Here is a 46,420-nt window from a genome sequence, read left to right as displayed (position 1 = left end):
CCGTCCCGCTCGCCAGGAGACGTGAAACCCGCGGAGCAAAGCACACCTCCCCAAGATCCCCGAACCCCGAGACGGCCAACGCAAACCGTCCATCAAAGCCGGACTTACCCAGGTCTGGCAAAAGAGCGGAAAGATTTCCCCGGCTCTACGGTTGCCTACGCGAGTACGACATCTCGGTGTGTGCACCGGATTAGCGTGGTTGCTTCGCCTGCCGTACCCGGCTGACCTCCCGCAGTCGATCACGGGTTCTCTCGTTCCAGCCGGGTTACTTGGCTGTGGTCCGGTTTCGAGAGCTTTCAAGATCAAAGATTCTGCGCCGCGCACCTTTCGAGCTCCTGCGCAGCGAATCGCCGACGAAACCGTGTGCGGGAAGACGGGAAGTGCGCGGGAAGGCGAAAGGTGTGCGGGTGTGGGGGTTTCGCGATCCAAGACTTGGATTCGTGCTCTTTCTGTGGATCTGCGCTCGTTCTGGGCTGGCAGGGCACCGATGTCGCGACCGGGTTGCTGGTGCTGGCCGTGTTGTTGCATCCTCAGCTGCTCCCGCCTCGGCGACCGTATGGGGATCAACGGGTCCAGTCTCTTCTAAACCAATGATGACCAGCTGAAAACTTCTCGTGCGGCGAACCGTCGAACGAGCGGGGATGCCGCTGACTCTGTCGTACGATCGGCGGAGCTGTCTGTTCGCTCGTTCAGATAGGAGTCCCGTGGAACCCTTCAGCACTCTCGGCACCTTGCTCGGCATCGCCGTGACATTCCTCAGCCTGGTCCAGGGCATCGTCAGTCTGTCGGCCTGAGATCGCCCCGCCGCGATAGCGATCGGCGCACCACCTCAGCTGTGGCTGGTGTTGCGGTTGGCCCACGACTGGAGGTCGCCGTGGTCGAGGGCCACGGCGAGCAGGTCGGGGAATTTGTCGGGGGTGCAGGCGAACGCGGGGACGCCGAGCGCGGCCAAGGCTGCGGCGTTGTCGTGGTCGAAGGCGGGAGCGCCCTCGTCGGACAGCGCGAGCAGGACGACCACCTGGACCCCGGATTCCTTCATGGCGTTGACGCGGCGCAGCATTTCGTCGCGGACGCCGCCCTCGTAGAGGTCGGAGATGAGGACGAAGAGGGTGTCGGTGGGGCGGGTGATCAGGGACTGGGAGTAGGCGATGGCACGGTTGATGTCGGTGCCGCCGCCGAGTTGCGTGCCGAACAGCACGTCGACGGGATCATCGAGCTTCTCGGTGAGATCGACGACCTCGGTGTCGAACACGACAAGCGACGTCTTCAGCGAGCGCATGGAGGCGAGCACGGCGCCGAAGATCGAGGCATAGACGACGCTGGCCGCCATCGAACCGGATTGGTCGATGGCGAGCACGACATCACGCTGTACCGCTTGGGCTTTGCGCCCGTAGCCGACCAGCCGCTCCGGCACGACGGTCCGATGCTCGGGCAGATAGTTGGCCAGGTTCTTGCGAATGGTGCGGTCCCAGTCGATATCGCGCAGCCGGGGCCGCGAGATGCGAGCGGCCCGATTCAATGCGCCGGAGATGGCGGCGACGGTCTGCGCGGCGATGCGCTGCTCGATCTCGCGCACCACCTTCTCCACCACCAGACGCGCCGTGGCCTTGGTGGTTTCGGGCATCACCCGGTTCAGGCTCAACAGCGTGCCGACCAGATGCACGTCGGGCTCGACCGCCTCGAGCAGTTCGGGCTCGAGCAGCAGCTGGGTGAGGTTCAGCCGCTGCACCGCGTCGCGCTGCATCACCTCGACCACGGTGGACGGGAAGTAGTTGCGGATATCGCCGAGCCAGCGCGCCACCCGAGGCGCGGAACCCTGGAGGCCGCCGGACCGCTTGTCCGAGCTGCGCTCGTCGTCGTTGTACAGCGCGGACAGTGCCCGATCCATCGCCAGATCATCGGCGGAGCCGAGCCCGCCGAGGCCTTCCTCGGCAGCCGTGCCGAGGACCAAACGCCAACGCCGAGCCTGGGTTTCGTCGACAGTGTTCATACCGATACTCCTAGGATTTCCGCGGCGGTGCGCATGGCGATGCTGCCGCGCTCGAGATCGAACTGGCCGTCGGCGCTCGTGCCTGCGGCAGTCGAGACGACGCCGCCCTTGCGCACGGCCTGTCCGATGGCGCGTCGCTCACCAGGCTCGAACGCGCCGAAGGTGCGGCGCAGCAGCGGAAGTGTCTCGACGAACTGGTCCTCGCGCAGGTCACGCAGCCATGCGTCGATGAGGTGCAACAACTCTCGGTCGTGCACGAGCAGCAGGCCGCGGCCGCCGAGGAAGCCGTCCACCCACGCGGCCTTCGCCGCGGCGGTGTTGCCGACCGACAGGGCGGCGGAAAGCCTACGGGCGGAATCGATGTCGTCGATGATGCCCGCGTCGCAGAGCAGCCGGACGGCGCGACCGACGAGTGCGCCGTGCACGTCGTCCCGGTCGGCGAGCTTGCGCAGCGCGCCGAGCCATTCCGTGGTGGCCCAGCCGTCGTCGCGGGTGTGGACGGCGGTGTGTGCCGCGTCGAGGAGCGCGCGGAACTCGGTGGCCGCGTCGGTGTCGAGGCCGGTGACGGCGCCGGGGAGGCCAGCGCAGACGCGGACGAGCAGGCCGTCGGCGACGTGCGCGAGCGCCTTGGTGTCGGTGCCGCGGACATCGCCGTAGCGCAACGTCCTGATCAGGCCGGGCAGCGCGGCGAGCAAGTGGGTGATGTCGTGATCGAGGGCGGCCGCGGATTCCAGCCGGGTGATCAAACCATCGGTGGCGCCGCCGAGATCGGCAAGCAGCGCCACCTCGAGCGCGGCGGTCAGCTCGCCGACGGTGCTGTCCGCACGGCTCGCGGTATCCAAGATCTTCGCCTCGGCGGCGGTGCCGACGGTGGTGCCCCACCGCGACGCCTCGATGATCGAAATGGCGTACTCCGGACGCCATTCCAGCGTCCATGTCTCGCGGAAGGTGCCGGTACTGCGCACCTCGCTGGTGGTCAGCGTGCCCCACGGAATGTCGAGCACCCGCAGCCGATGCAGCAGGCGGGAGCGCTCGACCTCGCGCTCTTTACGCAGGTCCAGATCGATCGTCCGCGACAACGCCTCCTGCTTCATGCGCAGCGAACGGATCCGCGCACGCAGGTCGGCGTCCAGCGGCACGGTCGGCGTGCCCTCCGGCACGGTGCCGAGTGCCTCGCCGATCACGAGCTCGTTGACGACCAGCCGCAACATCGTCTCGTCGCCCGCGCACATCACCGCCCTGGTGGCCTCGGTGACTTCCGACAGCCCGGCCAGCGGGCGGCCGCGCAGCGCGGCGAGCGTCTCGGCGAGCCGGACCGCCTCGATGATGTGCGCGCTCGACACCGGCAGATCGTGGGCGCGCAGCACGCCGGCCACCTTCGTGAGCCAGCGGACGATCGGCCGCTCGGTCTCGGTGAACAGATGGTGATACCAGCCCGGCGAGGTGATGCCCGCCCCGTACCCCGAGGTCGTGGCGAGCCGCGAATGCGTCCACGGCACCCAGGTCAGCGTGGCTTTGGTCTTCGGAAGTCCTTTCAACAGCGCGGTATCCGCCGTCGCAGGTCCGAGCTTGCCCGCAAGTGCCGGTGCATGCCACGCGCCGCACACCACCGCAAGCCGCCGCGCGCCGTCCTTGACCGCCTTACGCATCGTCTGCCGCATGAACGCCTCACGCCGCAGCGTGTGCGCATCGATGCGGACAGGATCGAGCGGAACCGGCCCCGGCTCGATGACGTCGGCCACCGCCTCGGCCACCGAATCAGCCGCCGCGCCTTCCTCGTGGTCGCTGATCGCCGCCGGGTCCGCGCCGACGTCCCCGGCGATCGGGTCCGCGGATCGGTCTGCCCCTGAGCCGGATTCGATGGCATCCGAGCCCGCCGAGCCCGCCGAGCCCGCCGAGCCCGCCGAGCCCGCCGAGCCGGACTGAGGAGGGGACTGGTCTCGGCGGGAGAGTTCTCCGGCGGCCAGGCCCCGTGCGGGCTCGAGGTCGGGTATCGAGGCAGAGGTCGTGCCTGCGTGACCATCGTCAGCTGCTTCACGCAACGCCGCCATGGCCTCGGTGATGGCGTCGAAAGCCGCTGCGTCGGGAGTGGATTCGACGACCGCGTCCCACCAACGCTCGGCATCGTCGTAGCCGCCTGCCGCGGCCAGCGTGCTGAGCGGGTCGAACCGATCGCCCGGCTCGTCCTCGGCGGCGAGCACCGTGGTGGCCGGCAGGTCGCAGAAGCGCACGGGCACTTCGTGTTCCACGGCATATTGCAGTGCCTGCCACTCCGGCGAGAACACCGCGTAAGGCCAGAACGCCGCGGTTGCCGGCGTATCGGGCACGTAGGCCAGCAACGCGACCGGCGGTGCCATCCCTGCCGCAGCCACATATCCGACCAGCGGATCAGCATCGGCCGGACCTTCGATCAGAATGGTGTCGGGCCGAAAAGCCTCCAACGCCAACCGAAGCGACCTCGCCGACCCCGGACCATGGTGCCTGATCCCGAAGACCCGCGTCACCGAGCCGCCTTTTGCCACGCTGCCAGATGCCGTGACGACAGTCCCCGCGCCGTCCGGCGTGGTGCCAGCCGTGGCCGGGTCGGCTGTGTCTGTGCCGCTGGCCGTTGCTGGCCCGGCTGACTCCGTGCTGCTGGTCGCCGTGCCAGCTTCGTACGCGCCGGCGTTCTTCGTGCCACCTGGTACAGCGCTGCCGTACGTGGCTAGCCTCGCTGTGTCTGTGCCGCTGGCCGTGTCGGCTCCGACAGTTTCGGTGCCATCTGCCGCAGCATCGGTCGCGGCTGGGTCGCTCGCCGCTGCGCTGCGCGTTGTCGTGCCGTTCTCGGCCGCCGTGACGTTGTCTGCAGTGGTCATCGCGTCACCCCCTTCGTGCCTGACTTGTGTCGTGGTCCATTGCGCGGTCGACGGCACCTTGGGACTTCGGGTGTCGCCGACCGTGTTCGCCTGCGCTGTGCACGACTACCTGCTGACCTCGCGGCAGGCGCGGTAGAAGTCCGACCAGTCCGGGCGTTCGCGGACAACAGCTTCCAGGTATTCGGTCCAGACGACGGCGTCGGCGACCGGGTCCTTGATCACCGAACCGAGGACCGCGCCCGCGATGTCGGCGGCGCGCAGGATGCCGTCGCCGAAGTGGACGGACAGGGCGATGCCGTTGGTGATCACCGAGATCGCTTCGGCGGTGGACAGGGTGCCGGAGGGGGATTTGAGTTTGGTGCGGCCGTCGGCGGTGATGCCGGAGCGGAGTTCGCGGAAGACGCGCACCACGCGGCGGACTTCCTCGGCGGCGGCCGGGATTTCGGGGAGCTCCAGTGCCGCGCCGAGTTGTTCGACGCGGCGGCTGACGATGGCGACCTCTTCGTCTTCGCTGGCGGGCAGCGGCAGCACGACGGTGTTGAAGCGGCGGCGCAGGGCGGAGGACAGCTCGTTCACGCCGCGGTCCCGGTCGTTGGCGGTGGCGATCACGTTGAAGCCCTTGGTCGCCTGCACCTCCATGCCGAGTTCGGGTACCGGCAGCGTCTTTTCGGACAGCACGGTGATCAGCGCGTCCTGCACGTCGGACGGGATGCGGGTGAGCTCCTCGATCCGAGCGATCGCCCCGCCGCGCATCGCGGTCATCACCGGCGACGGCACCAGCGCGCCTTCGCTCGGCCCCTCGGCGAGCAGCCGCGCGTAGTTCCAGCCGTAGCGGATCGCCTCCTCCGCCGTGCCGGACGTGCCCTGGACGAGCAGGGTCGACTGCCCGCAGATGGCGGCCGAAAGATGTTCCGAAACCCAGGTTTTGGCGGTGCCTGGCACGCCGAGCAGCAGCAGGGCCCGGTCGGTCGCCAGCGTCGCGACCGCGACCTCCATCAGCCTGCGTGGGCCAACGTACTTGGGGCTGATCACCGTGCCGTCGTCGAGGGTGCCGCCGAGCAGGTAGGTGACCACCGCCCAGGGGGACAGTTGCCAGGACGGCGGACGTGGGCGATCGTCGATGGCCGCGAGGGTGCGCAGTTCCTCGGCATAGGCCTGTTCGGCGTGCGGACGCAGCAGGTCGGGCGTCACGTCGGTGGTGGTCATTGCAACTCCTCGAGCATCATCGAGCGGTGGGTGAGGTCATGGGCGAGCTGATCGAAAGCCCGCTCCCAGGCGGGATCGTCGCAGCGGCGGGCCACCACGGCGGCGGCGTCCGCGGCGACGAGCGGAAGGTGCACCGAGGCGGTGGCCAGCAGCGAGCGGTGCGCGTTCGGGGTGTTGCCGTGTGCTTCCGGCCGCCGCGCCGCGGCGCGGGCCCGTTCGAACAGCAACAGGATCAGGTGCTGTGCCAGCGGTTCCGGCCACGGATGACCCACCGCGGGCAGCAGCGCCTCGATCTCGGAGAGCCAGGAGCCGTCCAGGTCGAGCAGGTGCCTGGTCCGATCGGCCTGCGGGAGCAGCCCGAACAGCTCGCGTCGGCGCAGCATGGCGAGATCGGTCGGCACGCCAGCGTCGAACAGCACCCTGGCCCAAGCCGAATCCTGCTGTGCCAGCGTCGCGTCCACCCAGCCGTCGAAGATCGGCTGGCGGAAGCGTTCGTCGATCTTCGCCTTGACGGCTTTGTCCGGTGCACCGAGGACAGTCGACCAGTGGCGCAGCGGTGTCGCCGCGACCAGCTGGCGCAGCCGTCCCGCGGTGGTGTCCGGTGCGCCGCCCCAGCGGTAGGTGAACTCGACGCTGCGGTCGGCGATGCCGTCCCGCTTGGCGGCGGCGTCCATCGTGTCCGGAAGGGCGACAACGAGTTCCGCGTGCATCCTGCGGTGTTCGACGCGAATCCAGTCGCCTGCGCGTCGCACGATGCGGTGCGCGAACGCCGAATCCGGCAGCAGGGGCAGCAGGCTTGCCGCGGTGCGCCGGACGTCGGCGCGCCGATCGTCCAGGCCGGCCTCCAGCAGTGGCTCGTCGGCGGGCGAGAGCCCATCGGCGAGGAGCGCGAGCAGCTCGGCTTTCAGCGGCCCCGACTCCTTCGGCCATGCGGTGGTGAGGGTTTCGCGGGCCGCGGCGGCGTCGCTGTGCCGCAGCGCGGCCAGCCAGGCGCGTCGCTCGGGCGGCTGCCCGAACTGCCAGACCTCCGCCGTCGGCGTCGCGGCAGGCTGCTGTCGGATCAGGTTGCGCCAGTCCGGATGCTGGCCTGCCAGCCAGCGGCCTCGGGTGCCCGCGAGCCGCAGCAGCGGCTCGCGGAGTTCCGCGTTGCTCTTCGCGTGGTCGAGCAGCTGTCCGCAGAGCGCGTCGGGCGCGCGGTAGTCGTGCGGCTGTGCGGCGGCGAACCATTCGGGCAGGAACGCGGACCGCTCCTGCAGCATGCGGGCGAGCCGGGCCGCGGCGGGACGCGGCAGCAGCCTGCGGGTGTCGTCGTCGGCGGGCGCTGGCGAGGTCACCGTGGTCGCGTGGACGCCGCCGCGCGCGAAAACGTCTTGGAGCGCTGCGGATTCGAGCAGGCGCAGCGCCGGATCGGCGGTGAGCAGCGCGGTGGCGTTCGCCACGGGCGCCGCGAGGCCTGTCTGGTCGGGTGCCCGGCGCGCGGTGCCGAGCAGCGCGACGGAGGTGAGGTCCGCGATGTTCGAGGCCTGCGCCGCATGGGCATTCGGTGCATTCCGGCCTGCCGCATCGAGCCTGGCCAGATCGATCACGTCGCCTGCGCTGAACACCGAGATCGGGTGCAGGCCCGCGCCGGTCCACTCGGCGGTGATCGTCACCGGATGTCCGCCGGACACCCCGAGCAGCCGCCACGGTTGTTCGGACGGCGCGACAGGCAGTGCGGTCCCGTCGGATTCGACGATGTACCAACCATTTTCGGTGCGCACCGGCACCACCTCGGCGAGCAGCACCGGCCAGCCGCGCAGCCACGGATCGGCGCCGAGCGCGACGGCGTGCTCGGCGAGCGCGGCGGCGACGGTGCCAGGCCGATCCTGGTCGACCGGCAGTGTGGTGAAAGGAGTTGCTGCCCCGTGCCGTTCGCCCCACAGCGCGCGCAGCGGTGCGGCGCCTGGGTAATAGTGCAGGTCGGCGTCGGCGAGGAAACCGAGCGTCGGCACGTCCGCCGGAAAGGCGGGCGACCCGAACGAGTGGTCGACCACCAGCGCCCAGCGTCGAGATTCGCGGCCGTACAACCAGGTTCGCCGGGTATAGAGGCGTTCCTCCTCGGTGATCCGGAGGCCGAGCACCTGCCACCGATCCCGGACGGCGGGTTCGGTGCGCACCGCCTCGGCCGGATTCGGATAGCCGACATGGGTGCGGATGCTGGCGCGCAGCTCCGCAGACACCTCGTCCAGCCGTCGATGCGCGGCGATCAGCAGGTGCAGCCGCGCATACTCGCCAAGCACGGCATCCGGCCAGTCGGCCCTGGTCGCCACGGTGGTCGGCAGCTGACGCAGCGCCGAGGCGACACCGGGTGCTTGCGCATCGACCATCCTGGCCGCGATCGTCTCGAAGGCACGGAACGAGCGGTCGGTCTGCGCGAGCCCGGTGCGGATCTGATCGCCGAGCCAGACATCGAGTTCTTCCAGCCCGGCGGTGACCCGCACCCGCCGCTGTTCGGCGGTCGCCGGATTCGACGTGCGGGTCGCGGTTTCCGCCGCGGGCTTGGTTGCCCGTGCGATCCGGCCGTCGATCCAGGTCGCCGCGTAATCGGCGATCTCGGGCGCCTGCTCGACCCGGCCCATCGCCCATTCCAGCAACAGCGACAGCGCGTGCTTGCACGGAAACTTGCGGCTGGGACACGAGCACTTGTACGCGGGCCCGGCCAGATCGACGATCGTCTGATACGGCTTGGCGCCGCTGCCCTGACACAGTCCCCACAGCGCGGTCTCGTGCTGCCCGGCGCCGCGCCAGCGGCCCGCCAGCTTGCGCGCGGCGGACAACGAGCTCGCATCCGGCGCGAGCGCCGTGACCTGGTCCTCGCTCCAGCGCGTCATCTTTCCCCCGTTCCTCGGTTGACCGGATTTCTACCCCAGGCCACCGACAAGTGCCGCGCCGCCCCCCGGGTGGTTCACACGGAAATTACTGCGCCGCCAGGGGATTCGATCGCAAAAACATCTTGCGTGCATGGGCGTTCTCTGGCATTCTGTCCTGTTCGGCTCGACCGAACCATCCAAACTGGGTGATACACCATCGAGCTGCCCGCCGGGGCTGGCGAGGGGTGGACATCGAGGCGCGGCCCCAGCCGTTTCGATGGCCATATCCAGCCCCGTGGGCAGATTCGCACTGTGGCCGGAGGTCTCACCTCCGGTGGGCGAATTCGATGCGATCGGGTAGCGTTTCGCACAGCTTCGACAGTGGCGCCGCGCACGGATCGGAGGACGTGTGGCGGCTCGGTGGTGGAGGGGGTTTCGACCTGATGCGTCCCGACGCCGATCCGGTGCCTCGGCTGACCGAGGTGGTGACGCGTCGGCTCGAGGCCGATCCCTCGGTGACCCCCTCGGTGGTCCGCACCGTATTGCGCGCCCTCGGCGGCGGCGAGAACGACGAGCGGGCAACCACATTCGACGATTCCGGCATCTTCCTGCGCGCCATCCGGGTGCGTGGATTCCGCGGCATCGGCCCCGAGGCCGAGTTACAGCTGCCGCCGGGACCTGGGCTCACCCTGGTCGTCGGCCGCAACGGCAGCGGCAAATCCAGCTTCGCCGAGGCCGCCGAACTCGTGTTCACCGGCGGAAATCGCCGCTGGGACGGACGATCCGCGGCCTGGCGCGAGGGCTGGCGCAACCTGCACGACGGCGACACCGCACGTATCGAGGTCGAGTTGCTCACCGCGGGCAGTGAGCCGCAGCTGACTATCGCCAAAGAGTGGCCCGCCGACGCGGACCTGCCCGACGCGCACTGGACCGAACAGCATCCACCTGCCGCGCCAAGGTCTTTCGACGTGGAACGCTGGGCAGGACGGCTGGAGCTGTACCGCCCCTTCCTGTCCTACAGCGAGCTCGGCGCGCTGGTCGACGGCAAGCCGAGCGACCTGTTCGACGCGCTGCACCAACTCCTCGGCCTCGACGAACTGACCTTGGCGCAGGAGCGGATTCGCCTGCGCCGCCTGGAATTGGAACGCGCCGTGCGGGATTCCCGCCAAGAGCGGCTCGAGCTGCTGGAAGCGCTCGGCTCGGTGGCCGACGACCGCGCCGTTCGAGTGACCGGTCTACTACGACCCGCGCAACCGGACCTCACCGCCGTCGGGCGCGAGGTGATCGGCACTTTCGACGATCCGGCCGGTCCCGCCGGTCTGCGCGCCATCGTTCGGCTCACGCTGCCCACCGCGGCGGAGGTTGCCGAGGTGGCCACGCGGCTCGCGGCCTGTGGCACCGCGCTGACCCGCGGCGCCACCGCAGATGCCGAGGCGGACCTGCGGGTGCTGGAACTGCTGCGCAGGGCCCGCGATCATCACGTGGCGAGCGGTGCGTGCCCGTGCCCGGTGTGTGGTCGCGGCGACCTGGACGCGGCGTGGGCGCGCGCGGCCGACGCCTCGATCGAGACGCTCGCCGCCAGGGTGGACGCGCTCACCACCGCACGCACCGAACTCGGTCAAGCCTTGCGCGCTGCCAGGTCGCTGCCGGATCTTGTTCCGCCGGAACTGGATTTCGACCCGCGCAATCCGCCCTCGGTGGACACCGGCGCGGTCCGCAGGGCCTGGGCTGACTGGGCCGCGCTGACCTCCGCGGACTACACCGTCGATCTGCCGGACCGGCTACGCGGCGCGCACGCAAGGCTCGTCGACGAACTCGACCTGGTGCAGCAGGGCACCCGCAAGGAGCTCGACCGCCTCGATGAGGTGTGGACGCCGCTGGTGCCGCGAATCAAGAGCTGGCTGGAGGGTGCGCGCGAGGTCGCTGCGCACGCGGCCGAACTGCGCACCGTCAAGAAGGCCGAGGAGTGGCTCAAGTCGGCGACCGCAGGCCTGCGCGGGGAACGCATGACGCCGCTGGAGACCACGGCGCGCTGGGTCTGGCACACGCTGCGCCAGCAGAGCAATGTGGAGCTCGGCGCGATTCGCTTGCAGGGCAACGCAGGAACGGCACGCCGGGTGTTGCTCGACGTCACGGTCGACGAGGTCGACGGCGCCGCGCTCGGCGTGATGAGCCAGGGTGAGCTGCATGCGCTCGGGTTGTCGCTGTTCCTGCCGAGGGCGACGGTCGAGGAGAGCCCGTTCCGCTTCGTGATGATCGACGATCCGGTGCAGGCGATGGACCCGGCGAAGGTGGACGGCCTGGCCAGGGTGCTTGCCGCGGTCGCGTGGACCAGGCAGGTCGTCGTGTTCACCCATGACGAGCGGCTGGCCGAGGCGGTGCGCCGGATGCAGCTCGATGCCACCGTGCTCGAGGTGCAGCGGCGGGATCGCTCGGTGGTCGAGGTGCGGGTGTCCAGCGATCCGGTCCGCCGCTACCTCGATGACGCCAGGGCCCTGGTGCGCACGCCGCAGCTGCCGGAGGCCATCGCCGACGAATTGGTCGCCACCTGTTGCCGTTCCGCCGTCGAGGCCGCGAGTTTGGCGCGGGCCAGGCGCACCCTGCTCGCCGACGGGATGAATCATCGTGACGTGGAACGCCACATCGATGGTGCGCAATCCACCAGGGCGAAGGTCGCGCTCGCGGTGATGGGGGTCGGCGGCAAGGTCGACGACCTCAACAAACATCTCATCGCGCGCGAAGGCCGATGGGTGGTCGATGCTTTGCGGGACGCCACCGCGGGCGCGCATGTGCCGATCGGGCGCAGCATGCGCGAATTGATCACGGAGACCGAGAAATTCGTCGCATGGCTGGCGCGGTGACCGTGGAGCGCCGATGACCGGGCAGCGCGGGTCGAGGCCACGCCGCCGCGGTCCGGCGCGCGGCGGCCGCCACACCAATGGGCGCCCGCCGCGTCAGCGCAGGCCGGGCGACGATGTCGAGCGTGCGCGCCCTTCGGTGGCGGAGCGGCTCGACACCGTGGATCGCCTGCTGTCCGGGTCGGTGACCGACGCGGGCGGGTTGTGGTCGCGTGCGACCGCATGGATCCTGCGCATCGCGTTGGAGCAGTCCGTCGACGAGCTGTGGTTGCGCACGGCGCCCGCGCTGGCCCGCTGTCCGATGCGGGCGCAGCTGATCGCGTTGCGCACCTTCGCCGGGGTCGAGGTGGCCGCGCAGGTGGCCGCGCTGTGGGCCGCGTTGTCGCGGGCTGCGCATCACCACGATTACGAGCTCGCCCCGAGCGTCACTGACCTGCGGCGTTGGCGCGAACAGACGGTGGCGATCGCCACGGCACTTGCCTCGGTCGAGCGGCGCTGAGCCGACGCCCCCGAAACTGCTGCACCACAACCAGATCAGCACCCCGGCGTGCACCGTGACACCAGTGACGCGCGAGAATCGAGGGATGAGTGGGACGCGAGTATGTCCATGTGGCCGTGGCGAGGCCTTAGACGACTGCTGCGGACCGGTGCTGAGCGGGAAACGCGCGGCGGCCACCGCCGAAGCGTTGATGCGATCTCGCTACACCGCTTTCGCGGTCGGCGACACCGATTACTTGCGTCGATCGTGGCATCCACGCACCAGGCCTGCCGAGCTCGAGCTCGATCCCGGTCAGCGGTGGCTCTTCCTGGAGATTCTGCGCACCGCCGACGGCGGGCTGTTCGACGACAGCGGCCTGGTCGAGTTCGTCGCGCACTACAAGGGGGAGGGCGGACGCGGCTCGCTGCACGAGGTCAGCCGGTTCCTGCGGGCCGACGGCGCCTGGGTCTATCTCGACGGCGAGATCGAGGCCTGAGCGCGCGCAGCGAGGCGGAGGCATGACCGGTAGCGTTGGCTGGCATGTCCCGTGTTGCGATCGAGTACTGCACCCAGTGTCGCTGGTTGTTGCGGGCGAGCTGGATGGCGCAGGAGTTGTTGAGCACCTTCGGCACCGAGCTCGGCGAGGTCGCGTTGATCCCCGGGGAAGGCGGCGTTTTCCGCATCACCGTCGACGGTGATCAGGTATGGGAACGCAAGGCCGACGGCGGTTTTCCCGATATCGCGGTGCTCAAGCAGCGGGTGCGCGACCGGGTCGCCCCCGACCGTGATCTCGGCCACGTGGATCGCCGCGACGCTGTGTCTGATTAGTGGTGTTCGCAGCCTGCGTGGTTACGCAAGCTGCCGCCTCCGGGCTCGACACGCAGACCGCCGCCGCGCCCGCCGAGTGATCGTGGGGCTCAGCCGCAGCAGGATCCGCCGCAGCAGCCGCCGCCTGCCGAGCTGGGCGCCTGACTTGCTGCCGGCGCCGCGCCACCACGGCTGACCGTGCCGAACGTGGTCAGCAACTTGACGGTGTCGGCATGGCCGCTCGGGCAGGACGCCGGATTCGACGACTCCGCCATCGGGCGGTTCACCTCGAAAGTGTCCCCGCAGCTGCGGCACCGGAAGCTATAACTCGGCATCGGACAAGCGTAGCTGGTGCGTCGGATATCCAGGGGGCCCGCGGTGGACGTACCCTCGAAGAGGAGATCACGAGGTGCTGGCCCTATCGCAGCAAACTTGCAGCATACTGATGGGGCGTTGGCAGGAGGTGCAAACCATGGGCGAACGCGGCGAGCGATCGATCAACACAGCCACGGATGTGGTCATGGCGAAACCGATCGTCGGCGAGGTGCGGTCATGAGTATCCAGCCCGACACCGAACCCGCGGTCGGCGGCATCGAGCCCGTCGCGATGACGAATACCGGTGCGGTGCGCGGCCGCTGGGACGGCCAGGTAGCGGTATGGCGGAGCATCCCCTACGCGGCGGCGCCGATCGGTGCCGACCGATTCCGCCCGCCGAAGCCGCCGCGGGAATGGGATGGCATCCGCGACTGCGCCACGTTCGGCGAGATCGCCCCGCAGACCATGGGCAATATGGTTCCGGTCGATTCCGACCTGCGCATGGGCGAGGACTGCCTCTGGCTGAATGTCTGGGCGCCGCGGCGCGACCTCACCGACCTGGTGCACACCTTCGACAGCGGTGAACCGCGTCCGGTGCTGGTCTGGTTGCACGGCGGCGCCTACTGCCTCGGCACCGCGGCCCAGGGCATCTATGACGGCCGCAAGCTGGCCGAAGCCGGTGACGTCGTTGTGGTCACGGTGAACTACCGGATCGGTGCGCTCGGCTTCCTCGATCTGTCCTCGTTGCCAGGCCCCTTCACGCCGAATCTCGGCCTGTACGACCAGATTGCCGCGCTGGAATGGGTGCGCGAGAACATCGCCGCGTTCGGCGGCGACCCAGGCAATGTCACGCTGTTCGGCGAATCCTCCGGCGCGGGCTGTGTCACCGCGCTGATGACCTCGCCGCGCGCGGCCGGGCTGTTCCACCAGGCCATCGCCGAGAGTCCGCCCGCGACAACGGTCTTCGGCCAGGAGCGGGCGGCCGCTGTCGCCCGGCGCTTCCTCGAACTGCTGGAGTTACCGCCGGCCAGGGCCGTCGAACTGCTCGACTGGCCGATCGAGAAGATCGTCGAGGTGGCGGCCATCCTGCTGGACGAGGTGCCGTTGAAGGAGCCGGGCAGGCTGGCCGCCGCGCCGGTGGTCGACGGGGAACTGCTGCCCGCCTATCCGATCGACCGGTTCCAGCGCGGCCGCTCGCATCGGGTGCCGTTGTTGATCGGCACCAACAAGGACGAGGCGTCGCTGTTCCGGGTCTTCCGCTCGCCGATCATGCCGGTGACCCCGGATGCGGTGAACGCGATGCTCAACGATGTCGCGGCGAGTCATCCGGAGCTCTCGCACGAGCGCATCGCCGAAATCACCTCGGCCTACCCGGATCTCGACAAGACGCGCGGCGCCCTCGCCATGTCCGGCGACGCCGCGTTCCGGATGCCCGCCTACTGGGTGGCCGACGGGCATGCCCAGCATTCACCGACCTGGATGTACCGCTTCGACCATGCGACGCCGATGCTGCGTGCGGCGCGAGTCGGCGCAGGGCATGCCACCGAACTGCCCTATGTGTTCGGCAATTTCGGCTCGTTCAACCATGATCCGACGTTCTGGCTCGGCGGCCGCAAGGTGGCCATGGAGGTGTCGGGCCGAATGATGCGGCGCTGGCTCGCCTTTGCCACGCATGGTGTTCCTGCGGCGATCGACGGCTCGAAACACTGGCCGCCGTACCGGCCGTCGACACGCACCACGTTGCTGATCGACACGGTCGACCGGGTCGTCGACAACCCCGACCGCGACCTGTACACCGCGTGGGGCGAACAGGCCGTCGGCTTCAGCTGAGGTATCCGGAGGCGCTACACCGTGGTGGGTTCGGGTGCGGCGGCGCGGTGGCCGAGGCGCACCGGCATCCGCTCGTATCCGTGCAGCGTGAACAACTCCCTGCGCCGCGGTGTGCCGTCCAGCTGCAGGTCGGGGAAGCGGTCGAACAGAGCCTGCAGCGCATAGACGCCCTCCATCCTGGCCAGGCTCGCGCCGAGGCAGACATGGATGCCACTGCTGAAAGACAGGTGGTCCTTGGCATTCGAGCGGGCGACGTCGAAGCGGCCAGGGTCGGCGAACACGCCGGGATCGCGATTGGCCCCTGCCAGCGAGAGCACGATGGTGTCACCTCTGCGGAGCTTTTCCCCGCCGATCTCGACGTCGCACAACGCCGTTCGCGCTGTCGTCTGCACCGGTGAGTCGAAGCGCAGCACCTCTTCGACGGCATTGGGCCACAGCTCCGGGTCGGTGCGCAGCCGGTCGAGCTGGTCCGGATGGCTGAGCAGCTGCACGACGCCGTTGCCGATGAGGTTGACGGTGGTCTCGAAGCCCGCGCCCATCAGCAGGCTCGCGGTGGCCTTGAGCGCGTAGGTATCGAGCTCGCCCGCGCTGACCAGCGTGCTCAGGATGTCGTCGCCGGGGGTGCGGCGCAACCGTGCGATGTGGTCGTCGAGGTAACTGTTCATCACCTCCATGGACTTCAACGCCCGCTTGTGCGTGCGCCAGGAGATTCCGACGTCGAGCAGCGGTGTCATCTGGTCGCCCCAGGCCAGGAACAAGTCCTTGTCCTTCTCGGGGAAGCCGAGCATTTCGGAGATGATCGCGATCGGGACCTGGGCGGAGAACGCGGTGACCAGATCGGTGGCGCCGCCGGACGGCAGTGCCTCGAGCAATTCCTCGGTGACCGTCTCGACGCGGTCGCGCAGTCTGGCGATGGCGCGCGGGGTGAACGCGGAGGCCACCGGTTTGCGCATCTGCGTGTGCTCCGGCGGGTCGATCACCAGCATCGAGGGCGGCTCGACGGGATTCGGCGGCAGCGGGAAGTATTTGGCCAGCTTCTGCACCGGGCCGGGGACGTCGAAGCTTTCGGGGGTGAGCACGCCGAAGCGAGTGTCGCGCAGGATGGCTCGGCACAGCTCATGGTCGAAGCTGGCCCAGGAGATCGGTGTGCGGATCAACCGGCCCCGGCCGCGCAGGCGTTCGATGAGCGGGTACGGATCGATGTACCCGGTGGGGCCACCCATCAGTTCGGCGAACAGGTCCCCCCGCTTCGCCTGGGTGCGCAGCACCAAGCGCGGCGCGCCTTGCACGGACAGCCAGCGGAACCAATACTGCGGCTTCATCATTCACCAACCCCGTCGTTGTGCGATATGTCCCACCGTACGGAACCCGGTCAGCTTCTGGAACGTCCTCTAGTCGGACCTGCGCCTATACCGTGGTAGGAGTCGTCAGGAGATCGGCGAGCACACCCGCGGCACCGCTGTCCACGGTACTGCGCACGGGTGACGGCGAACCGCGATTCCTGATTATCCGCGCTGGGCAGTGACCTTTTCGGATTCGATGCGCCGCTCGCGCTGTGCCGGATCGGGATTGACTACCTGCACCAGCGAGGCGCCTGCCGACAGCACCGAGACGAAGCCGTCGATCAGCTCGGCCGGGGTATCCCACGACGTGCTCGACAGCACCCGGTCGCCCTCCGAAAACCCTTGCCGCATGGCCGATTTCTTTGCTTCGGCGAGCACCTCCGCCACCGGCATGCCGTCCAGCGCTGCGCCGGCGCCGCCAGGCAGGAACTGATCACCGTGCACCCGGACGGAGGTCGCGAAGTCGGTGACGCCGACCGGGAGGTCACGCACCGGAGCACCCAGCGCGTCGAGCGACAGCGCCGCCACCTCGGCGACACCGTCGGCGTCGTCGAGCCGATCGGGCGTCACCATGGCCAGCTCGGCGTCCTGATCGGGACGAAGCACCACCTCGGTGCCCGCCCACCAGCAGCCGAGCAGCACCGCGGCGGTCTGCCAGTGCGCAGGCAACAGCACCGCGATCCTGGCGCCGGGACTTAGCCCGAACTCGTCGCGGATCAGGTTGGCGGTCTTGGCCGCCCAGTTCGCCAGCGTCAGCCCGGACAACTCGATCCTGGCGCCGGTGGCATCGTCGTAATAGGTGACGCGCGGACCAGCGGGATCGCGCGCGAGGATCGGATCGAGCACCTTCTCGGTGAGGGTGATTGCCTGGTCGAAGTCACGCATCAGCTGGTTCACGCCTGTCTAGTTCACGCATTTCGGTCCATTCTGGCCTGCGTCGATAGGTGGTGCCGGCGGGACGGGCGTTGCGGTGGCGCTCGCCGTTCCGGAGAAATCGAACATGCTGGCTGCCGCCGAACCCGGACCAGAATAGTCGCTCGCCAGCACCACGCTCACCGAATCCGGGGACAGTGTCGCATCCGCGAGCACCGGCAGCCCACCGAGCTCCTTGGCCACCGCCTTCGCTTTGGCGTCACCGGTGTTCGCGGTGAGCACCCGGCTACCGGTGACGCTCCCGCCGGTGTAGTTGCCGACCACACCCTCGCGGAAGCCCTTACTGCGCAACGCCTGCGATACCTGGCCCGCCAGGCCGCCGACACCGCTGGCGTTGTACACGCTGACGGTCACCGTCGCCGGATCGAACGCGGGCGCGTCCGACTCCGTGGCCTTGGTATCGCCGACCAGTCCGGCGACGTAGGACTTGACCGCCTTCGGGTCGACCCGCACCACCGATTCGCCGCCGCTGGTCATGTAGTTCAGATCGGTGACCGGGATCGTCTCGAAACTCACCTGGCCGCCCGAAAGATCCTGCAGCTGTTGCAGGAACGCGAGCACGTCCCAGTCGTCGTCGAGCACGACCGTGCGCCCGACCGCCTCGCTGAGCTGCTTCATCCGCCCCGGATTGCTGAGCGTCTTCGCGCTGAGCACCTGGCCGACCAGCTGCGCCATGAAGACCTGCTGGCGCACGATGCGGTCGAGGTCGCCGCGCGGCAGGTTGTGCCGTTGCCGGACGAAGCTCAATGCCGAAGGGCCGTCGAGGCGTTGGCGTCCTGCCGGGAAGTCGGCGCCGGACATCCATTCGTCGACCGGATTGTTCAGGCACACCTCGACCCCGCCCACCGCGTCGGTGAGCAGCACGAAGCCGAGCAGGCTCACCTCCGCATAGTGGTCGACGTTGATGCCGGTGAGGTTGGCGACGGACTTGACCAGCGCCTGGCGTCCGGCCTTGGTGGACTGCTTGTCCGCGTCGTCCTCGGAGACGCCCTGTTTGATCAGCTTCAGCCGCTGGGTTTCCTTGGTTGCCCCGTACGCGGAATTGATCTTGCCTTTGCCGAGGTCGGGAATGTCGACATACGAGTCGCGGGGGATGGAGATGGCGGTCGCGGACCTGCCGTCGTTCGGCACTCGGATCAGCACGATGGTGTCGGTGTTGGTGCCGACCTCGTCGCCCGCGTGCAGCAGCGCGCGCTCGCGACCGGTCAGCGGATTGCCGTGCGCGTCGGTGCGGCTGTCGACGCCGACCAGCAGGATGTCGACCGCACCGTCGCGCCCGCCGCCGAGGCCGAGCCCGCCGATGCGCTCGATGTTGGCGATGAGGTTGTCGACGCTGCTCCAGGCGAACCCGGTGATGACAAGAACCACGACGGCGAGCACCGCGGCGACGATCCGCACCGGACCGCCTGCGGGCAGCCGCGTTTCAGTGCCGCGCGGCCGAGTCATCGCAGACCTCCGTGCATTCGGCGAACTGCTCGGCCCGGACCGCGACGCCCGTTGCGGCTAACTTGGGTCCTCTCGACAACGCGACATCCTTCCAGCAAGCTCCGATGCCTATTTCGACCACGCGGTGGACGCGACCACCCCACCTTTCCACAGCCCCCGCACCCTCGTAGCAAACCCAGGTTCGACACGGGCGCCAGCCGAGGGCAACTGAGGAGAAGGCTAACGAACAGCGGCTCGGACACCCTCAATTCGCAGGTGCGACGGCGTGCCAGACTGGGGGCCGTGACCGCCTCGACCCCGTCCGCCGCCGCCCGTCCCGCTCGCCTCGTGGTGACCGGGGCAGGCGGACAGCTCGGGCAGGAACTGATCCGCCTCGCGCCCGACGCCAGCGCCCTCGGCCGCCGCGACCTCGACATCACCGATCCCGCCGCCGTGCGCGCGGTCATCGAACCCGGCGATGTCGTGCTCAACTGCGCGGCCTACACCGCGGTCGACCGTGCGGAGACCGACACCGCAGCGGCGTTCGCGGGCAACGAAACCGGGCCAGCCGTGCTCGCGGCCGCCTGTGCGCGGGTCGACGCCAGGCTGATCCATCTCTCCACCGACTATGTGTTCCCCGGTACCGAGGACCGCCCGTACGACACCACCGATCCGACCGGTCCCACCCTCGTGTACGGGAAGTCCAAACTCGCGGGTGAGCACGCCGTGCTCACGCTGGCGCCGCGGGCGCACGTGGTGCGGACCGCGTGGGTGTACACCGGGCGCGGCAGCGATTTCGTCGCCACCATGCTGCGGCTGGAGCGCGAACGCGACACCGTCGACGTGGTCGACGATCAACTCGGCGCACCCACCTACGCCGCCGATCTGGCGGCCGCGCTGCTCGAGCTCGTCGGTCGCCCGGACGCCCCGCGCCTGCTGCACGCCACCAACGCCGGGCAGGCCACCTGGTTCGAGTTCGCCCGTGCGGTCTTCTCGGGTGTCGGTGCCGATCCGGAGCGAGTCCTGCCGTGTGACTCGTCCGCTTTTCCGAGACCCGCACGGCGCCCGGCATATTCGGTGTTGTCGCACCGTGCCTGGGACGACGCCGGGTTGACGCCATTGCGCCCATGGCGAGTGGCACTGGGGGACGCGCTGGCGCGGTTGTCCGACTAGGCTCCTAGCCCGTGACCGAATCCGATACCGCCGCCGCGGTTGGCCTGACCGTCGTCACGGTGACCTATTCGCCGGGCGAGCACCTCGAGCACTTCATCAGCACGCTGGCCGACGCGACCACCGAGAAGCCACAGGTGATCCTGGCCGACAACGGGTCGACCGACGGCGTGCCGGAACTGGTCGCCGAGGCCAATTCTCATGTGCGGCTGCTGCGCACCGGCGGCAACATCGGCTACGGCGGCGCGATCAACCGGGCCGTCGCGGAGATCGACCCCGACGTCGAATTCGTGGTGATCGCCAACCCGGACATCCGCTGGGGCACCGACTCCATCGACAAGCTGCTCGCCGCCGCACAGCGCTGGCCGCGGGCAGGCGCCCTCGGCCCGCTGGTGCTCGAACCGGACGGCAGCGTCTACCCGTCGGCCCGGCGGGTGCCCGGTCTGCTCGACGGCGCGGGCCACGCGATCCTCGGCACCGTGTGGAAGACGAACCCGTGGACTCGCCGCTACCGGCAGGAAAACGAGGAGATCTCCGAGCGGACCGTCGGCTGGCTGTCCGGCTCCTGCCTGCTGGTGCGGCGCGCGGCCTTCGACGCGATCGACGGCTTCGACTCGCGCTACTTCATGTACATGGAGGACGTCGACTTCGGCGACCGGATGGGCACGGCGGGCTGGCACAACGTGTTCGTGCCGTCCGCGGAGGTCACGCACGCGAAGGGGCATGCCGCGGGACGGCACCCCGAGGTGATGCTGCCCGCGCACCACGCGAGCGCATACCGCTTCCAGGCCGACCGGCATCCGCACTGGTGGCAGGCGCCGCTGCGGCTGGCGTTGCGCGCAGGACTTGCGGTGCGCTCCCGAATTGCGGTTCGATCTGCGCTGCGTCAGCAAGCGCGGGACGCTGCATAAGCACAATTTCGCAGAGCGTCGGTGTCAACTGACGCACGAACGCGGTGAGCAGGCACGCGGCTGAGCCACAATGGGCGAGGACTCGTGCCGCTCTGGCGCGGGCAACCGTCGATCCACTGTGAACAGGGGACCTTGAATGGCAGGAAAAACAGGCACCGACGCCGTCATCCTGGTGGGCGGGCAGGGCACACGGCTACGGCCGCTGACCTTGTCGGCACCCAAGCCGATGCTGCCGACGGCCGGGCTGCCGTTCCTGACGCATCTGCTCGCTCGCATCGCCGAGGCCGGGATCACCCATGTCGTGCTTGGCACCTCGTTCAAGGCAGAGGTCTTCGAGGAGCATTTCGGTGACGGCGCCGAGCTCGGTATCGAGCTCGAGTACGTCACCGAAACCGAGCCGCTCGGCACCGGCGGCGCCATCCGCAACGTGCTGCCCAAGCTGCGCGCCGACACCGTCCTGGTGTTCAACGGCGACGTGCTCGGCGGCACCGACCTCGGCGCGGTGCTCGACACCCACGAGTCGACCAACGCCGACGTGACGCTGCACCTGGTCCGGGTCAGCGACCCACGTGCCTTCGGCTGTGTGCCCACCGACGCGGACGGCCGGGTCACCGCCTTCCTGGAGAAGACCCAGGATCCGCCGACCGATCAGATCAACGCGGGCTGCTATGTCTTCCGCCGCGAATACATCGAGAAGATCCCGTCGGGCCGCCCGGTTTCGGTGGAACGCGAAGTGTTCCCCACGCTGCTCGCCGAGGGCGCCCGCGTGCAGGCGCACGTGGACAGCTCCTACTGGCGGGACATGGGCACTCCGGAGGACTTCGTCCGCGGCTCCGCCGATCTGGTCCGCGGCATCGCGCCCTCGCCTGCCCTGCCAGGCCAGCGCGGCGAATCGCTGGTCCACCCCGGCGCCGGAGTCGCACCGGGCGCACTGCTCATCGGCGGCACCGTCGTCGGCCGCGGCGCCGAGGTCGGCGCGGGCGCCCGCCTCGACGGCGCGGTCATCTTCGACGGCGCCGTCATCGAGGCAGGCGCCACCGTCGAACGCTCGATCATCGGCTTCGGCGCCCGCATCGGCCCGCGCGCGCTGGTGCGCGACGGCGTCATCGGCGACGGCGCGCAGGTCGGCGCCCGCTGCGAACTACTACGCGGCGCGCGAGTGTGGCCCGGCGTCGAGATCCCCGACGGCGGAATCCGTTTCTCGACGGACGTGTAATTCCGCGAAGTTGCGCAACGGATTTCGGGCATTTCCCGGAAACGCTCCGCTGTCGCAACCGCCCTGACAACGCGCGAAGGGCCCGCAGATCCTGCGGGCCCTTCGTGTTTCACAGGCAACTAGGCCGGAACCAGGTCCTTGGAATCCGGCTTCTGCTGCGGCTGCGCGCCGTGGTCGTTATCGACCATGGTCTGTTCATCGAACGGCAACTTGCGGTCGAGGACATCCTTGACCTGAGCCGTATCGATGGTCTTGGTCCAGGTGCCGATCAGCACGGTGGCGACGGCGTTACCGGAGAAGTTGGTGAGCGCTCTGGCTTCGGACATGAAGCGGTCGATGCCGACGATCAAGCCGACGCCGTCGAGCAATTCGGGACGGTGACTCTGCAGACCACCGGCCAAGGTGGCCAGGCCTGCACCGGTGACACCGGCGGCGCCCTTCGACGCCACGATCATGAACAGCAACAGGCCGATCTGTTCGCCGAGGCTCAGTGGCTTGTCCATCGCGTCCGCGATGAAAATAGACGCCATGGTCAGGTAGATTGCAGTGCCATCCAAGTTGAATGAATACCCGGTCGGCACAACGACACCCACGGTCGTTCGCTCGACGCCCATGTGCTCCATCTTCGCGATCAGACGAGGCAACGCGGACTCGGAGGACGAGGTCGCGACGATCAGCAGGTACTCACGCGCCAGGTAGCGGACAAGCTTCAGGATGGACACCCGCGACACGAGCCACAGCACGACACCGAGCACGCCGAAAACGAACACCAAGCAGGTCAGGTAGAACGCGATCATCAACGTTGCCAGCTCACCGACGGCTTTGAGCCCGGTCTTTCCGACTACGTTCGCGATCGCGCCGAACGCGCCGATCGGGGCGAGCCAGAGAATCATCACCAGCACGCGGAAGACGAGCTTCTGCAGCAGGCCGATGCCGCGCAGGATCGGCTCACCGGTCGTGCCCATCGCCTGCAGCGCGAATCCGACGAGCACGGCGATGAACAGCGCCTGCAGCACACTGCCCGAGGTCAGCGACGAGAACATCGTCGACGGCACGATGTTGGAGATGAATTCCCAAGTGCCGCCCGCTTTGTCCGCGGTCTTCGCGAGGTCCGAGCTCGCTTTGGCAGTGTCGGTGCCGATGTTCAAGCCTTCCCCCGGCTCGAGCAGGTTGCCGACGACGAGGCCGATGCCGAGCGCGAAGGTCGACATGACCATGAAGTACCCGATGGCCAACCCGCCGACCTTGCCGACGGTGGCCGCGGTGCGGATCGATCCGATGCCGAGCACGATGGTGCAGAAGATGACCGGCGCGATCATCATCTTGATCAGGTTGACGAAGATGGTGCCGAGCGGAGCGACAGCAACACCGAACTTTGGCGCGGCGACACCGACGATGATGCCCGCGACGACCGCGACGATGACGGCCAAGTACAGCCAGTGGGTGCGGTCCCGCTTCTTCGGTGGCGCTACAGGTGGTGCGACTTCGGGTGTTGCTTCGCTCATGACTGCGCCTCGCTGGCGCTCGGCTCCGTCATGACCGAATATTCGGCTGCGTTCTTTGTTCGCTCGCTGCGCTCGCTCATGTGTGGTGACGTCCTTCAGGTACCGACGTGAGGTGCCTCACGCCTTCCAGGCAGAATGATGACCGTCCGGGTGACACCGGTCACGGTTTGGTGCATTACGTTCAGTGGAGGAAAGTACCTAGTGAGACGCGGTCGGCTATCTCTGGCCGGTCAGGCCTTCGCACTCCAGCTGATCGTGCTCATCCTCATGGTCGTCGTGGGCGCGGTCCTCGCAGTGCTGGACGCGCGACGCCACAGCGACTTGACCACCACCCGCGAAGTCAGGGATGTCGCGGTGACGGTGGCTGAGGCGCCCTCCACCCTCCAGGCCGTGTACAGCACCAACCCCACGGCCATCTTGCAGCCGGTGACCGAGCGGACCCGGCTCGAGACCGGGATGGATTTCATCGTGGTGATGGCACCGGATCGGACCCGCTACACGCACACCAACCCGGACAACATCGGCAAGCCGTTCAGCGGAAACATCGACAGGGCGCTGGCCGGGGAGACCTTCACCGAAACCTTCACCGGCACCCTCGGACCGTCGATCCGGGCGGTGACGCCGGTCTACGACTCGGGGAAGGTGGTCGCGCTGGTGTCTGCCGGGGTGACCCGCGCCAAGATCGGCGACCAGGTCGCGACGCAGTTGCCGGTGATCCTCGGCGTCGCCGCCGCCGGTCTGGTGGTGTCGGGCAGCGGCTCGTTCCTGTTGAGCAGGCGGCTGCGCAGGCAGACGCACGGGCTCGCGCCCGACGAGCTGCGCGCCATGTACGAGCAGCACGATGCCGTGCTGCATTCGATCCACGAGGGGTTGGTGGTCTTCGGCATCGCGGGCGAACGGGCCGAGGTGGTCAACGACGAGGCACGCAGGCTGCTCGAGCTGCCCGCCGGTGAGGTGCGCCGCGGCGACCTTCCGGTGTCGATGCAGCAGATGAGCTGGGGTGTGGTGCGCGACGAGATGCACGTGACCAACGACCGGATCCTGCTCGTCAACCAGGACATCGTCACCTGGGAGGGTCGTCCCATCGGCACTGTCATGACGATCCGCGACCACACCGAATTGCGCACGGTGATGGGCGAACTCGACTCGGTGCGCAGCTTCGCCGAATCGCTGCACGCGCAGGCGCACGAATCGGCCAACCGGCTGCACACCGTGGTCACCATGGTCGAGCTCGGTCGCTATCGGGAGGCGGTCGAGTTCGCCACCTCGGAACTCGAACTCTCCCAGGCGCTGATCGACCGGCTGCTGGCCGCGGTCGGTTCGCCCGCGCTCGCGGCGCTGCTGCTCGGCAAGGTGAACCAGGCCACCGAGCGCAGCATCGAGCTGACCATCACCGAGGACACCGCGCTCGACTCCATCGAGCCGCTGTCACCGCAGGAGACGGTGACACTGGTCGGCAATCTCATCGACAACGCCATCGACGCCGCCGCCGACAGCACGGCGGGCTGGGTGGAGGTCACGGTGCGCCACCACGACCTCGCTGCCGACGACGATGCGGCAGAACCCGATTCGTGCCTGTTCGTGCGCGTCGCGGACAGCGGACCAGGGATGTCCGAGGAGACGTTCGCCCGCGCGTCACAGCGCGGCTATTCGACGAAGGCCGACCATCACGGGCTCGGCCTCGCACTGGTCCACCGCCTGGTGGCCAGGCACGGGGGGACCATTCGTACCGAACTAGAGCCGGAAAGCGCGGTCACCGTGACGATTCCGCGAAAGGTTGCACAGTGATCCGGGTGTTGATCGTCGAGGACGAGCCACTCATCGCCGAGGCGCATCGCGCCTATGTCGACCGTATAGAAGGTTTCACCCCTGTCGGCGTCGCGCACACCGGTCGTGAGGCGATGCGGGCAGCCGCCGACGCCGCGGCCGAGGGGACGCCGATCGACCTGGTGCTCATGGACATCGGGCTCCCCGATGCCAGTGGACTCGACGTGGCCGCGGCATTGACCGGGCTCGCACCGCGTCCCGACGTCATCGCCATCACCTCGGCGCGCGATCTGGCCATGGTGCGTACGGCCGTCTCGCACGGCGTGGTGCTGTATCTGTTGAAGCCGTTCACCTTTGCCGCGTTCCGCGACAAACTCGACCGCTACCGCGAATTCCGCACCGCACTGCCTGCCGGCGAAACCGCCGTCTCCCAGCACGACATCGACCGCGCCCTCAGCGCGCTGCGCACCCCCGACCAGCGCACCACCACACCCAAAGGCGTTGCCCCGCAAACCCTCGACGAAATCTCGCGCACCGTCCGGGCGGCGCCGGACGGCATCACCGCCGCCGACACCGCCTCCACCATCGGTGTCTCCCGCATCACCGCGTGGCGTTACCTGGAGAAGTTAGCCGACGACGGATTAGTCACTCGCCGTTCGGATTACGGCCGTGCGGGCCGACCCAAGACCCGCTATGTCTGGAAGACCAAGGCGTGAGCTGATTCTCGCAAGTACCCGTGCGCTGGCAGCGCAACACGAAGGGCCCGCAGAATCTGCGGGCCCTTCGTGTTGCCGAGCGCGGGTGCACCGTGCCGCGTCAGGCGGCCCACTTTTCGGGGTTGAGGAAGTACTGGGTCAGGGCGGTGGCGTGGCCGTGGCCCATGGCGTGTTCGGACTTGAGCCATTCGACGAGGGGCTTGTGCGCCGCGTGGCCGGAATCGCGCATGGCGGACTGCCATTCGTCGATGGTGCGGCCGTACTTGGCTTCGATGGAGGGGAAGTAGGACGCGGGGCCGTGCGGCTTGGTTGCCATGGTGCTCGTCTCCTGTGCTCGTGGTGTGTTCATCGGTATCGACGGAGTGGCCACGGGGGATTCATCGCTGTGTGAGGTGGATCACCTGCATAGCGCTGTGCCCCCGAATTGCTCGGGGGCACAGCGCTATCGGGTGGTGGGTTACGCGGCGACGGGCTTGGCGGCCGTCTGGTGCTCGCGGAGCAGCAGTGCGCCGGTGAGGGCGACAAGGGCGGCGGTGAGGCCGTGGATGCCGAAGGCGGCGGCGGGTGAGCCGCTCCAGCTGAGCACGGTCAGCATGTCGCCGATCGGGACGAGGGCGACGACCAGGGTGACGATGCCGAGCGCGTAGCGCTGTTTGGCGGCAAGCAGCACCAGGATGAGGACGCCGAAGACGGTGTCGCGCACACCTTTCAGGTTCATGAAGGCGGCGGCATCGCCGTCCGGCCATGCGGGGAGTCCGAAGCCGGGCGCGATGACGTCGGGGGTGAACAGGTAGCTGATGCCGATGTAGAGGATGAAGGCCGCGCCGGCGAGGGAAAGGGCGGTGGCGATGCGCGAGATGGTCATGGCGGGACTCCTTGTGCAGATGCTGCTCAGTGCGGTGGTGCTCTGAAATCTAGCGGCGCTAGGTTCATGAGCAACGATAATGGAGCTTCGTTAGTTTGTCTAGCGCTGCTAGTATTTGGGTATGAGTGCACAGACTCGCAAGGAACGCGAACGGGCCGAACGCCAGCAACGGATCATCGACACCGCGCGCGAACTCGCCGAGTCGCAGGGCTGGGAGGCGGTGACGGTGCGCAAGCTGGCCGAGCGCATCGAATACAGCCAACCGGTGCTGTACAGCCACTTCGCGGGCAAAGCGGCGATCGTCGCGGCAGTCGCCGAACAGGGGTGCGCCGACCTTGCCGTCGCGCTGCACCGGGCGCACGCCGAAGCCGACGGGCCCGCCGCCGCGCTGGCCGCGGTCGCCCAGACCTACCTGGATTTCGCGGCCGCCAATCCCGCCCTCTACGACGCCATCTTCGTGATGAACATCGACCTCGTCTTCGGGCTGGCGGCGAGCAAGCCGCTGCGCGACGCGTTCGCGGGACTGGAGAACATGTTCCGGCCGTTCGTCGATGCGGCCGACCTCGGCGCGCGCACCGAGGTGGCCTGGAGCGCGCTGCACGGCCTCGCGACGCTGGACCGCAATAAGCGACTGCGTCCTGAGCTGCGCGAGCAGCGCCTCGCCATCCTCGTCGCCGAATGGTTGGCCGCCGTCGGCGCGGATCCGGCGTAACGGCGCGCGAATCCCGTTCTGGCTGGACCGAATCGGCGTTCGCCTCGACCAGTCGACGGTGACAGCCGACACCTCGGCCGATGGACCGGCAGGTCAGCAGCTCGTGTGAGCGAACGCGCATGTCACGGGCCGAAGCGCGGTGTGCGTTGGCCGGTAGCGTGGAGGCATGCCTGATGTTGTGGTCGTCGGATCCGGACCGAATGGGCTCGCCGCCGCGGTGATTCTCGCGAAGGCCGGGCTCTCGGTGGAGGTGTACGAGGCCGAGAACACGGCGGGCGGCGGATCGCGGACCGCGGAGCTGACGTTGCCGGGGTTCCGCCACGACGTGTGTGCGGGCGCCCATCCGATGGCGTTCGCCTCCCCGTTCTTTCGCGCCTTCGATCTCGCGGCACACGGCGTCGAGTTGCTCGCGCCGCAGGTCTCCTACGCGCACCCGCTCGACGGCGGCACGGCAGGCGTGGCCTGGCGCGATCTGGAACGCACCGCCGACGGCCTCGGTCGCGACGGTGCGGCATGGCGCTCGCTGTTCGGCCCGCTGGTTCGCGACTGGGAGACCGTCGTCGACCTCGCGATGTCGGATCTGCGTCGAGTGCCCAAGGGCCTGCTGACCGCCACCCGGTTCGGGCTGCGCACCCTGGAGCAGGGAACGCCGTTGTGGAACACCAGGTTCGACGAGGAGCCCGCCGCCGCGCTGTTGACCGGTGTCGCCACCCACGCGATCACCCCGCCGCGTGCGGTGCCCGCCGCGGGCGCGGGCCTGTTGCTCGGCACGCTGGCGCACGCAGGCGGCTGGGTGCTGCCGAAGGGCGGTAGTCAAGCGATTCCCGATGCCCTCATCACCGAGTTGGAGAGGCTCGGCGGCCGGGTACACGTCGGCAAGCGCGTCGACGCGCTCGGGCAATTCGACGATGTCCGTGCGGTCGTGCTCGACACCGCTCCCGCCGAACTGATCCGGCTCGCGGGCAATCGGCTTCCGGACCGATATGTCCAGCGGCTCCGGCGTTTCCGCTACGGCGGTGCCGCGTGCAAGGTCGACTTCGCGCTCACGGGCCCGGTGCCGTGGCAGGCCGAGCACCTCGAGCTCGCTGGCACCTTGCACTTGATCGGCACCCGCGACGAGGCCATGACCGCCGAACGTGCCGTTGCCGCAGGCCGACACGCCGAGCGGCCCTACGTGCTTGCCATCCAGCCCGGCGTTGTCGATCCGACCCGCGCGCCCGAAGGCAAGCACACCTTCTACACCTACGCGCACGTGCCCAACGGCTCCACCCGCGACATCAGCGAGGACGTCATCGCCCAGGTCGAGCGATTCGCCCCTGGCTTCCGCGAGCTGATCCTCGCCAAGAACGTCTACACCGCGGCCGAACTGCCTTCGCACAACGCCAATTACATCGGCGGTGATATCTCGGCGGGCGCGATGACCCTGCGCCAGTTCGCCTTCCGTCCCACCCCGCGCTGGAACCCCTACGCCACACCGCTTTCCGGCGTCTACCTGTGTTCGGCCTCCACCCCGCCAGGGCCTGGCGTGCACGGCATGTCCGGCGTGCACGCCGCCGGACACGTGCTGCGTCAGCGGTTCGGCATCGATGCGGACCCGCTCGAGCTGGTCCGCGCGGGGTAGGCGCTATCCGCGTTCGGCGCGGTAGAGGTCGGGCTCGAGATAGATGACGCGGGCCGCGGGAACCGCGGCACGCACCCTGGCCTCGGCGTCGTCGATCGCGGCGGCCAGCGCCTCGACATCGAGGCCGGGCACCGTGCCGATCTTGGCCGCCACCAAAAGCTCGTCGGGGCCGAGGTATTGGGTCTTGAGGTGGATCAGTCGATCGATGCGGGTGCCGTCGACGAGGTTCTGCCTGATGGCCAGGTCCTCCGCCGGTGTCGCGCCCTCGCCGATGAGCAGGCTCTGCATCTCGATGATCAGGATGACGGCGATGACACCGAGCAGCAGGCCGATGGCGAGGGTGCCGATACCGTCCCAGATCGGTTCTCCGGTGATCATGGTCAGGCCGACGCCTGCGAGCGCGAACAGCAGACCGACCAGGGCGCCGGTGTCCTCGAGCAGCACCACCGGCAGTTCCGGGCTGCGCGAGGTGCGGATGAAGCGCCACCAGCTCGCGTCACCCTTGATCGGCCGTGACTCCTTGACCGCAGTCATGAAGCTGTAGGTCTCCAGCGCGATGGCGATCACGAGGATGACGACCGCGACGATCGGCGAGGTCAGGTCCTCGGGATGCTGGATCTTGTGAATGCCTTCGTAGATGGCGTAGATCGAGCCGATCGTGAACAGCACCAGCGCGACGATGAACGAGTAGAAGTAGCGGTTGCGCCCGTACCCGAACGGATGCAGCTGGTCGGCCTCCTGTGCCGCGCGCTGCTGACCGAGCAGCAGCAGGCCCTGGTTGGAGGTGTCGGCCACCGAGTGCACCGCCTCGGCGAGCATCGATGCGGATCCGGTGATCGCCGCACCGATGAACTTCGCCACCGCGATTCCCGCGTTCGCCGTCAATGCGGCGAGGATCGCCTTCTTGCCACCACCAGCCGACATGCCTTGGACGTCCTCTCTCCGAATTGCCCGATCCCGGCTAATTTAGCCTGTGCGGTCGTTCGGATGTCCGACGACCGACTCGATTGCTCAGACTGTGCCTACGCACGCGCAGAACAGTTGCGCGGCACCGTCGAGCGCGCGGGCGCGGATGTCGCTGTCGGCGGCCGAGATCCATGCGGCCGCACCGCGCTCCAGCGTCAGCTCCGTCTCGCCCTGCGTCAGCCGCACCGATCCGGCCGTGCACAGCACGATGCCTGGGCCCGCTGCGGTGAGCGGCACCTGCGCCGACCCGGCGGTGAGGTCGAAGCGGCGCAGCGCGAACTCGGGTGCAGGCGTTCGGTATCGCACCGATCCGTCGCCCGCCGGTTCCGGCAGCACCACCGGCAGGTCGATCGGCTCGAAATCCAACACCCGCAACAACTCCGGCACATCGACATGCTTGGGCGTCAGCCCGCCGCGTAGCACATTGTCGGAGTTGGCCATGATCTCGACGCCGAGCCCGCGCAGGTACGCGTGCAGATTGCCCGCGGCGAGGAACAGTCCCTGTCCCGGTTCCAGCGTCAGCCGATTGAGCAGCAGCGCGGCGAGCACGCCCGCGTCACCGGGATACGCCTCGGCGAGTTCGAGTGCGGTGCGCGCCTCAGGGGTGAACTCGCGCTTGCCTTTTCCGGACAGGTACCGCACGCAGCCGTCGAGCACCGCGGGCAGCAGGGTCGCGAGCACCTGCTGCGGCAGCGTGATCCAGGTGGTGAACAGGGTGCGCAGGCCGTCGGAATCCGGTTCTGCGGCAAGCAGGTCGGCGAAGGAGGCGAGCCCGGGAACGTCGAGCGCGCGCAGCAGTTCGACGGTGCGGCGCGGCTCGCGGAAGCCGGCCAGCGCCTCGAACCGGTCCAGCGCGACCACCAGTTCCGGCTTGTGGTTCTCGTCGCGGTAGTTGCGCATCGGCGAGTCGAACGGCACCTTGGTGCGGTTCTCCCGCTCGAAGCCGGCCCGGGCCTGTGCCGTGCTCGGATGCGCCTGCAGCGACAGCGGCTCCTCGGCGGCGAGGATCTTCAGCAGGAACGGCAGCTTGCCGCCGAATTCTGTTGCGGCCGAGCCCAATTCGCGGTCCGGGTGGGCGGCGACGAACTCGAGCAGGGAGCGGGTGCCTTCGGCTGTCTTCACGTGCGCGGGATCGGCGGGATGCGCGCCGAACCACAGTTCGGCCTCCGGATGCGCAGACGGTACTGGTCGGCCGCACAACTGAGCGAGCGCGGTGCGCGAGCCCCAGGCATACGAACGCAGCGCACCTACGAGTTCGTGCACTAGTAGTTGCCCCCGAACTGCCCTTGGTTGTCGGTGGCGATGCCACGGGTGCCGATCAGCCGCAGATAGGCGGCGGCCATCTCCAGCCGGACGGCGAGCACCGCCAGCTGTTCGAGTTCACCGCCGGTCCCCGGCGCCGGTTCTTCTTGGCGTGGCGGCACCGGCACCGAAGGATCGACAAGGCCGGTGTGCAGCAGATCGAGTTCGGCGTTCACCAGGTCGGCATCGACCAGGCTGGATCCGCCGCCGCCGAAGACCGCGATCCGGCGCCGCGCGGCCGCCTGGTCGGCGTCGGCGCTGACGACGAACACCCGGATCCGCTCGACCGGCACCGGCCCGTCGAGCTCCTCGTCGTGGAACAGCGGATCGAAGCCGGGCGCGGATTCGCCTGCGGCCTCGACCATTCGGGACCTGGCGGCGACGGCCTCGGCCAGCTCCACCGCGGTGGACACCCGGCCCGCCGACTGCAGCAGCACCTCGGCGACGTGCTCGGCCAGCTGGGTCGCGGCGGGGGAGTCGCCGGTGAGCACGATGCCGCGCTGATGCATCCGCGCGGCCAGCGTCTTGGCCGGATTGCGGAACATCTCGTTGGTCGGGCCTGCGCGCAAAGCCTCGGCGTCGAGCACATCGGCCAATTCGGTCAGGTCGGGCACGAAGGTGCCGCTGCGGGTCGGATCGACCGCCTGCAGCACGGCGATGCCGACGGCGAGATAGCGCAGCAACCGGTTGTGATCGAGCACCTGCACGCGCGGTGCGAGCACGGCGGCCCGACCGGCCGTGACGGCGCGCAGCGGTCCTTCGATCGGCGCGGCGACAACGACCTCGGCGCCGCGGCGCAGCGCCCGGTCGACGGCATCGAGCAGCCGTGGGTCGCCTGCATCGTCACCGGAGACGAGAACGACATCGAGGGGACCGACCCACGGCGGTAACGCGGCGACGGGCACCACGGGCAGGCCTGCCCGGTCACCGAGGGCGGCGACGAGCAGGCTCGCGGCACGGGTGGCGCGGCCCGCGCCGGAGACGAGCACCACGCTGCGTGGGCGCAGACCGGCCAGGCGCGCGAGCGCGTCCTCGCCGATGGCTGCCGCGGTGGCACGGACCTGAGCGCCGCCAGAGGCGGCCGAGCGCAGGGCGCCGCCGGTATCGGCCGCTTCCAGCGAAGCGGCGTCATCGAGGTCGAGCACCGGAGTTCCAGCGATCATCGGGCGTCCCACCTCCCCTCATCGCGCTGAGTCGTTTCCGCCCTTGCTGCCACCCGGGTCAGCTGCCGCGCCGGGCCCGAGTCGGGCGAATCCAAGGCCTGTGATTCCACTATTCCAGTCAGGAGCGGACGATGCTCAGAATCTCGGTTACGAGTGCGTCTACTTCGTCCGGCGATCGGGCCTCGACGTTGAGCCTGAGCAACGGTTCGGTATTCGACGCGCGCAGATTGAACCAGGCGTCGTCGGCAAGCTGCACGGTCACGCCGTCCAGCCTATCGACCGTGACCGTCCGGTCCCCGAAGGCCTCCACTACCGCCATCGTCCGCTCCTTTGCGTCCGCCACTGTGGAGTTGATCTCTCCGGAGGCCGCATATGTTTCGTAGGCGGCCATGAGCTCGGACACCGGCCGTTCCTTCTCGCCGAGCGCGGCGAGCACGTGCAGCGCGGCGAGCATGCCGGAGTCCGCGCCCCAGAAGTCGCGGAAGTAGTAGTGCGCTGAGTGCTCGCCGCCGAATACCGCGCCGGTCGAGGCCATCTGCTGCTTGATGAACGAGTGGCCGACCCGAGTGCGCACCGGCGTTCCGCCGAGTTCGGTGACGAGCTCGGGCACCGCGCGCGAGGTGATCAGGTTGTGGATGATGACCCCGCCGGGCTCCTTGGCCAGCTCGCGCTCGGCGACCAGCGCGGTGATCGCCGACGGCGACACCGGGTCGCCCTTCTCGTCCACCACGAAGCAGCGGTCGGCGTCGCCGTCGAAGGCGAGTCCGATGTCGGCGCCCGACTTGACCACCAGGTCCTGCAGGTCGACCAGGTTCTTGGGGTCGAGCGGGTTGGCCTCGTGGTTGGGGAAGGAACCGTCCAGGTCGAAGTACAGCGGGACGACGGTCACCTGCGACAGCGCGGCGAACACCGCGGGGACGGTGTGCCCGCCCATGCCGTTGCCCGCGTCCACCGCGACGGTGAGCGGGCGGACCTCGCCGAGGTCGACCAGCTTGCGCAGGAACGCCGCGTAGTCGGCGAGCAGGTCCGTCGTCGTCTCGGTGCCGCGCGGGCCGTCGTAGCCGGGGACGCCCTCGGTGACCTCGCTCTTGATGGTCGCCAGGCCCGTGTCCTGGCCCACCGGAAGGGCTTTGGCGCGGCACATCTTGATGCCGTTGTACTTGGCCGGGTTGTGGCTCGCGGTGAACATGGCGCCGGGGCAGTCCAGGCTGCCCGACGCGAAGTACAGCTGGTCGGTGGACGCGAGCCCGATGTGCACCACGTCGAGGCCCTGCGCGAGCACACCGTCGGCGAAGGCCTGCGCCAGCCCGGGGGAGGACTCGCGCATGTCGTGTCCGATGACCGCCCGCTGTGCGCCTTCCGCGCGCATCAGCCTGGCGAACGAAGCGCCGACGTCCCTGACGAATTCGGCGTCGATCTGTTCGCCGACCACACCGCGAACGTCGTAGGCCTTGATCACCGCGTTGACGAATTCGGCAGAGCGGGCGACAGTCATGACCAACACCCTAGAGGGAGACGGCCGTCGGTGAAGCCGACGGGGGTGGGCAAGTTCAGCCGATGGCCGTCAACAGGGGCCACCTATCGAATCCGTCCTCAGGACGGGGGATCGGGCAGTACCCGGAGGTGGCCGCGGCGGCCGGTGCGGGTGGTGCGCGGCGGCGGTGGGGTGTAGTCGCGGTAGCCGCGCTGGTCGGGCTCGGGCGGGCGGCGGCGCAGGCCTGCCTCGCGGACCGCTTCGGCGAGCGCGGTCAGATCGTCGTCATCCGGTGTGCTGGACGAGAATCCGCCTTCGTGGCGGACCATTTCCCAGCCCTTCGGGGCGGTGATCCGGGAGCCGTGTGTTTCGCAGAGGTCCCAGGAGTGTGGTTCGGCGACGGTCGCGAGTGGTCCGACGACGGCGGTCGAGTCCGAGTACACATAGGTGAGCGTCGCGACGGCCGGATTCTTGCAACCTGGACGGCAGCAACGACGCATGGGGATCACGACGATGAGAGTAACCCCCCTGGCGACCCGATGTGGATAGACACGCTCAGGAATCGGGCAATTACTCCCACCGTTGCGGGGTGCCGCACGTGGGTGGGAGTGTGCCGGGTGCCTCGTGCGGACCTGGTGTCCTCGGTGCCGGGTCCGACCCGGTGTGGTCCTCGGTTATCGCTGCTCGCAACAACATTCGTTACCGGCACCCGCGCGGCTTGGTGTGATTTCTACTCCGGTTCCGGATCGATGAGATCCGGGTCGACGCCGAGGTAGGTGGCGATCTGCTGGACCAGGACCTCGCGCAGCAGCTCGACCAGATCGTCGGGATCGCTGGCGCGCAGCTCGAGTGGTTTGCGGAACAGCACCACCCTGGCCCGGGTGGCCGCGCCGTGCCTGTCGACGCCTGCGGGGATGAGCCGGGACAGCGGCACCGGGCCGTCGGCGACGACCTCATCCGGCCAGGTGACCGAATCAGGGTGCAGCGGACGGATTTTCGGCACATCGTCGACCGCGATGTCGAGTTTGGTCAGCCGGTCGTGCCAGCGGGTGTCCAGCGGCGCGAACGCTTCGAGTACCAGCCGGTCGAATTTCTGGCCCCTGGTCCGCCAGGCGGGCACCGTCGGCGGCAACATCGGGCCTCGCACGCCGCGACCACGGCGGATCACCGACCGCGCGGTCGGTGGACGACGATTCCGGGAACGCACCATGGTTAAAACCTAGTCAGGCCGTCTCGCGGACGCGCATCCAGTAGGTGCCACCTCGGTCACTATGCGGACCGGGTTCGGCGGGACGACCCCGCGGCCGGGCAGGAGGGCCGGGACGCGGGTGGGGGTGCTACCGAGGCGTCGAGGGCGAAGACGCCGACCCGGTCGCATCCCCCAAGTTATCCGGGTGTGCACGAGACTTGTTGTCGCGTGTGCGGATAACTCGGGGGCCAACCCCAAGTTTCTAGCCGATACCGCGCTTCAGGCGGCGACGCTCCCGCTCGGAGAGGCCACCCCAGATACCGAAGCGTTCATCGTGTGCGAGTGCGTACTCCAGGCATTCGTCGCGTACCTCGCAGCCCATGCAGATCCGTTTCGCCTCGCGAGTCGAGCCGCCCTTCTCTGGGAAGAACGCCTCCGGATCGGTCTGCGCGCACAGGGCACGCTCCTGCCACTGCTCTTCGATGGATTCGAACATCTCGTCGAAGCCCGTGACGACCAGGCTGAGTCGGGGTGCCGAGATCCCGTCACCCGTGCTGTGCCCAGGCGTCAGGACTTCCTCACCCCCCTCGCGATCGATCCAGCCGTTGTCTGTGCAGACGCCACGTGCTGCGCCTGCTGTGGAATCGGTCGGCGAGACCATCTCGTTGGCCACCGCTCCGCCTCCTCACTGTGTGTTAGCGCAGAATGATTCGTTCCGTCGGACCAACACGCCTACCGACGGCCATACCCCGCGACGTTGTCCCGCGGACGTCCCCGAGCTCGTCATCCCGATGCGAACATCTGTTCGAAAAGCCGTTCGCGCCTTGCACTCTCGCGCGAACCCGAAATGACATGACTGTGATTAGACACGCCGGACGTGTCGATGGTCAAGCCGCCGTCGCTATTCCGTTACTATCCGCGAACGGCTTCCAAGATGATCTTGAGTCCGAGTAGGGCAAATGACCAGCAACTACATGCTGATGATCGCCCGCTCGGGCAACGCATAGGCTGTGCGGATGTGAGTGTTCATGAAGCGGATACCGAACCGACCACCGGGCCTCGGATCGCCGTTCTGGTCGGGGGTGTCGGCGGAGCGCGGTTCCTCCAGGGCGTAAGGGAACTGCTGCCCGATGCCGATGTCTCGGCGATCGTCAACGTCGGTGACGACGTCTGGATGCACGGCCTCCGGATCTGTCCTGACCTCGATACCTGCATGTACACCCTGGGCGGTGGCATCGACACCGACCGGGGCTGGGGCAGGCTCGGGGAAACCTGGCACGCGAAAGAAGAGCTGGCGAAGTATCACGCGCAGCCGGATTGGTTCGGCCTCGGCGATCGCGATATCGCCACACATTTGGTTCGCAGTGAGATGTTGCGCGCGGGGTACCCGCTTTCCGCGGTCACCGAAGCGCTCTGCAACAGGTGGCAACCGGGCGTGAAACTGATCCCGGCAACCGACGATCGGTGTGAAACGCATGTGGTTGTGAGCGACGCCGACAACCCTGGCGAACGCCGCGCGATCCATTTTCAGGAGTGGTGGGTTCGCTATCGCGCGAACATCGAGACCCACGGATTCGCCACAATTGGGGCAGAAGATGCCAAACCTGCGCCAAATGTGACAGAGATCATAGAGTCGGCCGATGTGGTCTTGCTCGCTCCGTCGAACCCGGTGGTCAGTATCGGCGCCATCCTCGCGGTGCCAGGCATCCGCGGTGCGCTGCGCACCACGGCGGCGAAAGTGATCGGCGTTTCGGGGGTGATCGACGGAAAACCGCTGCGCGGCATGGCCGACGAGTGCCTGTCGGTGATCGGTGTCGAGACGACCGCGCAGGCGATCGGCCGCTACTATGGCGCCCGATCGGCCACCGGCATCCTCGATGGCTGGCTGATCCACACCACCGACACCGCCGATGTGCCCGGCGTCGAGGTACGCAGCGTGCCGCTGCTGATGACCGATCCGCCGACGACCGCCGAGATGGTGCGGGAGGCGCTCGACCTTGCGGGCGTGAAGGAGCGAAGCGAGTGAACAACGAACGCATCACCGCCGATCACCTTGCCGCCGAGGTATTTCTCGATCACGGGGCGAGTGAACTGCGCATCCTGCCGATCACCGGGTTGCCCGAGTTCCGTCCCGGCGACGATCTCGCCGAGCACATCGCCGCGGCCGCGCCATGGCTGGCCGACGGGGACATCCTCGTGGTCACCAGCAAGATCGTCGCCAAGGTCGAGGGGCGCATCGTCGAGACGCCGCTGGATCCGGAGGAGCGCGACGCCGCCCGCCGGGCGCTGGTCGAGCAGGAGGCGGTCCGCGTGCTCGCGCGCAAGGGCCGCACCCTGATCACCGAGAACAAGCTCGGCATCGTGCAGGCCGCCTCCGGCATCGACGGCTCGAATGTCGAACAGGGCGAATTGGTGCTGTTGCCAGCCGATCCCGACGCCAGCGCTGCGGCGTTGCGCACCGCGCTCAGTGCGCGGTTCGGCCTGCGGGTCGCGGTGGTCGTCACCGACACCATGGGCCGGGCGTGGCGCAACGGCCAGACCGACGCCGCGATCGGCGCCTCGGGTCTGCGGGTGCTGCACGACTACGCGGGCGCGGTGGACGGGCAGGGCAACGAGCTGCATGTCACCCAGGTGGCGATCGCGGACGAACTGGCCGCCGCGGCGGATCTGGTGAAGGGCAAGCTCGGCGGCGTTCCGGTGGCCGTTGTCCGCGGACTGCCGGTGTTCGACGACGGATCGAGCGCCGCCGATCTGCTGCGCGGTGGCACCGACGACCTGTTCTGGCTCGGCACCGCCGAGGCGATCGAGCAGGGGCGCCGCGAAGCGGTGCTGCTGCGCCGGTCGATCCGCCAATTCGCCGACGCCCCTGTCGATCCCGAGCGGATCCGCGCCGCCGTCGCGGTCGCATTGACGGCCCCTGCGCCACACCACACCCGCCCGGTGCGGTTCGTCTGGCTGCGCAAGCCGGGCCTGCGCACTCAACTGCTGACGACGATGGCCGAGAAGTGGCGCGCCGATCTGACCGCGGACGGCCTGTCGCCGGAACGAGTGGAACGCCGAATCGCCCGTGGCCGTATCCTTTTCGACGCCCCCGAGGTGATCATTCCGTTCTGTGTGCCCGACGGCGCGCACGACTATCCGGACGAGCGCAGGCGCACCGACGAACGCACCATGTTCACCGTCGCGGTCGGCGCCGCGGTGCAAGGCCTGCTCGTCGCCCTGGCCACCGAGGGACTCGGCAGCTGCTGGATCGGCTCGACCATCTTCGCGCCGGAGATCACCAGGGATGTCCTCGGCCTCGACGGCGACTGGAATCCGTTGGGCGCCATCGCCATCGGTCACCCGATCGAGGAACTCACGCCCCGACCGGTGCGCACCACCGGCCTCGGGCTGGTGGAACTGTGAGTGCGGAATCGCTGCGCGCCTCGGCCACCGCATTGCTCGAATCCTGGTCGCCGCCTACGGGTTCGGATCAATCGCTGCGGCAGGCGATGCTCGCGTTTCTCGGCGCGGCCCCGCGGGGTTGTCTGCGTGAACACGCGCCGGGACACATCACCGCCTCGGCGGTGGTCTTCTCGCACGACGAGCGCGAGGTGCTGCTGACCCTGCACCCGCGAGTCGGCAGCTGGATCCAGCTCGGCGGCCACTGCGAGGAGAGCGACGACACGGTGGCAGGCGCCGCGCTGCGCGAGGCCGTCGAGGAGTCGGGCATCGACGGGCTGCACATGGAGCCGGAACTGTATGGCGCCCAGGCGCATCCGATCACCTGCTCGCTCGGCGTGCCGACCAGGCATCTCGATCTGCTGTTCCGGATCACCGCGCCGGCGGGCGCGGTACCGGTGCGCAGCGCCGAGTCCACCGAACTGCGCTGGTGGCCGGTTGACGCGCTGCCCGACAACGCCGACGTGCTGCTGCGCTAACCCCGCTGGACAACCAACGCGCCGGAACACCCTGGTCGGATACCCCTCCGACCGGGGTGTTTGCGTCTGCACGGGTCCATTCGCTTTACAAATTGGCAGATTTGTCTAGACAGGAGACAAATCGATCTCTATCGTCCAATTCAGAGGTAATGCACATCACACGTGAAGTGCCGCTTTTGGATTGGAGACAACGATGTCGACTGAAGCCGACACGTCCGCGCAGCAGGCAGCCACTCCGGCCTGGCGCGATCGCAAGCGTTATATGTGGCTCTGGGGCCTGTTCGCCCCGACCGGTCTGTTCACCATCGGGATCCCGGTGATCTGGGCACTCAACGAGCTCGGCTGGCATCGGCTGGCGCAGGTGCCGTTCTGGCTCGGGCCGATCCTGGTGTACATCCTGATTCCGTTGGCGGACATCTTCTTCGGGCCCGACGGCGACAACCCGCCGGACGAGGTGATGGAGTACCTGGAGCACGACAGGTACTACCGCTACCTGACCTACCTGTACCTGCCCTTCCAGTACGCGACGCTGATCATGGCCTGCTACCTGATCACCGCGGACAACGTCAGCTGGCTCGGCATCGACGGCGGCCTGCAGCTGGTCGACAAGATCGGGCTGGCGATCACCGTCGGCATGATCGGCGGCATCGGCATCAACACCGCGCACGAACTCGGCCACAAGAAGGTGCAGTTGGAGCGCTGGCTGTCCAGGATTGCCCTGGCTCAGTCGTTCTACGGGCACTTCTACATCGAGCACAACCGCGGCCACCACGTCCGCGTCGCGACGCCGGAGGATCCGGCGAGTTCGCGCGTCGGCGAGAGCTTCTGGGCTTTCTGGCCGCGCACCGTCTGGGGCAGCCTGATCTCGTCGCTGCGGTTGGAGCGGGTCCGGCTCGAGCGCCTCGGCAAGAAACCGTGGAGCTTGCAGAACGAGGTGCTGAGCGCCTGGCTGATGTCGGCCGCGTTGTATGCGGTGCTGCTCGCGGTGTTCGGCATCGGCCTGCTGCCGTATCTGATCCTGCAGGCGGTGGTCGGCTTCAGCCTGCTTGAGGCGGTCAATTATCTGGAGCACTACGGCCTGGTCCGCCAGCGCACCGCGTCCGGTCGCTACGAGCGGCCCGCTCCGGTGCACAGCTGGAACAGCGACCACATCGTCACCAACATCTTCCTGTACCACCTGCAGCGGCACAGCGATCACCATGCGTATCCAACCCGGCGCTATCAGACTCTGCGTAGTTGGGACGGCGCGCCGAATCTGCCTGCGGGATACGCGAGCATGATCCTGCTCGCCTACTTCCCGCCGGTGTGGCGTCGGGTGATGGACAAGCGGGTGCTCGCTCACTACGACGGCGACATCTCGCGGGCGAACATTCAACCCGGCAAACGGGACAAAGTGATTGCGCGCTATCAGGGCGGTGCGACCGGGGAGGTGCGGGCATGAACCGGTATCGCTGTCCTGTCTGCGACTACGTGTTCGACGAGGCGAAAGGCGCGCCGCACGAGGGGTTTCCCCCGGGCACCCGGTGGGAGAAAGTCCCGGACGACTGGTGTTGTCCGGACTGTGGGGTCAGGGAAAAGATCGACTTCGAACCGATGGGGTTCCGAAATGACCGAATTCAAGCTGTTCCAGTGCATTCAATGTGGCTTCGAATACGACGAGGCCGAGGGCTGGCCGGAGGACGGGATCGCGCCTGGCACCCGCTGGGACGACATTCCGGACGACTGGAGCTGCCCGGACTGTGGTGCGGCGAAGGCCGACTTCTTCATGGTCGAAATCGAACGGTCGTGAGGCTTTGACTGCGGGAACCGCCCGTGACAGTGTCGCGGGTATGCCACGCAACGGAACTCGTGTCCCCTATCCGGAGGCGGCGCGGGAGCTGTTGCGCACCTCGGTCCTCGACGCGATGCGCGAGCTGCTCACCGAGCGCGATTGGTCCAAGATCACGCTCGGTGACGTGGCGGCCGGCGCGGGGGTCAGCAGGCAGACGCTCTACAACGAGTTCGGTTCCCGCAGTGGCCTTGCCCAGTCCTATGCGCTGCGCCTGGCCGATGATCTGGTCGATCATGTGGACGCGGCCATCGCGGGCAATGTCGGCGATGTTCGCGCCGCGTTCCGCGAGGGCATGACGAATTTCTTCACCGACGCCGCCGCCGATCCGCTGGTGCAGTCGCTGCTGGCCGGCGAGGTGAAATTGGATCTGTTGCGGCTCATCACCCTTGACGCCGGACCGTTGCTCGACCGCGCGACGGCGCGGCTTTCGCTGGCTTTCCAGCACAGCTGGGTCGCGGCGACGGCCGCCGAGTCGGACGTCATCGCGCACTCGCTCGTCCGGATCGCGTTGAGCTACATCCCGACGCCGCCGCGCGCGGGACGGGACGCGCCCGCGGAGTTGAGCGCGTTGCTGAGTCCCTATGTCGAAGCGATTTTGGCCGCTCGGATCGATCACTGATCTCTATACCAAAAACGGCAGTCGGTTTGCGCTGAGTAAGCCCCAGCTTCACTCACATGTGCGTCCGCTTAAAAACCAACCGGCAAGATTGTAATCCTGATCACGTTTCAACTGTCAAAGTCTGCAAAATGGTCGTACAGTCTGGAACTATTCTCGTACGTCGGAGACAGGGATTCTATTTAGCGGGAGAAACGTGCAAACGGCTGGCAAACTGCGGGTAGCAACCGATCCCAAACGGCACCTGTGGGTTTTCGGGCTGATCGCTCCACTGAGCGCGCTGTTGCCATCGCAGCTCGTGTTGCGCACGGGCGCAACGGTGTTCTGGTGGATCGGTCCCATCATCGTGTTGATCATCATCCCGGTCCTCGACTGGGTTGTCGGCGAGGACGGCACCAATCCGCGCGATGAAGATTACGAGTTGCTGTCCAATGACCGGTATTACCGGTGGTGCACTTATTTGTTCCTTCCTGTTCAACTAATTGGTCTGCTCATTGCCTGCGCAATGTGGTCGGGTCCCGAGTTGAGTGTGATCGACAAACTCGGTCTCGCCACGACCTTGGGATTTGTCAGCGGCATCGGCATCAATGCAGCGCACGAGCTCGGGCATCGGGTCGAACACATGGAGCGCTGGCTGGCCAAGGTCGCGCTGGCGCAGTCCTGCTACGGCCATTTCTTCGTCGAACACAACCGCGGTCACCACGTCCGGGTGGCCACGCCGGAGGACCCGGCCAGCGGTCGGCTCGGCGAGACGCTGTGGGAGTTCCTGCCGCGGAGCGTGTTCGGCAGCTTCCGCTCGGCCATCGAACTGGAACGGGTTCGCCTGGAGCGCAAGAACCTGCGCTGGTTCAGCGTGCACAACCACATCCTGCAGGCGTGGTCGATGAGCGTCGTGCTGTTCGGCACGCTGATCGCGATCTTCGGCATCGGCCTGCTGCCGTGGCTGCTCCTGCAGGCCGTGATCGGTGCAGGCCTGCTGGAGACGGTGAACTTCGTCGAGCATTACGGACTGCTGCGGGCCAAGCGCCCCAACGGAAAGTACGCGCGCTGCTCGCCGCGGGACAGCTGGAACAGTGACCGGCTCGTCACCAACATCTTCCTGTTCCACCTGCAGCGGCACAGTGATCACCACGCGAATCCCGGCCGTCGGTACCAGACCCTGCGCAGTTCGATGCAGGCGCCGCAGCTGCCCGCCGGGTACGCAACGATGATCCTGTTCGCGTTCCTCCCGCCGCTGTGGCGCGCGGTGATGGACCACCGGGTGCTCGAGCACTACAACGGCGACGTCACCCGCGCCAACATTCACCCGCGCATGCGCAAGAAGCTGCTGGCGAAGTACGGGCAGCCGGTCGGTGCGCCGGCCGTGGTGGAGTCGGCCGTGCGTGAGCCGAGTGTGCCGGTGGCAGAAGTGGACATGCGGGAGTCCGGCGCGGCCTAGTCGCCGCGCCGGGCCCCGGCTCAGCGGTGGTAGGCAGGAGGAACGGGGAAACCCTTCTCCTGCAACACCTCTCGCATCCGGTCGGGGTAGTCGGTGATTACCCCGTCCACACCGGTGTCGATCTGCGCGGCGATCGTCGCCTTGTCGTTCACCGTCCATGGGATCACCCGCAGGCCGAACCCGTGCGCTCGATCGACGTAGGTCTTGTCGGCCACCAGCGCGAAGCCGGGCTCGCCCGCCTTCTTGCCGTAGGGCGTCGAGTAGCCCGGCGATACGGCGTTGGCGCCGAGCGCTTTCACCGCGGTCAGCGGATCGCCCGCGTGATCTTCGAAGCGAACGGGCCCGAGCCACTTCGATCCCGCGACGAAGGTGGTGTCGTCGTAGAGCGCCACCAACGGGATCGTCGGATCCGCCTTGCGCACCAGCGGCAGCGAACGCCAATCGAAGCTCTGAATGTCGACATTGCCCGTTTCGCCCGCCGCGGTGACCGCGCCGAGAATGACATCCACGAATTCCTGCGGCGTCGCCGACTGCTCGGGATGCTCGGCCTCCACCTTGGTTTCGATGTTGTAGCGCAGCCGAGCGCCCGGGTAGGACTTCACCAGATCGAACAGCGCGGGCAAGGTCGCGATGCGGTTGCCCGGCAGGCCCTGCTGCCAGGGGTAGTCGGCGAGAGTTCGGCCACAGTCCAGCGTCTGGATCTGCCGGTAATTCAGCTCGTGCACCAGCTTGCCCACATAGGGGAACTGCGGATCGTCCGCGGTCGCCGGTGCGGTGTCCGCACACTTGGTCGCGAGGACGGTCGGGTCGTGCCAGATCAGCGGCACCTTGTCGGCGGTGAGCACGATGTCGAGTTCCAGTGTGCTGACACCGAGTTCGATCGCCTTCGCGAATCCGGGCAGCGATTCCTCGACGGTCAGGCCGCGGCCGCCGCGATGTGCCTGCAGCTCCACGGTTCGCGGTGCGGTAGCGGGTCCGGAGTTCGACGAGTCGTCGCAGCCGGTGCTCACGCCGACGGCGAGCAGGCCGACGACGGTGGTCGTGACAATGGCGCGGAGGTTCGGCATCGCGCCAAGCTAGCAAGGGTGAGTACGGTGTACCCACCCGCCGCGCCAGCGACTAGCCTTGCGTGTTGGTACCGACTTCCAGGAGAGGCAGATAGAGGCTATGACGACCTCAGAACTTCCCGCGCGAACTTCGCTCACCGCCGATGTCCGCAATGGCATCGACTACAAAGTGGCGGATCTGGCGCTGGCCGAGTTCGGCCGTAAAGAGATCCGGCTGGCCGAGCACGAGATGCCCGGTCTGATGGCGCTGCGTCGCGAATACGCGGATGTGCTTCCGCTGCAGGGCGCGCGGATCTCCGGCTCGCTGCACATGACCGTGCAGACCGCCGTGCTGATCGAGACCCTGGTCGCGCTCGGCGCGCAGGTGCGCTGGGCCTCGTGCAACATCTTCTCCACCCAGGACCACGCCGCCGCCGCGGTCGTCATCGGCCCGCACGGCACGATCGACGAGCCCAAGGGCACCCCGGTCTTCGCCTGGAAGGGCGAGACTTTGGAGGAGTACTGGTGGGCCGCCGAGCAGATGCTCACCTGGCCGAACGAGCCTGCCAACATGATCCTCGACGACGGCGGCGACGCCACCATGCTCGTGCTGCGCGGCGCGCAGTTCGAGAAGGCAGGCGTGGTGCCGCCGGAGGACGAGAACCACTCGGCCGAGTACAAGGTGTTCCTGAACCTGCTGCGCGAACGCTTCGAGTCCGACAAGGGCAAGTGGAGCGCGATCGCCGAGTCGGTGCAGGGCGTCACCGAGGAGACCACCACCGGCGTGCTGCGGCTGTACCAGTTCGCCGCGGCGGGCGAGCTGGTGTTCCCGGCGATCAACGTCAACGACTCGGTCACCAAGAGCAAGTTCGACAACAAGTACGGCACCCGCCACTCGCTGATCGACGGCATCAACCGTGGCACGGATGTGCTCATCGGTGGCAAGAAGGTGCTGATCTGCGGCTACGGTGACGTCGGCAAGGGCTGTGCGGAATCGCTTGCGGGACAGGGCGCCCGGGTGCAGGTCACCGAGATCGACCCGATCAACGCGCTGCAGGCGCTGATGGACGGCTACGACGTCGTCACCGTCGAGCAGGCGATCGGCAACGCCGACATCGTGATCACCTCGACCGGCAACAAGGACATCATCACCCTCGAGCACATGAAGGCGATGAAGGACCAGGCCATCCTCGGCAACATCGGTCACTTCGACAACGAGATCGACATGGCGGCGCTGGAACGCTCGGGCGCGGACCGGTTGAACATCAAGCCGCAGGTCGACCTGTGGACGTTCAAGGAGTCGGGCAAAGCGATCATCGTGCTGTCCGAGGGCCGCCTGCTGAACCTGGGCAACGCCACCGGCCACCCGTCGTTCGTCATGTCCAACAGCTTCTCCAACCAGGTGATCGCGCAGATCGAACTGTGGACCAAGCCGGACGAATACGACAACGAGGTCTACCGCCTGCCCAAGCACCTCGACGAGAAGGTCGCGAAGATCCACGTCGAGGCGCTCGGCGGCACGCTGACCAAGCTGACCAAGGATCAGGCCGAGTACATCGGCGTCGATGTCGACGGTCCGTTCAAGCCGGAGCACTACCGCTACTGAGATCCACGCGGTGCGGGTCTCCGGAGTGAGGTCCGCCCGCTGAGATTTTCACCAGCGCACTCGGCCGCCGGGAACCGAAAGGTCCCGGCGGCCTTGGTGTCTCGGCACCATGACTGCCAACCCCACTGCCACTGCCAACCCTGCTGCCATGGTGGCGTTTCCGGCTGCGATTCCATTGATCGGTCCGCGTTGTCATTCGTACTGTTGCGCTACCGATGCGGTCCGGCGAAGAGCTCGCCGGCGACTCTGGGGGTGTGCCGCAATGAATGACAACCGGTGGATTCTGGCGTTCGATTCTTCCTGCGCCAAGTGCAGGCGGATCTCCGACATCGTCACGGAGGTCGCGGGTGACCGGCTGGACACCCGCCCGCTGACGGATCCGGACGTGGTGCGGTGGCGGCACGACAGTCTCGGCCCGACCGCCGCATGGCGGCCGACGCTGCTCCGAGTGTCCGGTACCGGCGTGCGCGGGTGGACGGGCGCCGCGCTCACCGCCC

40 protein-coding genes and 1 pseudogene are annotated in these 46,420 nt (G+C 68.1%); 22 read left to right on the top strand and 19 right to left on the bottom strand.

What is annotated here, in order from left to right; translation table 11 throughout:
- Window positions 1-829 precede the first annotated feature (829 nt).
- The 4 genes from NA11_RS22790 to NA11_RS22775 form a co-directional block, all read right to left on the bottom strand.
- Window positions 830-1,990, bottom strand: coding sequence for a VWA domain-containing protein (locus NA11_RS22790; RefSeq protein ID WP_069163994.1), 1,161 nt, complete (start codon window positions 1,988-1,990; stop codon window positions 830-832).
- Window positions 1,987-4,512: a DUF5682 family protein gene (locus NA11_RS22785; protein ID WP_069164005.1), complete on the bottom strand. Its 2,526-nt coding sequence runs from the start codon at window positions 4,510-4,512 to the stop codon at window positions 1,987-1,989. Before NA11_RS22785 ends, NA11_RS22790 begins: the two co-directional genes overlap by 4 nt.
- 438 nt (window positions 4,513-4,950) lie before the next feature.
- Window positions 4,951-6,051, bottom strand: a complete 1,101-nt coding sequence (locus tag NA11_RS22780; protein WP_069163993.1) for an ATP-binding protein — start codon at window positions 6,049-6,051, stop codon at window positions 4,951-4,953.
- Window positions 6,048-8,921: an SWIM zinc finger family protein gene (locus tag NA11_RS22775; protein WP_069163992.1), complete on the bottom strand. Its 2,874-nt coding sequence runs from the start codon at window positions 8,919-8,921 to the stop codon at window positions 6,048-6,050. The genes NA11_RS22780 and NA11_RS22775 overlap by 4 nt, the downstream gene beginning before the upstream one ends.
- Window positions 8,922-9,247: 326 nt before the next feature.
- Here NA11_RS22775 and NA11_RS22770 point away from each other — a divergent pair, with 326 nt between their 5' ends.
- The 4 genes from NA11_RS22770 to NA11_RS22755 all read left to right on the top strand — a co-directional run bounded on the left by NA11_RS22770 (window position 9,248) and on the right by NA11_RS22755 (window position 13,064).
- A complete protein-coding gene (locus NA11_RS22770) occupies window positions 9,248-11,761 on the top strand; it encodes an AAA family ATPase (RefSeq protein ID WP_245746080.1) in 2,514 nt (837 codons plus the stop codon).
- A gap of 13 nt (window positions 11,762-11,774) precedes the next feature.
- On the top strand, window positions 11,775-12,257 hold the full coding sequence (locus NA11_RS22765; RefSeq protein ID WP_084654966.1) for a hypothetical protein: 483 nt from the start codon (window positions 11,775-11,777) through the stop codon (window positions 12,255-12,257).
- An 85-nt stretch (window positions 12,258-12,342) separates the two neighbouring features.
- Window positions 12,343-12,732 carry a YchJ family protein gene (locus tag NA11_RS22760; protein WP_069163990.1) on the top strand — a complete coding sequence of 130 codons (390 nt, stop codon included), beginning with the start codon at window positions 12,343-12,345 and terminating at the stop codon, window positions 12,730-12,732.
- 44 nt (window positions 12,733-12,776) lie between these two features.
- Window positions 12,777-13,064, top strand: a complete 288-nt coding sequence (locus NA11_RS22755; RefSeq protein ID WP_069163989.1) for an Rdx family protein — start codon at window positions 12,777-12,779, stop codon at window positions 13,062-13,064.
- An 89-nt stretch (window positions 13,065-13,153) separates the two neighbouring features.
- Here the strand turns inward: NA11_RS22755 and NA11_RS44020 are convergent, their stop codons facing one another.
- A complete protein-coding gene (locus NA11_RS44020) occupies window positions 13,154-13,378 on the bottom strand; it encodes an FmdB family zinc ribbon protein (protein WP_084654964.1) in 225 nt (74 codons plus the stop codon).
- Window positions 13,379-13,595: 217 nt separating this feature from the next.
- Here NA11_RS44020 and NA11_RS22750 point away from each other — a divergent pair, with 217 nt between their 5' ends.
- Window positions 13,596-15,188, top strand: coding sequence for a carboxylesterase/lipase family protein (locus NA11_RS22750; RefSeq protein ID WP_084654962.1), 1,593 nt, complete (start codon window positions 13,596-13,598; stop codon window positions 15,186-15,188).
- Window positions 15,189-15,202: 14 nt separating this feature from the next.
- Here the strand turns inward: NA11_RS22750 and NA11_RS22745 are convergent, their stop codons facing one another.
- The 3 genes from NA11_RS22745 to NA11_RS22735 all read right to left on the bottom strand — a co-directional run bounded on the left by NA11_RS22745 (window position 15,203) and on the right by NA11_RS22735 (window position 18,910).
- A complete protein-coding gene (locus NA11_RS22745; RefSeq protein ID WP_069164002.1) occupies window positions 15,203-16,510 on the bottom strand; it encodes a cytochrome P450 in 1,308 nt (435 codons plus the stop codon).
- Window positions 16,511-16,693: 183 nt separating this feature from the next.
- The gene (locus NA11_RS22740) at window positions 16,694-17,416 is read right to left on the bottom strand and encodes a TIGR03089 family protein (protein ID WP_069164001.1); all 723 of its coding nucleotides are present in this window, start codon (window positions 17,414-17,416) and stop codon (window positions 16,694-16,696) included.
- Between the two features lie 18 nt (window positions 17,417-17,434).
- Window positions 17,435-18,910, bottom strand: coding sequence for an LCP family protein (locus tag NA11_RS22735; RefSeq protein ID WP_084654961.1), 1,476 nt, complete (start codon window positions 18,908-18,910; stop codon window positions 17,435-17,437).
- Between the two features lie 282 nt (window positions 18,911-19,192).
- On the opposite strand from NA11_RS22735, the gene rfbD reads away from it, so the two are divergent.
- From rfbD to manB, 3 genes are all read left to right on the top strand, one after another.
- Window positions 19,193-20,062 (top strand): dTDP-4-dehydrorhamnose reductase, encoded by an 870-nt coding sequence (gene rfbD, locus NA11_RS22730; RefSeq protein WP_069163988.1) that lies wholly within the window; start codon window positions 19,193-19,195, stop codon window positions 20,060-20,062.
- An 11-nt stretch (window positions 20,063-20,073) separates the two neighbouring features.
- On the top strand, window positions 20,074-20,970 hold the full coding sequence (locus NA11_RS22725) for a glycosyltransferase family 2 protein (protein ID WP_245746078.1): 897 nt from the start codon (window positions 20,074-20,076) through the stop codon (window positions 20,968-20,970).
- A gap of 136 nt (window positions 20,971-21,106) precedes the next feature.
- Window positions 21,107-22,186, top strand: a complete 1,080-nt coding sequence (gene manB, locus NA11_RS22720; protein ID WP_069163987.1) for a mannose-1-phosphate guanylyltransferase — start codon at window positions 21,107-21,109, stop codon at window positions 22,184-22,186.
- 119 nt (window positions 22,187-22,305) lie between these two features.
- Here manB and NA11_RS22715 read toward each other — a convergent pair whose 3' ends face one another.
- Complete coding sequence (locus NA11_RS22715; RefSeq protein ID WP_069163986.1) at window positions 22,306-23,691, bottom strand: cation:dicarboxylate symporter family transporter; 1,386 nt, start codon at window positions 23,689-23,691, stop codon at window positions 22,306-22,308.
- 201 nt (window positions 23,692-23,892) lie between these two features.
- Here NA11_RS22715 and NA11_RS22710 point away from each other — a divergent pair, with 201 nt between their 5' ends.
- A complete protein-coding gene (locus tag NA11_RS22710; RefSeq protein ID WP_245746076.1) occupies window positions 23,893-25,479 on the top strand; it encodes a sensor histidine kinase in 1,587 nt (528 codons plus the stop codon).
- Entirely contained in the window at window positions 25,476-26,174 is a 699-nt protein-coding gene (locus tag NA11_RS22705) for a response regulator (protein ID WP_069163985.1), read from the top strand. Before NA11_RS22710 ends, NA11_RS22705 begins: the two co-directional genes overlap by 4 nt.
- Window positions 26,175-26,274: 100 nt before the next feature.
- Here the strand turns inward: NA11_RS22705 and NA11_RS22700 are convergent, their stop codons facing one another.
- Together NA11_RS22700 and NA11_RS22695 are read right to left on the bottom strand one after the other, a co-directional pair.
- Window positions 26,275-26,490: a DUF4287 domain-containing protein gene (locus tag NA11_RS22700; protein WP_069163984.1), complete on the bottom strand. Its 216-nt coding sequence runs from the start codon at window positions 26,488-26,490 to the stop codon at window positions 26,275-26,277.
- 141 nt (window positions 26,491-26,631) lie between these two features.
- Window positions 26,632-27,039 (bottom strand): DUF4267 domain-containing protein, encoded by a 408-nt coding sequence (locus NA11_RS22695; protein ID WP_069163983.1) that lies wholly within the window; start codon window positions 27,037-27,039, stop codon window positions 26,632-26,634.
- A gap of 121 nt (window positions 27,040-27,160) precedes the next feature.
- Between NA11_RS22695 and NA11_RS22690 the strand changes: the two genes are divergently transcribed.
- Window positions 27,161-27,751: a TetR/AcrR family transcriptional regulator gene (locus tag NA11_RS22690; protein ID WP_069163982.1), complete on the top strand. Its 591-nt coding sequence runs from the start codon at window positions 27,161-27,163 to the stop codon at window positions 27,749-27,751.
- 166 nt (window positions 27,752-27,917) lie between these two features.
- Window positions 27,918-29,372, top strand: a complete 1,455-nt coding sequence (locus tag NA11_RS22685) for a phytoene desaturase family protein (RefSeq protein ID WP_069163981.1) — start codon at window positions 27,918-27,920, stop codon at window positions 29,370-29,372.
- Window positions 29,373-29,375: 3 nt separating this feature from the next.
- Here the strand turns inward: NA11_RS22685 and NA11_RS22680 are convergent, their stop codons facing one another.
- The 7 genes from NA11_RS22680 to NA11_RS22650 all read right to left on the bottom strand — a co-directional run bounded on the left by NA11_RS22680 (window position 29,376) and on the right by NA11_RS22650 (window position 35,962).
- Entirely contained in the window at window positions 29,376-30,296 is a 921-nt protein-coding gene (locus tag NA11_RS22680; RefSeq protein WP_069163980.1) for a cation diffusion facilitator family transporter, read from the bottom strand.
- A gap of 87 nt (window positions 30,297-30,383) precedes the next feature.
- Window positions 30,384-31,601 (bottom strand): mannose-6-phosphate isomerase, class I, encoded by a 1,218-nt coding sequence (gene manA / locus NA11_RS22675; RefSeq protein WP_069163979.1) that lies wholly within the window; start codon window positions 31,599-31,601, stop codon window positions 30,384-30,386.
- A complete protein-coding gene (locus tag NA11_RS22670; RefSeq protein WP_069163978.1) occupies window positions 31,601-32,803 on the bottom strand; it encodes a tobH protein in 1,203 nt (400 codons plus the stop codon). Before NA11_RS22670 ends, manA begins: the two co-directional genes overlap by 1 nt.
- 118 nt (window positions 32,804-32,921) lie before the next feature.
- On the bottom strand, window positions 32,922-34,298 hold the full coding sequence (locus NA11_RS22665) for a phosphomannomutase/phosphoglucomutase (RefSeq protein WP_069163977.1): 1,377 nt from the start codon (window positions 34,296-34,298) through the stop codon (window positions 32,922-32,924).
- A 98-nt stretch (window positions 34,299-34,396) separates the two neighbouring features.
- Complete coding sequence (locus NA11_RS22660) at window positions 34,397-34,777, bottom strand: DUF3499 domain-containing protein (RefSeq protein WP_069163976.1); 381 nt, start codon at window positions 34,775-34,777, stop codon at window positions 34,397-34,399.
- Window positions 34,778-35,007: 230 nt separating this feature from the next.
- Entirely contained in the window at window positions 35,008-35,487 is a 480-nt protein-coding gene (locus NA11_RS22655) for a metallopeptidase family protein (RefSeq protein ID WP_167837707.1), read from the bottom strand.
- A 241-nt stretch (window positions 35,488-35,728) separates the two neighbouring features.
- Window positions 35,729-35,962 carry a WhiB family transcriptional regulator gene (locus tag NA11_RS22650; RefSeq protein ID WP_029901515.1) on the bottom strand — a complete coding sequence of 78 codons (234 nt, stop codon included), beginning with the start codon at window positions 35,960-35,962 and terminating at the stop codon, window positions 35,729-35,731.
- Between the two features lie 381 nt (window positions 35,963-36,343).
- Between NA11_RS22650 and cofD the strand changes: the two genes are divergently transcribed.
- The 8 genes and pseudogenes from cofD (at window position 36,344) to NA11_RS22610 (ending at window position 43,271) form a co-directional block, all read left to right on the top strand.
- A complete protein-coding gene (gene cofD, locus NA11_RS22640) occupies window positions 36,344-37,492 on the top strand; it encodes a 2-phospho-L-lactate transferase (protein WP_245746072.1) in 1,149 nt (382 codons plus the stop codon).
- Window positions 37,493-37,503: 11 nt separating this feature from the next.
- Window positions 37,504-38,871 carry a coenzyme F420-0:L-glutamate ligase gene (locus tag NA11_RS22635; protein WP_069163996.1) on the top strand — a complete coding sequence of 456 codons (1,368 nt, stop codon included), beginning with the start codon at window positions 37,504-37,506 and terminating at the stop codon, window positions 38,869-38,871.
- Entirely contained in the window at window positions 38,868-39,386 is a 519-nt protein-coding gene (locus tag NA11_RS22630) for an NUDIX hydrolase (protein WP_069163972.1), read from the top strand. Before NA11_RS22635 ends, NA11_RS22630 begins: the two co-directional genes overlap by 4 nt.
- 193 nt (window positions 39,387-39,579) lie before the next feature.
- Window positions 39,580-40,827 (top strand): alkane 1-monooxygenase, encoded by a 1,248-nt coding sequence (locus NA11_RS22625; protein WP_069163971.1) that lies wholly within the window; start codon window positions 39,580-39,582, stop codon window positions 40,825-40,827.
- A pseudogene (locus NA11_RS44015) lies at window positions 40,824-40,982 on the top strand (rubredoxin); the annotation flags it as partial. The gene NA11_RS22625 and the pseudogene NA11_RS44015, both read left to right, overlap by 4 nt.
- Window positions 40,983-40,992: 10 nt before the next feature.
- Window positions 40,993-41,175, top strand: a complete 183-nt coding sequence (locus NA11_RS22620; RefSeq protein ID WP_069163970.1) for a rubredoxin — start codon at window positions 40,993-40,995, stop codon at window positions 41,173-41,175.
- Between the two features lie 40 nt (window positions 41,176-41,215).
- Window positions 41,216-41,836, top strand: coding sequence for a TetR/AcrR family transcriptional regulator (locus NA11_RS22615; RefSeq protein WP_069163969.1), 621 nt, complete (start codon window positions 41,216-41,218; stop codon window positions 41,834-41,836).
- A 280-nt stretch (window positions 41,837-42,116) separates the two neighbouring features.
- Entirely contained in the window at window positions 42,117-43,271 is a 1,155-nt protein-coding gene (locus NA11_RS22610) for an alkane 1-monooxygenase (protein ID WP_245746068.1), read from the top strand.
- A 20-nt stretch (window positions 43,272-43,291) separates the two neighbouring features.
- On the opposite strand, the gene NA11_RS22605 is transcribed toward NA11_RS22610, so the two are convergent.
- On the bottom strand, window positions 43,292-44,338 hold the full coding sequence (locus NA11_RS22605; protein ID WP_084654954.1) for a glycerophosphodiester phosphodiesterase: 1,047 nt from the start codon (window positions 44,336-44,338) through the stop codon (window positions 43,292-43,294).
- Between the two features lie 100 nt (window positions 44,339-44,438).
- Here NA11_RS22605 and ahcY point away from each other — a divergent pair, with 100 nt between their 5' ends.
- Both ahcY and NA11_RS22595 read left to right on the top strand, forming a co-directional pair.
- Window positions 44,439-45,923: an adenosylhomocysteinase gene (gene ahcY, locus NA11_RS22600; protein WP_069163968.1), complete on the top strand. Its 1,485-nt coding sequence runs from the start codon at window positions 44,439-44,441 to the stop codon at window positions 45,921-45,923.
- A 262-nt stretch (window positions 45,924-46,185) separates the two neighbouring features.
- On the top strand, window positions 46,186-46,420 hold a 235-nt coding region (locus NA11_RS22595; protein WP_218023365.1), incomplete at its 3' end, for a hypothetical protein.

The organism is Nocardia altamirensis NBRC 108246 (assembly GCF_001612685.1).
In the GTDB taxonomy this organism is placed as follows: Bacteria; Actinomycetota; Actinomycetes; order Mycobacteriales; family Mycobacteriaceae; genus Nocardia; species Nocardia altamirensis.
The sequence above is the reverse complement of the archived record's forward strand: the minus strand, read 5'-3'. Positions and strand labels throughout refer to the sequence as shown.

Bases quoted from the DNA above. Each gene is read 5' to 3' on its own strand.
- NA11_RS22740 (WP_069164001.1), bottom strand. From the start codon at position 17,416: ATGCGTGACTTCGACCAGGCAATCACCCTCACCGAGAAGGTGCTCGAT.
- NA11_RS22755 (WP_069163989.1), top strand. From the start codon at position 12,777: ATGTCCCGTGTTGCGATCGAGTACTGCACCCAGTGTCGCTGGTTGTTG.
- NA11_RS22685 (WP_069163981.1), top strand. From the start codon at position 27,918: ATGCCTGATGTTGTGGTCGTCGGATCCGGACCGAATGGGCTCGCCGCC.
- NA11_RS44020 (WP_084654964.1), bottom strand. From the start codon at position 13,378: ATGCCGAGTTATAGCTTCCGGTGCCGCAGCTGCGGGGACACTTTCGAG.
- NA11_RS22775 (WP_069163992.1), bottom strand. From the start codon at position 8,921: ATGACGCGCTGGAGCGAGGACCAGGTCACGGCGCTCGCGCCGGATGCG.
- NA11_RS22760 (WP_069163990.1), top strand. From the start codon at position 12,343: ATGAGTGGGACGCGAGTATGTCCATGTGGCCGTGGCGAGGCCTTAGAC.
- NA11_RS22765 (WP_084654966.1), top strand. From the start codon at position 11,775: ATGACCGGGCAGCGCGGGTCGAGGCCACGCCGCCGCGGTCCGGCGCGC.
- NA11_RS22715 (WP_069163986.1), bottom strand. From the start codon at position 23,691: ATGAGCGAAGCAACACCCGAAGTCGCACCACCTGTAGCGCCACCGAAG.
- NA11_RS22665 (WP_069163977.1), bottom strand. From the start codon at position 34,298: ATGACTGTCGCCCGCTCTGCCGAATTCGTCAACGCGGTGATCAAGGCC.
- NA11_RS22650 (WP_029901515.1), bottom strand. From the start codon at position 35,962: ATGTTCGAATCCATCGAAGAGCAGTGGCAGGAGCGTGCCCTGTGCGCG.
- NA11_RS22615 (WP_069163969.1), top strand. From the start codon at position 41,216: ATGCCACGCAACGGAACTCGTGTCCCCTATCCGGAGGCGGCGCGGGAG.
- NA11_RS22690 (WP_069163982.1), top strand. From the start codon at position 27,161: ATGAGTGCACAGACTCGCAAGGAACGCGAACGGGCCGAACGCCAGCAA.
- ahcY (WP_069163968.1), top strand. From the start codon at position 44,439: ATGACGACCTCAGAACTTCCCGCGCGAACTTCGCTCACCGCCGATGTC.
- NA11_RS22780 (WP_069163993.1), bottom strand. From the start codon at position 6,051: ATGACCACCACCGACGTGACGCCCGACCTGCTGCGTCCGCACGCCGAA.
- NA11_RS22680 (WP_069163980.1), bottom strand. From the start codon at position 30,296: ATGTCGGCTGGTGGTGGCAAGAAGGCGATCCTCGCCGCATTGACGGCG.
- NA11_RS22625 (WP_069163971.1), top strand. From the start codon at position 39,580: ATGTCGACTGAAGCCGACACGTCCGCGCAGCAGGCAGCCACTCCGGCC.
- NA11_RS22695 (WP_069163983.1), bottom strand. From the start codon at position 27,039: ATGACCATCTCGCGCATCGCCACCGCCCTTTCCCTCGCCGGCGCGGCC.
- NA11_RS22745 (WP_069164002.1), bottom strand. From the start codon at position 16,510: ATGAAGCCGCAGTATTGGTTCCGCTGGCTGTCCGTGCAAGGCGCGCCG.
- NA11_RS22620 (WP_069163970.1), top strand. From the start codon at position 40,993: ATGACCGAATTCAAGCTGTTCCAGTGCATTCAATGTGGCTTCGAATAC.
- NA11_RS22750 (WP_084654962.1), top strand. From the start codon at position 13,596: ATGAGTATCCAGCCCGACACCGAACCCGCGGTCGGCGGCATCGAGCCC.
- NA11_RS22655 (WP_167837707.1), bottom strand. From the start codon at position 35,487: ATGGTGCGTTCCCGGAATCGTCGTCCACCGACCGCGCGGTCGGTGATC.
- NA11_RS22605 (WP_084654954.1), bottom strand. From the start codon at position 44,338: ATGCCGAACCTCCGCGCCATTGTCACGACCACCGTCGTCGGCCTGCTC.
- NA11_RS22660 (WP_069163976.1), bottom strand. From the start codon at position 34,777: ATGCGTCGTTGCTGCCGTCCAGGTTGCAAGAATCCGGCCGTCGCGACG.
- NA11_RS22670 (WP_069163978.1), bottom strand. From the start codon at position 32,803: ATGATCGCTGGAACTCCGGTGCTCGACCTCGATGACGCCGCTTCGCTG.
- NA11_RS22790 (WP_069163994.1), bottom strand. From the start codon at position 1,990: ATGAACACTGTCGACGAAACCCAGGCTCGGCGTTGGCGTTTGGTCCTC.
- manB (WP_069163987.1), top strand. From the start codon at position 21,107: ATGGCAGGAAAAACAGGCACCGACGCCGTCATCCTGGTGGGCGGGCAG.
- NA11_RS22700 (WP_069163984.1), bottom strand. From the start codon at position 26,490: ATGGCAACCAAGCCGCACGGCCCCGCGTCCTACTTCCCCTCCATCGAA.
- NA11_RS22735 (WP_084654961.1), bottom strand. From the start codon at position 18,910: ATGACTCGGCCGCGCGGCACTGAAACGCGGCTGCCCGCAGGCGGTCCG.
- NA11_RS22770 (WP_245746080.1), top strand. From the start codon at position 9,248: ATGCGATCGGGTAGCGTTTCGCACAGCTTCGACAGTGGCGCCGCGCAC.